The sequence below is a fragment of the Enterobacter sp. BNK-13 genome, assembly GCF_048685015.1.
Classification (GTDB): Bacteria; Pseudomonadota; Gammaproteobacteria; order Enterobacterales; family Enterobacteriaceae; genus Enterobacter; species Enterobacter quasiroggenkampii.
In genome coordinates this window covers 4031968-4088846 of the sequence record NZ_JBLQTP010000001.1, presented here as the reverse complement: position 1 = coordinate 4088846, position 56879 = coordinate 4031968, and the positions used below count along the sequence as shown (strand labels likewise).

Annotated in this window: 49 protein-coding genes (2 of these 49 only partly in view); 30 read left to right on the top strand and 19 right to left on the bottom strand. The window is 57.4% G+C overall.

Features of this window, described 5'->3' with window-relative positions:
* A protein-coding gene (locus ACMGGQ_RS19775) for an STY4199 family HEPN domain-containing protein (RefSeq protein WP_045909052.1) crosses the window boundary here: on the top strand, positions 1–1550 show its 3' portion. It extends 40 nt beyond the left edge of the window; the window shows 1550 of its 1590 coding nt (coding positions 41–1590); its start codon lies beyond the left edge, outside the window; it ends in the stop codon at positions 1548–1550.
* A gap of 59 nt (positions 1551–1609) precedes the next feature.
* Here the strand turns inward: ACMGGQ_RS19775 and ACMGGQ_RS19770 are convergent, their stop codons facing one another.
* From ACMGGQ_RS19770 to ACMGGQ_RS19755, 4 genes are all read right to left on the bottom strand, one after another.
* Positions 1610–3259, bottom strand: coding sequence for an alpha,alpha-trehalase (locus tag ACMGGQ_RS19770; protein ID WP_024908843.1), 1650 nt, complete (start codon positions 3257–3259; stop codon positions 1610–1612).
* Between the two features lie 199 nt (positions 3260–3458).
* The gene (locus ACMGGQ_RS19765; RefSeq protein ID WP_420290417.1) at positions 3459–4640 is read right to left on the bottom strand and encodes a glycoside hydrolase family 5 protein; all 1182 of its coding nucleotides are present in this window, start codon (positions 4638–4640) and stop codon (positions 3459–3461) included.
* 135 nt (positions 4641–4775) lie between these two features.
* Positions 4776–6128 carry a glutathione-disulfide reductase gene (gene gorA / locus ACMGGQ_RS19760; protein WP_008503120.1) on the bottom strand — a complete coding sequence of 451 codons (1353 nt, stop codon included), beginning with the start codon at positions 6126–6128 and terminating at the stop codon, positions 4776–4778.
* 71 nt (positions 6129–6199) lie between these two features.
* Positions 6200–7042, bottom strand: a complete 843-nt coding sequence (locus ACMGGQ_RS19755) for a 23S rRNA (adenine(2030)-N(6))-methyltransferase RlmJ (protein WP_008503119.1) — start codon at positions 7040–7042, stop codon at positions 6200–6202.
* A 207-nt stretch (positions 7043–7249) separates the two neighbouring features.
* Here ACMGGQ_RS19755 and prlC point away from each other — a divergent pair, with 207 nt between their 5' ends.
* Both prlC and rsmJ read left to right on the top strand, forming a co-directional pair.
* Complete coding sequence (prlC, locus tag ACMGGQ_RS19750; protein ID WP_048027782.1) at positions 7250–9292, top strand: oligopeptidase A; 2043 nt, start codon at positions 7250–7252, stop codon at positions 9290–9292.
* A gap of 7 nt (positions 9293–9299) precedes the next feature.
* On the top strand, positions 9300–10052 hold the full coding sequence (gene rsmJ / locus ACMGGQ_RS19745; protein WP_045416997.1) for a 16S rRNA (guanine(1516)-N(2))-methyltransferase RsmJ: 753 nt from the start codon (positions 9300–9302) through the stop codon (positions 10050–10052).
* Positions 10053–10144: 92 nt separating this feature from the next.
* On the opposite strand, the gene uspA is transcribed toward rsmJ, so the two are convergent.
* Positions 10145–10582 (bottom strand): universal stress protein UspA, encoded by a 438-nt coding sequence (gene uspA / locus ACMGGQ_RS19740; protein WP_003861223.1) that lies wholly within the window; start codon positions 10580–10582, stop codon positions 10145–10147.
* Positions 10583–10865: 283 nt separating this feature from the next.
* On the opposite strand from uspA, the gene uspB reads away from it, so the two are divergent.
* Complete coding sequence (gene uspB, locus ACMGGQ_RS19735) at positions 10866–11201, top strand: universal stress protein UspB (protein WP_003861224.1); 336 nt, start codon at positions 10866–10868, stop codon at positions 11199–11201.
* 54 nt (positions 11202–11255) lie between these two features.
* On the opposite strand, the gene pitA is transcribed toward uspB, so the two are convergent.
* Positions 11256–12755, bottom strand: a complete 1500-nt coding sequence (pitA, locus tag ACMGGQ_RS19730) for an inorganic phosphate transporter PitA (protein ID WP_008503116.1) — start codon at positions 12753–12755, stop codon at positions 11256–11258.
* A gap of 228 nt (positions 12756–12983) precedes the next feature.
* Here pitA and ACMGGQ_RS19725 point away from each other — a divergent pair, with 228 nt between their 5' ends.
* Entirely contained in the window at positions 12984–14180 is a 1197-nt protein-coding gene (locus ACMGGQ_RS19725; RefSeq protein ID WP_048027774.1) for an NAD(P)/FAD-dependent oxidoreductase, read from the top strand.
* A 32-nt stretch (positions 14181–14212) separates the two neighbouring features.
* Here the strand turns inward: ACMGGQ_RS19725 and ACMGGQ_RS19720 are convergent, their stop codons facing one another.
* Together ACMGGQ_RS19720 and ACMGGQ_RS19715 are read right to left on the bottom strand one after the other, a co-directional pair.
* Positions 14213–15151, bottom strand: coding sequence for an NAD(P)-dependent oxidoreductase (locus tag ACMGGQ_RS19720; RefSeq protein ID WP_048226311.1), 939 nt, complete (start codon positions 15149–15151; stop codon positions 14213–14215).
* Positions 15151–15843, bottom strand: a complete 693-nt coding sequence (locus ACMGGQ_RS19715; RefSeq protein ID WP_420290416.1) for an RraA family protein — start codon at positions 15841–15843, stop codon at positions 15151–15153. Before ACMGGQ_RS19715 ends, ACMGGQ_RS19720 begins: the two co-directional genes overlap by 1 nt.
* Before the next feature lie 169 nt (positions 15844–16012).
* Between ACMGGQ_RS19715 and ACMGGQ_RS19710 the strand changes: the two genes are divergently transcribed.
* On the top strand, positions 16013–16750 hold the full coding sequence (locus tag ACMGGQ_RS19710) for an IclR family transcriptional regulator (protein WP_248223059.1): 738 nt from the start codon (positions 16013–16015) through the stop codon (positions 16748–16750).
* Between the two features lie 34 nt (positions 16751–16784).
* Here ACMGGQ_RS19710 and ACMGGQ_RS19705 read toward each other — a convergent pair whose 3' ends face one another.
* On the bottom strand, positions 16785–18122 hold the full coding sequence (locus ACMGGQ_RS19705; protein ID WP_045909045.1) for an MFS transporter: 1338 nt from the start codon (positions 18120–18122) through the stop codon (positions 16785–16787).
* 315 nt (positions 18123–18437) lie between these two features.
* Here ACMGGQ_RS19705 and ACMGGQ_RS19700 point away from each other — a divergent pair, with 315 nt between their 5' ends.
* Positions 18438–18836 (top strand): potassium channel family protein, encoded by a 399-nt coding sequence (locus ACMGGQ_RS19700; RefSeq protein ID WP_024908850.1) that lies wholly within the window; start codon positions 18438–18440, stop codon positions 18834–18836.
* A gap of 167 nt (positions 18837–19003) precedes the next feature.
* Positions 19004–20029 (top strand): TerC/Alx family metal homeostasis membrane protein, encoded by a 1026-nt coding sequence (locus tag ACMGGQ_RS19695; protein ID WP_023616134.1) that lies wholly within the window; start codon positions 19004–19006, stop codon positions 20027–20029.
* 95 nt (positions 20030–20124) lie between these two features.
* Here ACMGGQ_RS19695 and ACMGGQ_RS19690 read toward each other — a convergent pair whose 3' ends face one another.
* The gene (locus ACMGGQ_RS19690; RefSeq protein ID WP_074180434.1) at positions 20125–20787 is read right to left on the bottom strand and encodes an HAD family hydrolase; all 663 of its coding nucleotides are present in this window, start codon (positions 20785–20787) and stop codon (positions 20125–20127) included.
* Positions 20788–21108: 321 nt separating this feature from the next.
* On the opposite strand from ACMGGQ_RS19690, the gene ACMGGQ_RS19685 reads away from it, so the two are divergent.
* Entirely contained in the window at positions 21109–21555 is a 447-nt protein-coding gene (locus ACMGGQ_RS19685; RefSeq protein WP_231597089.1) for an NlpC/P60 family protein, read from the top strand.
* Positions 21556–21560: 5 nt separating this feature from the next.
* Here ACMGGQ_RS19685 and ACMGGQ_RS19680 read toward each other — a convergent pair whose 3' ends face one another.
* Complete coding sequence (locus ACMGGQ_RS19680) at positions 21561–22355, bottom strand: SDR family NAD(P)-dependent oxidoreductase (RefSeq protein WP_420290582.1); 795 nt, start codon at positions 22353–22355, stop codon at positions 21561–21563.
* Positions 22356–22387: 32 nt separating this feature from the next.
* The gene (locus ACMGGQ_RS19675) at positions 22388–23269 is read right to left on the bottom strand and encodes a LysR family transcriptional regulator (RefSeq protein WP_420290415.1); all 882 of its coding nucleotides are present in this window, start codon (positions 23267–23269) and stop codon (positions 22388–22390) included.
* Between the two features lie 99 nt (positions 23270–23368).
* On the opposite strand from ACMGGQ_RS19675, the gene ACMGGQ_RS19670 reads away from it, so the two are divergent.
* The 8 genes from ACMGGQ_RS19670 to arnF all read left to right on the top strand — a co-directional run bounded on the left by ACMGGQ_RS19670 (position 23369) and on the right by arnF (position 31589).
* Entirely contained in the window at positions 23369–23872 is a 504-nt protein-coding gene (locus tag ACMGGQ_RS19670) for a phenolic acid decarboxylase (RefSeq protein WP_008503103.1), read from the top strand.
* A 326-nt stretch (positions 23873–24198) separates the two neighbouring features.
* The gene (gene arnB, locus ACMGGQ_RS19665; protein ID WP_420290414.1) at positions 24199–25338 is read left to right on the top strand and encodes a UDP-4-amino-4-deoxy-L-arabinose aminotransferase; all 1140 of its coding nucleotides are present in this window, start codon (positions 24199–24201) and stop codon (positions 25336–25338) included.
* A gap of 1 nt (position 25339) precedes the next feature.
* Positions 25340–26323 (top strand): undecaprenyl-phosphate 4-deoxy-4-formamido-L-arabinose transferase, encoded by a 984-nt coding sequence (gene arnC / locus ACMGGQ_RS19660; protein WP_048226320.1) that lies wholly within the window; start codon positions 25340–25342, stop codon positions 26321–26323.
* Positions 26320–28302 carry a bifunctional UDP-4-amino-4-deoxy-L-arabinose formyltransferase/UDP-glucuronic acid oxidase ArnA gene (arnA, locus tag ACMGGQ_RS19655; protein ID WP_420290413.1) on the top strand — a complete coding sequence of 661 codons (1983 nt, stop codon included), beginning with the start codon at positions 26320–26322 and terminating at the stop codon, positions 28300–28302. The genes arnC and arnA overlap by 4 nt, the downstream gene beginning before the upstream one ends.
* Entirely contained in the window at positions 28299–29201 is a 903-nt protein-coding gene (gene arnD, locus ACMGGQ_RS19650) for a 4-deoxy-4-formamido-L-arabinose-phosphoundecaprenol deformylase (RefSeq protein WP_045909039.1), read from the top strand. Before arnA ends, arnD begins: the two co-directional genes overlap by 4 nt.
* Complete coding sequence (gene arnT / locus ACMGGQ_RS19645) at positions 29198–30853, top strand: lipid IV(A) 4-amino-4-deoxy-L-arabinosyltransferase (protein WP_048226326.1); 1656 nt, start codon at positions 29198–29200, stop codon at positions 30851–30853. Before arnD ends, arnT begins: the two co-directional genes overlap by 4 nt.
* Positions 30853–31188 (top strand): 4-amino-4-deoxy-L-arabinose-phosphoundecaprenol flippase subunit ArnE, encoded by a 336-nt coding sequence (arnE, locus tag ACMGGQ_RS19640; protein WP_048226328.1) that lies wholly within the window; start codon positions 30853–30855, stop codon positions 31186–31188. Before arnT ends, arnE begins: the two co-directional genes overlap by 1 nt.
* Positions 31185–31589, top strand: coding sequence for a 4-amino-4-deoxy-L-arabinose-phosphoundecaprenol flippase subunit ArnF (arnF, locus tag ACMGGQ_RS19635; RefSeq protein WP_126534889.1), 405 nt, complete (start codon positions 31185–31187; stop codon positions 31587–31589). The genes arnE and arnF overlap by 4 nt, the downstream gene beginning before the upstream one ends.
* Here arnF and acpT read toward each other — a convergent pair.
* Entirely contained in the window at positions 31522–32142 is a 621-nt protein-coding gene (acpT, locus tag ACMGGQ_RS19630; RefSeq protein WP_063622753.1) for a 4'-phosphopantetheinyl transferase AcpT, read from the bottom strand. The two genes, arnF and acpT, sit on opposite strands and share 68 nt — an antisense overlap.
* A 104-nt stretch (positions 32143–32246) precedes the next feature.
* The gene (locus tag ACMGGQ_RS19625) at positions 32247–33296 is read right to left on the bottom strand and encodes an AI-2E family transporter (protein WP_045909021.1); all 1050 of its coding nucleotides are present in this window, start codon (positions 33294–33296) and stop codon (positions 32247–32249) included.
* 145 nt (positions 33297–33441) lie between these two features.
* Here ACMGGQ_RS19625 and ACMGGQ_RS19620 point away from each other — a divergent pair, with 145 nt between their 5' ends.
* On the top strand, positions 33442–34659 hold the full coding sequence (locus ACMGGQ_RS19620; protein WP_196365626.1) for an MFS transporter: 1218 nt from the start codon (positions 33442–33444) through the stop codon (positions 34657–34659).
* 4 nt (positions 34660–34663) lie between these two features.
* Here ACMGGQ_RS19620 and ACMGGQ_RS19615 read toward each other — a convergent pair whose 3' ends face one another.
* Both ACMGGQ_RS19615 and ACMGGQ_RS19610 read right to left on the bottom strand, forming a co-directional pair.
* Positions 34664–35221 (bottom strand): DcrB family lipoprotein, encoded by a 558-nt coding sequence (locus ACMGGQ_RS19615; RefSeq protein WP_008503073.1) that lies wholly within the window; start codon positions 35219–35221, stop codon positions 34664–34666.
* Between the two features lie 72 nt (positions 35222–35293).
* A complete protein-coding gene (locus tag ACMGGQ_RS19610) occupies positions 35294–35959 on the bottom strand; it encodes a 7-cyano-7-deazaguanine/7-aminomethyl-7-deazaguanine transporter (protein WP_008503072.1) in 666 nt (221 codons plus the stop codon).
* Between the two features lie 167 nt (positions 35960–36126).
* Between ACMGGQ_RS19610 and tusA the strand changes: the two genes are divergently transcribed.
* Positions 36127–36369, top strand: a complete 243-nt coding sequence (gene tusA / locus ACMGGQ_RS19605) for a sulfurtransferase TusA (RefSeq protein WP_008503071.1) — start codon at positions 36127–36129, stop codon at positions 36367–36369.
* A gap of 352 nt (positions 36370–36721) precedes the next feature.
* Positions 36722–37168, top strand: a complete 447-nt coding sequence (locus ACMGGQ_RS19600) for a hypothetical protein (protein ID WP_048226335.1) — start codon at positions 36722–36724, stop codon at positions 37166–37168.
* 571 nt (positions 37169–37739) lie between these two features.
* Here the strand turns inward: ACMGGQ_RS19600 and yhgN are convergent.
* The gene (gene yhgN / locus ACMGGQ_RS19595; RefSeq protein ID WP_003861574.1) at positions 37740–38333 is read right to left on the bottom strand and encodes an NAAT family transporter YhgN; all 594 of its coding nucleotides are present in this window, start codon (positions 38331–38333) and stop codon (positions 37740–37742) included.
* A 177-nt stretch (positions 38334–38510) separates the two neighbouring features.
* On the opposite strand from yhgN, the gene asd reads away from it, so the two are divergent.
* From asd to glgP, 6 genes are all read left to right on the top strand, one after another.
* Positions 38511–39614, top strand: coding sequence for an aspartate-semialdehyde dehydrogenase (asd, locus tag ACMGGQ_RS19590; RefSeq protein ID WP_024908885.1), 1104 nt, complete (start codon positions 38511–38513; stop codon positions 39612–39614).
* A 249-nt stretch (positions 39615–39863) separates the two neighbouring features.
* Positions 39864–42050 (top strand): 1,4-alpha-glucan branching enzyme, encoded by a 2187-nt coding sequence (gene glgB, locus ACMGGQ_RS19585; protein ID WP_048991812.1) that lies wholly within the window; start codon positions 39864–39866, stop codon positions 42048–42050.
* Positions 42047–44020, top strand: coding sequence for a glycogen debranching protein GlgX (glgX, locus tag ACMGGQ_RS19580; RefSeq protein ID WP_420290412.1), 1974 nt, complete (start codon positions 42047–42049; stop codon positions 44018–44020). Before glgB ends, glgX begins: the two co-directional genes overlap by 4 nt.
* A gap of 17 nt (positions 44021–44037) precedes the next feature.
* On the top strand, positions 44038–45333 hold the full coding sequence (gene glgC / locus ACMGGQ_RS19575) for a glucose-1-phosphate adenylyltransferase (RefSeq protein ID WP_008503066.1): 1296 nt from the start codon (positions 44038–44040) through the stop codon (positions 45331–45333).
* Positions 45333–46766, top strand: coding sequence for a glycogen synthase GlgA (gene glgA, locus ACMGGQ_RS19570; RefSeq protein WP_008503065.1), 1434 nt, complete (start codon positions 45333–45335; stop codon positions 46764–46766). The genes glgC and glgA overlap by 1 nt, the downstream gene beginning before the upstream one ends.
* A gap of 18 nt (positions 46767–46784) precedes the next feature.
* Positions 46785–49232: a glycogen phosphorylase gene (gene glgP, locus ACMGGQ_RS19565; RefSeq protein WP_025910282.1), complete on the top strand. Its 2448-nt coding sequence runs from the start codon at positions 46785–46787 to the stop codon at positions 49230–49232.
* A gap of 88 nt (positions 49233–49320) precedes the next feature.
* On the opposite strand, the gene glpD is transcribed toward glgP, so the two are convergent.
* On the bottom strand, positions 49321–50829 hold the full coding sequence (glpD, locus tag ACMGGQ_RS19560; RefSeq protein ID WP_048027712.1) for a glycerol-3-phosphate dehydrogenase: 1509 nt from the start codon (positions 50827–50829) through the stop codon (positions 49321–49323).
* A 188-nt stretch (positions 50830–51017) separates the two neighbouring features.
* On the opposite strand from glpD, the gene glpE reads away from it, so the two are divergent.
* Genes glpE through ACMGGQ_RS19545 form a run of 3 tightly spaced genes read left to right on the top strand, consistent with a single transcriptional unit; the run spans position 51018 to position 53003 of the window.
* Positions 51018–51350, top strand: a complete 333-nt coding sequence (glpE, locus tag ACMGGQ_RS19555; protein WP_008503062.1) for a thiosulfate sulfurtransferase GlpE — start codon at positions 51018–51020, stop codon at positions 51348–51350.
* Positions 51351–51397: 47 nt separating this feature from the next.
* Positions 51398–52228 (top strand): rhomboid family intramembrane serine protease GlpG, encoded by an 831-nt coding sequence (glpG, locus tag ACMGGQ_RS19550; protein ID WP_028015659.1) that lies wholly within the window; start codon positions 51398–51400, stop codon positions 52226–52228.
* A gap of 16 nt (positions 52229–52244) precedes the next feature.
* Positions 52245–53003, top strand: a complete 759-nt coding sequence (locus tag ACMGGQ_RS19545; protein WP_008503060.1) for a DeoR/GlpR family transcriptional regulator — start codon at positions 52245–52247, stop codon at positions 53001–53003.
* 81 nt (positions 53004–53084) lie between these two features.
* Here the strand turns inward: ACMGGQ_RS19545 and malT are convergent, their stop codons facing one another.
* A complete protein-coding gene (gene malT, locus ACMGGQ_RS19540; protein WP_045909015.1) occupies positions 53085–55790 on the bottom strand; it encodes an HTH-type transcriptional regulator MalT in 2706 nt (901 codons plus the stop codon).
* A gap of 585 nt (positions 55791–56375) precedes the next feature.
* Between malT and malP the strand changes: the two genes are divergently transcribed.
* Positions 56376–56879: the 5' end (the start) of a maltodextrin phosphorylase gene (malP, locus tag ACMGGQ_RS19535; RefSeq protein ID WP_420290411.1), read on the top strand. Its footprint extends 1890 nt past the window's final position; the window shows 504 of its 2394 coding nt (coding positions 1–504); the start codon lies at positions 56376–56378; the stop codon falls past the right edge of the window.

Here is a 56879-nt window from a genome sequence, read left to right as displayed (position 1 = left end):
AACACTGTCTGGCGGTCATTCGCCATGCGTCGGTGGAAATTTTGCTTCTTCTGAATGTACATGCATCTGAGGGCAAAGATCCACGCTGGTTTCTGGAACAACTGGACAGCGCGCGATTAGCCCTGGGCGGCTGGGGAGCCGTGGCGAAAAAACTCAACCTGAATGATGCCGAGATGTCGGAATTTACGCTCCAGCTGCGCCTGCTGCAGCAGCGCGTGCCGCAGTATGAAAGCGGACAGGATGTCAGTGAAAACCAGCTGATTGCGGCGATGCGCTTTGTCACCGCGCTGGAGCACCTTCGCCTGCAGCAGCCGCTGTTGACCTACAGCACAGAGCTGTCTCCGGGCAGCGAACTCCAGCAGCAGCAGGCGCACAAGCAGGTGCGGGCGATAGAGCTGATGATAAAAGGGCTCATCCAGCAGGCCTGGCCCGATCAGGTCAAGCTGAACAACCATCTCAAGACTTTGTTTAACGCCGATCGCGTACGGCGCTGGCTGAAGCTGGGCGAGATCAACGATGTGCTGAGCGGCATGATGTTCAGCGAGCTGGCTCAGATGCTGGTGGATAAAAAGGAGTTCAGCCGCTATTACGCTTCGCTGTTCAGCGATCCGTCCATGCTGACGCTGCTGGTTGAACCGCGTAAAACGCTGCAAACCTTCCTCGATGACATTCGGCAAATTCGCAACAACATCACCGTTCAGAAAACGTTGAGCTCGGCGCAAATTCAGCTGCTGGATAACTACTACGCGCAGATCGCCCGGCCCGTTCAACGCGCGTTTGAAGAGGGGAGAACGCGCGTCAATCCGGCGGGATTCATGGCGGTAGATGCCAGCGAACTGCATACCTTCTGGGAAAAGGCGCAGAAAATGGATCGGGTCACCGGCGGGGATCTGTTTGAAGTCCGCGACACCATTGAAAAGCCGACCCAGCGCGCGCCGCGCACCCCCGAACAACGCGAGCAGCTCATTTCCGGTGCGTTATGGGGGGCAGTTGGCGTTATGGTGATTGCCATCGTGGCCGGGGGATTCTGGCTGGTGACCAGCAGTAAACCGCAGCCTGCGGCCGTCAGCGCGGCTGAAGCGGCACCACCACAGGAAATGCGTGAAACGCCTTCCTCGCGCGAAACGCTCACGCGCATGGGAGTGACCTGGGACGAGAATAATTTCCGCTCGGCTATTAATCGCAACGATACCCGCGTGACCCAGCTCTTTTTGCAGGGCGGTATGGACTGGAAGCTGTCCTGGACCGAAGAGGCGATGTCGGCAGGCTATGACGACGTGCTGGAGCTGATGTTACGCTACCGGCAAAACATGGTGGAGGAGAAGCCGTGTCGGCGCTTCATCAACACGCTCAGCCACGCAATGTCGAACGGCGAGTCTCTGACCTCGGTACGTAAAGAGTACCTCAAAGCTTTCTGCACCGTGCCTGCGGTGGTGAAACGCCAGCAGCACGATCTCGACATGGCCACACGCCGTGCGAAGTCACAGCCGGATGCCACCACCAAAAAATGGCAGTCTATTCAGAGCGCCATTTATGAGGTGATTCGCTGATCTCTCCTCCCTCTCCCTGTGGGAGAGGGCCGGGGTGAGGGCATCAGACCGCACCCCACTTAAGGCTCCCCATACAACCCAATCAGCCGCCGCACCACGCCGTTTGTCCAGCCAAAACCGTCCTGCAGCGGATACTCACCCCCGCCACCTTCGCGCGGCGTGCTGCTGGCGATGTGGTACTTCTCGATTAGCTTATGGTGCGTCTGATAAAAATGGTTCACCGTATGCAGCCAGCTCCAGGCGATCTCATCCCCCAGCGAGTCGTTGCCATACTGCTTGAACCCCTGAATCGCCATCCACTGCAGCGGCGCCCAGCCGTTGGGTTTATCCCACTGCTCGCCGGTTTCATACTCGGTCGCCAGAATCCCGCCCGGCGTGAGCAGTCGCGCCTTGACCGCATCCGACAGGCGCTCAGCCTGCTCATGGGTCGCCATGCCGACATACAGCGGCACGATGCTGGCGGCAGAAAACAGTGCCAGCTCTTCACGTCGCCAGTCGTAGTCGCGGTAACAGCCGCTCTCCTCGTCCCACAGATAGCGGTTCACCGCCTCGCGACGATCGCTGGCTTTCTGGCGGAACAGGTCGGCCGTCTCTTTGTCCCCTTTCGACGCCGAGATGTTGGCAATGGCGCTTTCCAGCTTGAACAGGAAGGCGTTCAGGTCGATGGGGATAAACTGCGTCGTGCGGATGCTGGCGAGCCGCGACGGATCGCGCAGCCAGCGGGACGAATAGTCCCAGCCGGACGCAGCCCCTGCCCGCAGGTCGCGATAGACCTCGTTTGGCGGTCGCCCCGAGTGGCGCGCGGTTTCCACGTCCTCAATCCACGATTCGTCGCGCGGGGTATCACGGTCATCCCAGTAGCGGTTGAGCAATGAACCGTCCGGCATGCGCACGGCGCTGCGGTAGGCCTGGTTAAGCAGCAGCGACTCCGCGCCGTCCATCCAGAAGGCGTACTCCATTTTGAGGTGATCCAGATAGCGTTTTGCACCGCGCACGCCGTCCTCCTCAAACAGCTCTACCATCAGCGCAAAGACCGGCGGCTGGGAGCGGCTGAGATAATAGGTACGGTTGCCGTTGGGGATATGCCCGTAGCGTTCAATCAGCCAGGCGAAGTTGTCCGCCATGCACTTCAGCAGGTCGTTACGACCGCTCTCCGCCAGCCCCAGCATGGAGAAATAGGAATCCCAGTAGTAGGTCTCGCTGAATCGTCCGCCGGGAACGATATAGGCCTGCGGCAGCGCCAGCAGGGAAGACCAGGGAATATGATCCTGCGGCTCGCGCGTCAGCACCGGCCACAGGTTATCAATGTGCTCCTTCAGGGAGAGGCCCGGGTCGGAGACATACTCGGTGCCGAACGTTTCCGGCATCCAGAAGTGGTTCTCCACAAACTGGCGCAGGTCGAAGTCCCGGTGGCGTCTGACCTTGCGGTAGCGGATCAGGATATCCAACGGATCCATTTTCGGCGCGCAGTCGGGGAAGGTTTTGCTGTCCGCAAACAGCCGCGTCGACTGCACATGCTCGAACAGTTCAAGATAGCGGTCTGCGGGCGTCAACGCATCGGAGGCGGGTAGCCCCTCGATCATTTCGGGTTCCGGCTCCGCCTCAATCATTTCATCCAGTTTCAACTCGCAGGGATCGGTCTCGTAGCGCAGCTCTTCTGCAATCTCGAATTCGATGTTCTCGGTAGCCTGTAGTTTCTGGTTGAACATGGTGATAGGGACCTCCGGTTGTGTGTTCAAAAGACAGGTTTATCCGGGCGTCTTATAAGCGTAGACATTCGCTTCGGTAGAGGGGGAGGAATATGTGCGGTAGATCACTATTTTCGGAGCATTCGTTTTGCAACGATTTATGTATGTTAACAGTAGCCTCTCCAGGAGAGGCTACAGAACAAGAGGCGAGCCTGCCGGATCAAAGGCCTTGTTTTAGCCGCGTAGCAATCGGTTCAAATTCCTCGGTGGAATGGCGCTTGAGCGTATCAGGTGCGTTATCCTCAATGGCTTTCCAGTAGGCCCACGGCACCGGTTTTTTCCCCAGCTCATAGTCCATGGCGTCCCAGGCATCTTCACGAAAGGCATAAAATGCCCAGTGTGCATGATGTTTGTCGAGGACGGTCAGGACATCATTAAGCCACTGCCTGCAGCCCTGCAGCGTGCGAACGCAGCCAAACTCTCCCGCGACAACCCGGTTGGCCGGAATACCGTGCTGTTTCGCCCAGTCAAAGGGCGCGTTCATCCATCTCTCTATGGCCGTAGCGTCCCATTTCACCTTTTTACCCCCGAACGTGACCATGCCTGGATAGTCGAACGGCACTTTGCGGCGTGCATTTGGCGCGCTGGTGAAATCATAGGGCTCGTACATGTGGAAGCTGTAGAGCACCCGCTTATCCTCAAGCGCGGACGGCCAGCCAGAAAAACCACGCGCGGAGGCGTACCAGCCTCCATCGACCATTATCGGTGTGGTGGCATCGACCTCGCGGATGGCGGCAATAATCTGATTGTAGAGAGCGGGAAGGTTACGCGCCGTGCTTTGCTGCTGCTGATACCAGGTTTTTAACGCCTCTGGCGACGCCTGCTCGCTAATGTTGCCTCTTTTTTCAGGCGCGGGTTCATTGACCAGGTTCCAGGCCGCAATGCCCGGTTCGTCCTTCAGGGCCTGGGCCAAATCACGCCAGAACTGAGCGGCTTCCTGCCAGTATTTTTTGTCCTGCCAGATGCGGTCATCAAACTGGTTATTGTTATTTTGCGCCCAGCGCATGCCGGGTAAAGAGAGTGGGGCAATAACAACCTGTAGCCCGGCCGCGTGGGCTTTCCTGATGGAGGCTTTGAGCGTCGCGAGGTCTGCGGCCTCGAGCCCACGGTAACCGTCGGCGTTGCCGAGAAGAAAATCTCTCCCGGCAGGTTTCCATTTATCATAAGAGAGGCGAACCCACGTCGCGCCATAGCCACGCAGCGCATCATAGTATTCCTGTGTGGGCGGCAGGCGGTTAAAGCTGTTTCCACCGTGCTGAGGGGTATCCCAGAAGGTGACTTGGTCAGATGAGGAGGCAGCAAAGCAAAAAAGAAGCAGGGTCAACCCGATAAGCGCTTTCATCTCAATTCCTTTTTAGCGTGATGATGATTTTATATTCGCCGGGATGATGAGGCTTTGTCTTTAAATTATCGAGCCATATAAAAAAACTGGCCCGCAAAGGCCAGTTTTGATGACGTGCTTTCCTGCGAAAAGCCCTTAACGCATGGTCACAAACTCTTCCGCCGCCGTTGGGTGGATTGCCACGGTGTTATCGAAATCTTTCTTCGTTGCACCCATCTTCAGCGCCACGGCGAAGCCCTGCAGGATCTCGTCCATGCCGAAGCCGATGCCGTGGATACCGACAATCTTCTCGTCCGGACCGACGCAGACCAGCTTCATGCGGCAAGGCTGACGATGCGAGGTGACGGCGGTATACATCGCGGTGAAGGCTGATTTATACACTTTCACCTGGTCGTCGCCATACTGCTCGCGCGCCTGCGGCTCGGTTAAGCCGACGGTGCCGATTGGCGGGTGGCTGAAGACCACGGTCGGGATGTTGCTGTAGTCCAGATGCTCGTCCGGCTTGTTGTTAAACAGGCGCTCGGAAAGACGACGACCCGCCGCAACGGCCACCGGGGTCAGCTCAACCGCACCGGTATTGTCGCCGACCGCGTAAATGCCCGGTACGCTGGTGTTCTGGAATTTATCGACGACGATATAGCCTTTTTCGTCGGTTTTCACGCCCGTCACGCCCAGGTTGAAGTTATCGTTCGCCGGTTCACGGCCAATCGCCCAGATCAGGCAATCGACGGTCTGGCTGCGACCATCTTCCAGCTCCAGCGTCAGGCTGCCGTCTGCATTTTTTACGACCGCTTTTGGCACGGCGTTGGTATGCAGGGTTGGACCTTCGGTGTTCATCACTTCAACCAGCGTATCAACAATCAGCGGGTCAAAGCTGCGCAGCGGCGCGTGTTTACGCACGAACAGGTGCGCTTCGGCACCCAGACCGTTAATCACGCCAGCCAGCTCCACCGCGATGTAACCCGCGCCCACCACGGCAACGCGTTTTGGCAGGGCAGGCAGTTCGAAGAAACCGTCGGAGTCGATGCCGTATTCCACGCCCGGGATGTTCGGGTGGCTTGGGCGACCACCGGTAGCGATCAGGATGTGATCGGCGGTGATCGTCTCACCGTTTACTTCGATCGTTTTCGCATCAACAAAGCGAGCGAAACCGTGGATAACGTCGACGTTATTTTTGCCCAGCACGTTGTCGTACGAGGTATGAATACGGTCGATGTAGGCGGTACGGCTGGCGATCAGCTTGTCCCAGTCGAAGTGATTGATGGTGGTGTCAAAGCCGTAGTCCGGGCCATACATGTGGATAGCTTCACGGATTTGCGCCGCATGCCACATCACCTTCTTCGGTACACAACCCACGTTCACACAGGTGCCGCCCAGCGCTTTGGCTTCAATCAGCGCGCACTTCTGGCCGTACATGGCCGCGCGGTTGATGGAGGCGATGCCGCCGCTGCCGCCGCCGATGGCGATGTAGTCATAATGCTTAGTCATAGCTTTTGTCCTTAATCGTGAATTGCCGCGATTGTATACCTGAAATCAATAGTTTCCACCGATGGCTGCGATTACTCCGGCACGATCCAACTGACGGAGGTATGGCCCGTACCGGCTGGCACCAGCGTTTTATGCAGCCACGGCAGCACGTTGTTCATCTGCGCTTCGAGCTTCCACGGCGGGTTAATGACGATCATGCCCGAGGCGGTCATGCCGCGCTGGTCGCTGTCCGGACGTACCGCCAGCTCGATCTGCAGAATTTTGCGGATGCCGGTGGCTTCCAGGTCTTTGATCATGCGCTTAATTTGCGCACGCAGCACCACCGGATACCACAGGGCGTATGTCCCGGTGGCGAAGCGTTTGTAGCCTTCGTGGATACCGGTCACCACCGCCTGATAGTCGGTTTTGATTTCGTACGGCGGGTCGATCAGCACCAGGCCGCGACGGGAGACCGGCGGCAGCTTGGCTTTCAGCTGCTGGTAGCCGTCGGCTTTTTCCACGCGGGCGCGGCTGTCTTTCTGGAATTCAGAGCGCAGCAGCGGGAAGTCGCTCGGGTGCAGCTCGGTCAGCTGGATGCTGTCCTGCTCGCGCAGCAGCTGGCGGGCAATCAGCGGGGATCCCGGGTAGTAGCGCAGCTGGCCGTTGCGGTTGAAGTGATTCACCACGCCGATGTACGGCTCCAGCTCGGCAGGCAGGTCGTCCTGCTGCCAGATGCGGGCGATCCCTTCCAGATATTCACCGGTACGCTCGGCATGCTCGCCGCTCAGCTGATAACGGCCCGCGCCCGCGTGGGTGTCCAGATAGAGAAACGGCTTCTCTTTCTCTTTGAGCGATTCGATGATCAGGCTCTGAACGGTGTGTTTAAGGACGTCGGCGTGGTTGCCTGCGTGGAAGCTGTGGCGATAACTGAGCATGGGTAATGATATTCCGCTGAATTGACGATTTGCCACAGTTTACAGCAGAACGGCGCAGATTACCCGTAGGCCCGGTAAGCGCAGCGCCACCGGGCTCTTTTCGACAACGTCCGGCATTGAAATCCTCTACACTTAACCCCATTCTAGATCGCATATGCACAGCGCCGGATGCGCGCTTCATTCATCTTATTCAACAGGACAGCGTTTATGACCAATCCATTACTGACGCCTTTTTCGTTGCCGCCGTTTTCTAAAATCCTCCCCGAGCATGTGGTTCCAGCCGTTACGCAATCGCTGGACAACTGCCGCGCGGCGGTAGAAAGCGTGGTAGCGCAGGGCGCGCCGTACACCTGGGAAAATCTGTGTCAGCCGCTGGCCGAAGTGGACGACGTGCTGGGGCGTATCTTCTCCCCGGTGAGCCACCTGAACTCGGTAAAAAACAGCCCGGAGCTGCGCGAAGCCTACGAGCAAACCCTGCCGCTGCTCTCTGAGTACAGCACCTGGGTCGGCCAGCACGAAGGGCTCTACAAAGCCTACCGCGACCTGCGCGACGGCGACCATTATGCCGAACTGAACACGGCGCAGAAAAAATCAGTCGATAACGCCCTGCGTGATTTTGAGCTATCCGGGATTGGCCTGCCAAAAGAGAAGCAGACCCGCTACGGTGAAATCGCCGCGCGCCTGTCCGAGCTGGGTAACCAGTACAGCAACAACGTGCTCGACGCCACCATGGGCTGGACGAAGCTGATTACCGACGAAGCGGAGCTTTCCGGCATGCCGGAAAGCGCTCTGGCGGCGGCAAAAGCGCAGGCCGAGGCGAAAGAGCAGGACGGCTTCCTGCTAACCCTGGATATCCCGAGCTATCTGCCGGTGATGACCTACTGCGACAACCAGGCGCTTCGCGAAGAGATGTACCGCGCCTACAGCACCCGCGCCTCCGATCAGGGGCCGAATGCCGGTAAGTGGGACAACAGCCCGGTCATGGCGGAAATCCTCGCCCTGCGCCACGAGCTGGCCCAACTGCTGGGCTTCGAAAACTACGCCGATAAATCCCTCGCCACCAAAATGGCGGAAAATCCGCAGCAGGTGCTCGACTTCCTGACCGATCTGGCGAAACGCGCCCGTCCACAGGGTGAAAAAGAGCTGGCCCAGCTGCGCGCCTTCGCGAAAGCGGAGTTCGGCGTGGACGAGCTGCAGCCGTGGGACATTGCTTACTACAGCGAAAAACAGAAGCAGCACCTCTACAGCATCAGCGACGAGCAGCTGCGCCCGTATTTCCCGGAAAACAAAGCCGTTAACGGCCTGTTTGAAGTGGTGAAGCGCATCTATGGCATCACCGCCAAAGAGCGTACCGATATCGACGTCTGGCACCCGGACGTGCGCTTCTTCGAACTGTATGACGAGAAAAACGAACTGCGCGGCAGCTTCTACCTCGATCTCTACGCGCGTGAGAACAAGCGCGGCGGGGCGTGGATGGACGACTGCGTGGGCCAGATGCGTAAAGCAGACGGTTCTCTGCAGAAGCCGGTCGCCTACCTGACCTGTAACTTCAACCGTCCGGTAAACGGCAAACCTGCGCTCTTTACCCACGACGAAGTGATCACCCTGTTCCACGAGTTCGGTCACGGTCTGCACCATATGCTGACCCGCATCGAAACCGCAGGCGTGGCAGGCATCAGCGGTGTGCCGTGGGATGCGGTCGAACTGCCGAGCCAGTTTATGGAAAACTGGTGCTGGGAGCCGGACGCGCTGGCGTTTATCTCCGGTCACTATGAGACCGGCGAACCGCTGCCGAAAGAACTGCTGGATAAAATGCTGGCGGCGAAGAACTACCAGGCGGCGATGTTTATCCTGCGTCAGCTGGAGTTCGGCCTGTTCGATTTCCGCCTGCACGCCGAGTTCAGCCCGGAGCAGGGCGCGAAAATTCTTGAAACCCTGGCCGAGATTAAAAAGCAGGTTGCCGTTATTCCCGGGCCAACCTGGGGCCGCTTCCCGCACGCGTTCAGCCATATCTTTGCAGGCGGTTACGCGGCGGGTTACTACAGCTACCTGTGGGCCGACGTGCTGGCTGCGGATGCCTTCTCTCGTTTCGAAGAAGAGGGGATCTTCAACCGCGAAACCGGCCAGTCGTTCCTCGACAATATCCTGACCCGCGGCGGTTCCGAAGAGCCAATGGTGCTGTTCAAACGCTTCCGCGGACGCGAGCCGCAGCTGGATGCGATGCTTGAGCATTACGGGATCAAAGGCTGATTGTTACGTGAAGATCTGCTTAGTGGATGAAACGGGCGCCGGAGACGGCGCCTTATCTGTTCTGGCCGCCCGCTGGGGGCTGGAGCACGATGATGAAAACCCGATGGCGCTGGTGATGACCACAGCGCATCTGGAGTTACGCAAGCGCGACGAACCGAAGCTCGGCGGGATTTTCGTCGATTTTGTCGGTGGGGCCATGGCGCACCGGCGCAAGTTCGGCGGCGGTCGCGGCGAAGCGGTGGCTAAAGCGGTTGGGATTAAAGGAAGCTATCTGCCGGACGTGGTGGATGCCACGGCGGGGCTGGGGCGCGATGCGTTTGTGCTGGCGTCTGTCGGCTGTCGGGTGCGGATGCTGGAACGTAACCCGGTGGTGGCGGCCCTGCTCGACGACGGTCTGAGCCGTGGCTACGCGGACCCGGAAATCGGCCCGTGGTTGCAGGAGCGTTTGCAACTTATCCATGCCTCGAGCCTGACGGCGCTGACCGATATCACCCCGCGCCCGCAGGTGGTCTATCTCGACCCGATGTTTCCGCACAAGCAGAAAAGCGCGCTGGTGAAGAAAGAGATGCGGGTGTTTCAGTCTCTGGTGGGACCTGATCTGGATGCGGATGGCCTGCTGGCGCCGGCTCGCCAGCTGGCGACGAAGCGGGTGGTGGTGAAGCGCCCTGACTATGCGCCGCCGCTGGCGGACGTTGCCACGACCAATGCGGTGACCACCAAAGGGCACCGGTTTGATATCTACTCAGGCACGCCGGAATAAAAAAAGCCGGGTGGCGGCTTCGCCTTACCCGGCCTACAGTTAGTGCCGCTTGTAGGCCCGGTAAGCGTTAGCGCCACCGGGCTTTTTTGCACTTACTCGTCTTCTTCGTCACGCAGTGGAACAATCAGCATATCCACGTGGACGGTATTAATCAGCTGGCGCGCGGAAGACATCAGCTTGCTCCAGAAGTCCTGATGGTGACCGCACACCACCAGGTCCATGTCATATTTCTTGATCGCATCAACCAGTACCTGGCCCAGGTCGCCGCTGCCGCTCAGGGTTTCGGTAATCGGGTAGCCTGCGTTAGTGGACAGTTCGCTCAGGGCGTGGTGCGTCTCTTCGGAGATACGCTTCTGCATATCGCCCAGATTGACGTCGATCAGACCGGTGTAGAGGTCGGAGTAATTCACATCAACGTGAATCAGCGAAACTTTCGCGTTGTAGGGACGTGCCATGGATACCGCTTTATCAACCAGCACTTTGCTCTCCGGGGAGAGGTCTACCGCGATGAGAATGTGTTTGTAAGCCATAGTGTTACTCCTTCCTTAAGTTATCGATGACTAAATGGGAAAGCCGTCGTCTGATGCTTTCATTACGGCCCAGTTAAACATATTTTTCAAGCTTTGGTGTTGATAACGATTAACCTTGTGGCAAAAAAATTAACGGATCTCCTACACTATTAAATGAGCCGTTCGGATATTAAAACGCGAACCGGATCGACTTTTGGTCATTCTTTCACTGAACTGTCTGTCAGGGCATTGGGGTGCGGTAGCTCAGAAGCCTTGCTTCGTGGGCGGACGCCGGGGAGGATGTATGATTAGCACCGTCGCATTGTTTTGGGCGTTATGCGTGGTTTGCATAGTGAATATGGCGCGCTACTTCTCATCGTTACGTGCGCTGTTAGTGGTACTTCGTGGTTGCGATCCGTTGCTTTATCAGTATGTGGACGGTGGAGGGTTCTTCACCTCGCATGGACAGCCCAGCAAACAGATGCGTCTGGTGGGATATATCTACTACCAGCGCTACCGCGATCATCACGATGAAGAGTTTATCCGTCGCTGCGAGCGCCTGCGTCGTCAGTTCATTTTAACCAGCGCCCTGTGTGGCCTGGTCGTGGTCAGCATGATTGCATTGATGATTTGGCACTGAGCATAAAAAAAGCGGGTCAGTTTCCTGACCCGCTTTTTTGTCGCCTTCAACCGATTAAATCAGCTTCAGCGAAATCCAGTACAGCCCGCCAGACAGCAGGATTGATGCCGGAAGGGTGAACACCCAGGCCATCAGAATGTTGGTCACGGTTTTGCGCTGCAGGCCGCCACCGTCAACAATCATGGTACCTGCCACGGACGAGGAGAGTACGTGGGTGGTGGATACCGGCATACCGGTGTAGCTCGCCAGACCGATAGATACTGCCGCCGTCATCTGCGCGGACATACCCTGCGCATAGGTCATGCCTTTCTTACCGATCTTCTCGCCGATGGTGGTCGCCACACGGCGCCAGCCAATCATCGTACCGATACCGAGTGCCAGTGCGACCGCCATGATGATCCAGATTGGCGCGTACTCAATGGTGTTGAGCATATCGCCTTTCAGTTTCTTCAGGAGACGCTGGTCGTCAGCATTCACGTCAGGCAGCTTCGCCACTTTATCCGTTACATCAGAGATGCACAGCATAATGCGACGCAGCTGACCACGCTGCTCAACGGTCAGTTTGTCATAACTTTCGATATTGCCCAGCATGCCTTTGGCACGTTCCAGCGCGTTAATCGCGTTTGCCGGATGGCAGTGGAATTCGCCAGGCGCGGTGGTAGCACCGGCTTCCGGAGACGGAATCAGCTGGTCAACGCCGGTCGCTTTTTTCAGCAGCTCAGGGTGCTGCTGGAAGTAGGTTTCAACGTTGTTGACCGCATCACGGGTCCGGGTGATTTCGTAGCCGGAGGCGTTCATGTTAACCACGAAGCCTGCCGGAGCAACGCCGATCAGTACCAGCATCACCAGACCAATGCCTTTCTGACCATCGTTCGCGCCGTGTGAGAAAGCGACACCGATTGCGGAAATGATCAGGGCGATACGCGTCCAGAATGGCGGCTTTTTCTTGCCGTCTTTCTTTTCACGCTCTGCTGGCGTCAGGTGAATACGGGAGCGTTTTTTGGTATTGCTCCAGTAACGACGCAGGATGAAGATCAGCCCGCCTGCCACCACCAGACCCACGATAGGGGAGACGATGAGAGAGGCAAAGATCCCCAGTACTTTCGGGATATTTAACGCATCAACAACCGATGTACCGGTCATGAGGGCGTTGGTTAACCCGATACCGATAATCGCGCCGATGAGGGTGTGAGAACTGGATGCAGGCAGGCCGAAATACCAGGTACCGAGGTTCCAGATAATTGCAGCAAGCAGCATTGAGAACACCATAGCGAGGCCATGGCCAGAACTTACGTTAAGCAGCAGATCTGTTGGCAGCATATGCACAATGGCATACGCAACGCTCAGTCCGCCCAGGAGGACACCAAAAAAGTTAAATACCGCCGCCATAACAACCGCAAGCTGCGATCGCATTGCGCGAGTGTAAATAACCGTCGCTACTGCGTTTGCAGTGTCGTGGAAGCCGTTGATCGCTTCGTAAAACAGTACAAAAACCAGAGCAAGCAAGAGTAAAAGCCCGGTATGTAAATCCAGGCCGGCAAACAAATGTAGCATAGGACGTTACGCCATTTTGAGGACATGAACGCGGCGCATTATCCAGGACAAATGCGCAACGGGCAAAGTGAAATATAGACTTTTTTTGACATACCACCTGAATTGAGAAAAGTGCCTGAAAGGATATTCTTTAAATTTCAATGGAATGGCTTTGTAATATCTTTTTACGCTGGTGTGACCACAGAGGAAACTTTACAATCCGCGGCAGTTAACAAAGAGGGTTTTGACGTGGAAAGGTTTGATGCCGTGGTAATTGGCGCCGGTGCGGCGGGTATGTTTTGTGCGGCAATGGCCGGACAGGCGGGTCGTCGCGTGCTGTTGCTGGATAACGGTAAAAAGCCAGGCCGTAAGATCCTGATGTCCGGCGGCGGGCGCTGCAACTTTACTAACCTGTATGTTGAACCCGCGGCCTATTTGAGCCAAAACCGTCATTTTTGTAAATCTGCGCTGGCGCGTTATACCCAGTGGGACTTTATCGACCTGGTGGGTAAGCACGGTATCGCATGGCATGAGAAGACGCTGGGCCAGCTGTTCTGCGACGACTCCGCGCAGCAGATTGTCGATATGCTGGTGGCCGAGTGCGAGAAGGGCGGCGTGGTCATGCGCCTGCGCACCGAGGTGCTGGAGGTTTCCCGTGACGACCAGGGCTACACGCTGCAGCTCAACGGCGAAACCGTCAGTGCCGATAATCTGGTGATCGCCAGCGGCGGCCTCTCTATGCCGGGGCTGGGCGCTTCCCCGTTCGGCTATAAGATTGCCGAACAGTTTGGCCTGAACGTTTTGCCTACGCGCGCCGGGCTGGTGCCGTTCACGCTGCATAAACCGCTTCTGGAACAGCTTCAGACGCTGTCTGGCGTATCTGTTCCCTCTGTTATCACCGCCGAAGACGGCACGGTGTTTCGCGAAAACCTGCTCTTTACCCATCGCGGCCTCTCCGGCCCGGCGGTCCTGCAAATCTCCAGCTACTGGCAGCCGGGGGAGTTTGTCACGGTTAACCTGCTCCCGGACTGCGATCTGGATGCCTTCCTCAACGAACAGCGTGCGGCGCACCCGAATCAAAGCCTGAAAAACACGCTGGCAATGCAGCTGCCGAAGCGTCTGGTGGAGTGTTTGCAGGTGCTGGGGCAGATCCCCGACGTGTCGCTTAAGCAGCTTAACAGCCGCGAGCAGGAGACGCTGGTGGAGACCCTGACAAACTGGCGCGTGCAGCCAAACGGCACGGAGGGCTACCGCACCGCGGAAGTCACGCTGGGCGGGGTCGACACGAATGAACTCTCTTCCCGCACCATGGAAGCGCGCAACGTACCGGGGCTCTATTTTATTGGTGAAGTGATGGACGTCACCGGCTGGCTCGGCGGATACAACTTCCAGTGGGCATGGGCAAGTGCCTGGGCATGTGCTCAGGCGCTGGCAGAAGACAAGTGACATCAGCGCGCCGCCACTCGTCACGCTTGGCTTTACGGGCTGACGGTGGTGGCGTCCGTCACGGCCAGAATATTGCTCGCGGCCACGGTCCCCATCTTGATGTATGACGCGGCGGTAACGCCGCCGATATGCGGTGAAATAACCACGTTTTCTACAGACTGCCAGAGGTGCGGCGCCGTCAGCGGCTCGTGGGTAAAGCTGTCCAGCGCTGCGCTGTGCAGCGTGCCATCCCGGAGCGCCGCCAGTAACGATTCACTGTGGATCAGTCCACCGCGTGCCGTATTGACCAGAATGGCGTTCCGCTTGCAGTGTGCGAGCGTCTCGCTGTTGATCATTCCCCGATTCTCATCGGTTAGCGGACAGTGCAAAGAGATGACATCGGAACGGGAAAGAAGTCCGGTCAGCGTCTCTGCGCGTTCGCACAGGGCGGGCATGGACTTAGCATAAGGATCGTAAGCCAGCACCTTCATACCGAAGGCATGACCAATAGTTGCCACGCGCGAGCCGATAGCGCCCAATCCGATTAGCCCCAGGGTTAATCCCTCCAGCTCAATGGATTTATGCGTCGCCTTATCCCAGTGCCCGTCTCGTAACCGCTTGTCCAGAGGCACCACGGACTTTGCGCAGGCGAGGATCAGCGCCCAGGTATGTTCAGCCACTGCCGCCGCGTTTGCGCCTGGGGCCGCGCGGACGGCGATATTGCGCTCGGCCGCTGCCGTCTGGTCTATCACATCGATCCCGCTTCCGTGCTTGGAAATAACCTGCAGAGCCGGGGCGGCATCCATGACTTTCGCGGTGATCCGGCCGTAACGAACCAGAATCGCCACGGGATTGTGTCGTTCACACAGCGCGATCAGGTCATCTTCTGTCGGCTGGCGGCCCGCAAACACCACCTCAAAGCCCTGCAGCATCACCATGGCCTGCTCCGCCAGGTCGCTTCCGGTAACCAAAACTACGTCTTTGCCCCCCATCACAGCGTCTCCCCGTCAGCTAACATACCTGCCTTACGAAGCGCGTCATCAAGCCAGTGTGGACGCAAATCGCCTTCACGGATGGCGGCAAGACGCCGGGTCTCCATCTCCAGCTTTTCTTTTGCCAGCGCGATAACCTGCTGAACCTCATCGCGCGGGATGACGACCACGCCGTCGATATCCGCGACAACCAGATCCCCGGCCTGAACCGTCGCCCCGGCGACTGAAATGGGATGATTAACCCGGCCAGAATTTAACTTTGTCGGGCCGCAGGGGTTCAAACCGGCAGAAAAGACAGGGTAGTGGCCTTTGCTCAGGGAATCGGCGTCACGTACAGCGCCGTCAATAATGATGCCCGCAATGCCGCTCGCCTGAGCCTGAGTAGCCATGATTTCGCCCAGCAGCGCGCAGCTCAGGTCGCCTTTGCCATCGACGATCAGGACATCGCCGGGTTGCGCAACCGCCATCGCGGCATGAATCGCCAGATTATCACCCGGACGGACTTCCACGGTGATGGCCGGACCCGCAACGGACATGTGAGGAGCCAGCGGTTTGATGCGACCGTGAAGCGTACCGCGGCGACCAGCCACGTCGGCCAGAATGGCTGCCTGATACTCGGCAGCCCGACGAACGTCCTCGGCAGAAACGCGTTCGAACTGGCGATTAATCGGTTTTTTTTCAGAAACGGACATGAATGCCTCCATATTGTTTTACTTAGTACAACGCAGGTGTACAGAACAAAACAACTATAGCGGTGTTGCTTTCCTTTTAGCCAGACCCGAGGTGGCGTTTGTGATGTAAACACGAAGTGACTCACAAAATTTGAGGTACACTCACTGCCGGGCTAACAAGGAGATAATGATGGGGAATGAAGGCGTTGTAGCGGTTGAAAAAGCGCTGGCTTTACTGGATTGCTTCCGTCCTGGGGATGAGAGCCTGACGCTGACCGCGCTGGCACAGCTGTCGGGTTATCACAAAACCACGGTTTACCGCTTGATGAATTCTCTTGAACGGATGAATTACGTCGTCAGGCATGAAGACGGCAATTATGCGCTTGGCCCACGTCTGCTTTACCTCGGCAAGCTGTATGAACAATCTTTCCATCTTTCGCGGGTGGTTCAGCCAGAGCTTCAGGCGCTCTCCCTGGCGTCTCAGGAAAGTGCCAGCTGGTATGTGCTGGAGGGTGGGCAGCGCCTTTGCCTGTTTCGCGCGGAAGCGTCGCACGGCCTGCGACACAGCAATCTTCCCGGCAGCCAGTTCCCGCTCGATAATTCGGCCATCAGTAAGGTATTGCGCCATTGGGGGCTCAATGAGAGCCTGCCAGAGGGAGACGCTGACCTCCCTTTCTACACGTCAGGCGCACGCGATCCCCACACCGCGGCGTTTGCGATGCCTGTCTTCGGCGTTCACGACAAGCTGGTTGCGGCGTTAGCCCTGACCGGCCCCATCTCACGGCTGACGGAAGATCGTCGTGAGAAGGAGATAGGGCCTTTGATGAAGGCGGCGGCCAGCCGTCTGTCGCAAAAAATGGGAGCCAGTAAGCCCTTCTGTCTGCAGTTCTTTGGTGAAACGAGCGACGCGGCGGAAGACAATCTTTAAACGCAGAAGCGGGACATGTGTCCCGCTTCTGTCATCACGAATGCGTGACCTGTTTTTCGTGTAACTGAGCGTTGCGGGCCTGCCGTCCCATAATGAGTACCGCGATACCCCCGGCCAGGCACAGCGCGGCCAGCGGAAGCATGGCCAGCGTATAGCTTCCCGTCTGCTCGCTGATTATGCCGTAGGCATTTACCATGACCACCCCGCCAATCAGGTTCGCGATGGCGCCAATCGCGGCCAGCCCTGCCGCCGCCGAGGAGCTGCTCATCCAGCCGGATGCCAGCGCCCAGAAAGGCCCTTTCGCAGAATACGCGCCTGTCAGGATAATGCTCAGGATCACGATAGTGGCAAAGAGCGAGACGTTTACAAAGGCAGCGAACACGCCGGCGGCAATCATGAACAGCGTCAGCGCGGTATGCCAGCGGCGTTCGTTGGTGCGATCGGAGTGTCGTCCCCAGACAATCATCAGAACCGATGCCAGACCGTAAGGGATAGCGTTAAACAGACCTGTCTCAAGATTATCGAGATGGAAAGATTTCAGCAGTTGAGGAGACCAGACGCTGATCGTGGTGCCCGCGGACGATGCGCCCGCGTAAATCAGCGCCATCAGCCAGATCTGACGATGCTTCAGCAACTGCCACGTCGTCTGATGTCCAATGTTCTTTTGCTGGTTCCGCTCGGTCTCAAGCGTGGTTTCCAGCCACTTTTTCTGTTCATCACCGAGCCATTTCGCCTGATGAGGGCGATCCCGGAGAATAAACCAGGCCGCAATACCCAGCAGTACCGCAGGTAAGCCTTCAATAATGAACAGCAGATGCCAGCCGCGAAGACCCAGCCAGCCATCCAGCGACAGTATCAACCCGGAAAGCGGGGAGCCGATGAAGTTAGCGAGCGGGATGGCGACCATAAAGGACGCAATAATGCGCGCGCGGTAGCGGGCAGGGATCCACCAGGTGAGATACAGCACGACGCCCGGGAAGAAGCCTGCTTCCGCTGCCCCGAGAAGAAAACGGACGATATAGAGCGAGGTGGTATTTTGAACCAGCGCCATGCCCATGGAGACGATGCCCCAGCTGATCATAATGCGCGGTATCCACAGCCGGGCACCGACTTTCTGCATGGCCAGGTTACTGGGAACCTCAAACAAAAAATAGGCCACGAAGTAAAGGCTGCTGGCGAAGCCAAACGCCGCTTTGCTGAGGCCAAGGTCCTCATTCATCTGCAGCGAAGCCATGCCGATATTCCCGCGATCGATAATCGAGACCAGGTAACTGACAATCAGAAACGGGAGAATACGCCAGATCACCTTCCGCATCGTCTCTCTTTCTATGTCCTCGGTGGCGGTCGCGCCGTTACGTAAATGTTCTGTCATTGTATCCTCGCAGGGTGTGTTCTTTGTTTTATTAGGTACAACTTAGTTTTATTAAACAAAACCACTATAGCGACGGCGCGTTCTTTTTATCCAGTTAATGGAAGGTTTAAATGATGTAAATAAGAGGTGACTCACAGATAGTGCGCTGCGGATATCGCCCAAGGCTGCTGACCAGCCGCAAGCCGGACGTGCTGGCAGAGAAATAATCACGTAACGCAATTATTGCACCAACTTTTCCTCTCCCTTCGACTAAGCTTCGACCAGATGCCCCGCCGCGTTCGCGGGGCCATACTTCTTTTGGTCAGAGCACGTACCATGCAGCTACTCAGCATTATTATTTTGCTTACCCTAACCGTGGTGATTCATTCGCTGTGGATGTTTGGCGTTTTAAAATTCATTACGTTAGAGGTCGATTCTGCGGTACGCATTGTTTTACGCAATGTCGGCATCGTGATCTCTATGATTTTCGCCCATCTCCTGGAAGCCGGGCTGTTTGCGGCGTTTTATTTTGTCATCGACGCGTTTAATGACTGGAACACCAGCTTCTACTTTTCGCTGGTGAGCTATGCGACGGTAGGGTACGGCGACGTCACGTTACCCCAGCACTGGCGGCTCATCGGCGGGGTAGAAGGACTGGTGGGCGCGTTGATGGTAGGCTGGTCTGTGGCGGTTCTGGTCGCGGTGCTGCAGCGTTTACGTGGCATGAGCGCCTAAACGGCAGATGCGCAATCCCCGCCTGGTAAGGTAAAGTACCCCTCCTTGCGTAGCCGATTGGGCTGCGGCTTTAAGGGTGAAGAGGCTGATTAACGGCCCGCCCTGTTTCGTTCCTGGTTTACGCCAGTTTGCATGGTTCTGTGTTTTGTCTGCCAAAAGGGTTTTGTATGTCTGCTGCTCATCTCGGTTTCCCGACGGAAACCGTTGTTGTCTTTGTGGTGATGGCCGTTGGGGCGATGTTTATCGACCTCTTTATGCACCGTCACGACAAACCGATCTCGCTGAAAAGCGCCGCCATGTGGTCCATCTTCTGGGTCATGATGGCGATGGCCTTCGCCGGGTTCTTGTACGTTCACCACGGCGCCGAGATGGCGAGCCTGTTCCTTACCGGCTATGCGCTGGAAGAGGTGCTCTCCGTCGATAACCTGTTCGTGATGATGGCGATCTTCGCCTGGTTCGGCGTGCCGGATAAGTACCGTCACCGCGTGCTCTACTGGGGCGTACTGGGAGCGATTGTTTTCCGCGGTATTTTCGTGGCTATCGGCACCAGTCTGTTAAGCCTGGGGCCCTACGTCGAAGTGATTTTCGCGCTGGTCGTCGGCTGGACGGCGGTGATGATGCTCAGACGTAATGAAGAGAGTGACGAAGTGGAAGATTACTCGGGTCATCTCGCCTATCGCCTGGTAAAACGCTTCTATCCGGTCTGGCCGAAAATCAGCAGCAATGCCTTTATTCTGACGCAGAAAGAGGTGGATGCGGAGCTTGAAAAGCCGGAAAACCAGGACGTGATGGTCGGACGCGTGAAGAAGGCGAAGCGCTATGCGACGCCGCTATTGCTGTGCGTGGCCGTGGTCGAACTCTCTGACGTGATGTTCGCGTTTGACTCCGTGCCGGCCATTATTGCCGTGAGCCGTGAGCCGCTGATTATCTACAGCGCCATGATGTTCGCTATTCTCGGTCTGCGTACGCTTTACTTCGTGCTGGAAGCGCTGAAGCAGTATCTGGTGCACCTCGAGAAAGCCGTGGTGCTGCTGCTGTTCTTCGTGGCGTTTAAGCTGGGGTTAAATGCCACCGATCACTTCTGGCATCACGGGTACAGCATTGGCGCGACGGCCAGCCTGTTTGTGGTATTGGGCGTGCTGGCGCTGGGAATTATTGCGAGCGTGATGTTCCCGGGGAAACGTGAGGCCTGATGTTCCGCCCGGTGGCGCTTCGCTTACCGGGCCTACAGTTTGGTTTTCTCCCTCTCCCTGTGGGAGAGGGCTAGGGTGAGGGCACCAGACCGCACCTAACCCTTAATCGGTGAATTCCGGCGCTTGCGCGGCGGGTGGAAGTGCCGCCAGTGCGGATCCTGCGCCGCCGCCAGCAGCTCGTGATCGCCGCGGGTGTCTCCCCAGGCGCGCAGGTGATAGGCGTTCAGATCGCCATACACTTTTTCCAGCCTGGCCACCTTCTGGGCGCAGCGGCAGTTGTGGCCCGTGATGCGCCCCGTCAGCTTGCCGTTTTTCACTTCCAGCTGCGTGCCAATCAGCTTGATGCCCAGTTTGTCAGCCCACGGCTGAAGCACCAGTGCCGGAGACGCGGAACAGATGGTCACCTCCGCACCGGAATTCACCTCGGCCGCCACGGCCAGAACCCCTTCGGGGCGCATCAGCTTGTTCCAGTATTTTTCGCAAAACGCTTCCGCCTGCTGGCGCAACCAGTGTTCATCCACGCCCGTCAGGAACGTTTTAATCAGCACTTCCTTCAACTCATCGCGCGTCAGCTTGCGACGCACGCAGTGGAGCGTGGGCAGCGCCATGCGCACCAGACGGCCCGCGAAGTAACGTTTCCCGAAGGCAAAGCGCAGGAAAGGGATAAAGCTGTCGTGGTGCGTTAACGTCCCATCAAAGTCAAAGACAGAGAGCACGCTGGACTTCGCCACCGTCTCGTCGGCAATCATATTGGTCATAAATACGTCTTAGCTGAAATACACATTCTGTGGATCAGTTTACCTGCTTTACCAGGACAGTCCTTACATCACCACCATTTTTTTCTCGATCTTGCGATCTCAAAGTGAGTCCAATTTTGGCCTCGATAAGAATTGGTGAAAAAACAATCTGTCTATATTATCGCCACATCGCACGATATTTAGGGGAACCCTTTGGCCCCCACAGGTAAGGAAAAACTCACTCACTACCTCTTTCTTGATATGACTCTTAGATCGTTTATTTCAATCCTTACGTTAAGTTTTGCGTCGTTTTCTGCATTCAGTTTTCAACTTCCCGCGTCGATGTTATCGATGAACCATGAACTGGCAGTCTCGCCAGCGAAATCTGCGCTGATGCAACAGGATACGGGCCCGCTGCGCTCGCGCATGCTCGATCAATACCAAAAGTGGAAGGGAACCCAGTATCAGTGGGGCGGAACCACGCACCGCGGGGTGGATTGCTCCGCGCTCATGCAGCACCTGTTCAGCGATGCGGCGCATCTTAACTTACCGCGCACGACCGGCGAGCAGATCCACCGCGGGGTGCAGGTGACGCAATATCGCCTGAGGCCCGGAGATCTGGTGTTCTTCCAGACGGGGCCGAACCGCAGGCATGTCGGCGTTTATATTGGCAATAGCCAGTTCATTCATGCCTCAAGCAGCCAGGGCGTCACGGTCTCAACCCTGACGGATGCTTACTGGCAGGCGCACTACATTACTGCCCGTCGGGTTGCAGGCAGTGCAGCCTGACAGCCTCAGATGATGTCATCCACGACGCCGCCATCAACGCGCAGCGCCGCGCCCGAGGTGGCGGAAGCCTGGGGCGAACAGACATAAATCACCATATTGGCCACCTCTTCAACCGTGGCCGCGCGCTGTATCACCGAGCTGGGGCGGTTGGCCATCACAAACTCTTTCGCCAGTTGCTCCAGCGACTTACCGGTTTTTTCGATTTCATCCTTCATCATCTCTGCGAAACCGTCCGACATCGTTGGCCCCGGCAAGACGCTGTTGACCGTCACGCCGCTTCCCGCCACGAACTTCGCCAGCCCGCGCGCCAGCGAGAGCTGCGCCGTTTTGGTCACCCCGTAGTGGATCATATCCGCCGGGATATTGCAGGCCGACTCGGAGGAGATAAACACCACCCGCCCCCAGCATTTTTGCACCATGCCTGGCAGCAGGGCGCGGGACAGACGCACGCCGGACATCACGTTGGTCTGCCAGTAACGCTCCCAGGTTTCATCGTCGGTGGAATAGAAATCCTGCGGGCCGTAAATCCCGGCGTTGTTAACCAGAATGTCGACGTTATTCGCCACCTTCAGCAGCGACTCGACCCCTTCCGCCGTGCTGAGATCGGCAATCGCGGCGCGCACCTGGACGCCCGGCACCACCTGCTGCAGCTGCTGAATGCCTTTATTCACCGATTCCGTGCTGCGGCCATTGACGATCACCTCGGCACCGCTTTCTGCCAGCCCTCTGGCGATGGCGAACCCGATCCCGCCGGTTGAGGCGGTCACCAGCGCCACTTTCCCCGTAAAATCGATTTTCATCATCCGCTCCTTATCGTTTTAACGTTCGGACCTTAAAGCGTAGCAGGTGAGGATGACGGCTCCTGGCTAAAAAGGCGCAGCAGCGTCTCCACCTGCTCGTCAAGCGGAGCGAGGGAGCGCTTAACAATCAGATGAAGCGGCGTCGCTCGGCGTGCACCGTGGCTCAGCGGCAGGCGTTTCAGGATGCCTTGATCCAGCTGAGTCTGGATGCGTTCCTCCGGCAGCCAGCCGTAGCCGACCTGAGAGAGGATGGCCTCAATGGCGGCATCGATGGTGGAGAAGGTCCATGACTCACCGGCCGCGCGCGCGGCGGGCTGGCTGTCCGCAATCTGAATGAGCGGCCACGGGCGTAGCATGTCATCGTTAAGCGGCGCGTCGAGGTCAAAGAGGGGGTGCTGATGGTGGGCCACGGCAATAAAGTCGATATTCATCAGCCATTCGCCGAGCCCGGTCATGTCCTGGCGGCGGGTGAGGACCATCACATCGGCTTCGTCGTTAATGGCGTCGTCCCGGGTGTTTTCCAGCACCTCGGTGAGTCGTACCTGGGTTTGCGGATACTGCTGCTGGAACTGGCGCAGAATGGCAAACAGGCGGCGGCGGGGGAAAATGGAATCCACCACCAGATCCAGGCGCGTGCGCATTCCGTTGCGAAGGGTCGCTGCGCGCGTCTCAACGTACGAAAAGGCTTTCAGCAGCGGTTTAACCTGGTTGAGCAGCAGTTCTCCTGCCGGCGTTAACACCGCCCGTCGTCCTTCCGGCACCAGGAGGGCCACGCCCAGCCGCTCCTGCAGCAGCGACAGGTTATAGCTCACGGAAGACTGGCTGCGGTGCGTTTCTTCCGCCGCTCGGGCAAAGCTGCCCGCCTCGACCACTTTCGCCAGTAAAGACCATTGTTCAAGCGTCGTCTTATGCATAATTTATCTAAAATTTGGATGAATTTGATTAAAACATAGCGTTATTCATTCATTTTTTGAAGGGGTACGATCGTCTCATCAAAACAAAGGAGACATCTTATGAACACCTTCGACAAACACGACTTAAGCGGCTTCGTTGGCAAACACCTTGTTTATACCTACGACAACGGCTGGAACTACGAGATTTACGTCAAAAATGAGACGACCCTGGATTACCGTATTCACAGCGGTCTGGTGGCAAACCGTTGGGTGAAAGATCAGCAGGCTTACATCGTGCGGGTAGGGGAGAGCATCTATAAAATTTCCTGGACCGAGCCAACCGGTACCGACGTCAGCCTGATTGTGAACCTGGGCGACAAACTGTTCCACGGCACCATCTTCTTCCCGCGCTGGGTCATGAACAACCCGGAAAAAACCGTCTGCTTCCAGAACGATCATATTCCACTGATGAACAGCTACCGTGATGCGGGCCCGGCGTATCCAACGGAAGTGATTGATGAATTTGCCACTATCACCTTTGTACGTGACTGCGGCGCCAATAACGAAAGCGTGATCGCCTGTGCGGCCAGTGAATTACCGAAAAACTTTCCAGATAACCTGTAATAAGCGCGACAATTAACTAAAAAGAAAAGTTCCCGGCTATTTCATATTATTTTGAAATGGCCGGGATTTTTTTTGTTTGTTGATGTATGGTTTAAATGATCCCATTTCAAAATGTTGCGGAAGATCACATCAAAAATATTTAATATTAAATTAACTTGTTGTTTTTCAATTGGCTGCTAGTTGTCTTATAGCGTTGTAAACGCTGTCTTAATTTTTCCCTAAGGAAAGAGAGATACTTTGATATAAGTTTATGGTTCGTTGAAATAAACGGGCCAGCATTTGGTTAATATCAAAAACGTGCCATTTTGATTGCAAGGAAATTAATAATGAGTGATTTTCTGCCTTTTTCGCGACCGTCGATGGGCGCTGAGGAAATTGCGGCGCTTCAGGACGTTTTGATGTCGGGCTGGATCACCACAGGGCCTAAGAATCAGGAACTTGAAGAGGCATTCTGTCAACTTACCGGGAATCAGCATGCGATTGCCGTCTGTTCCGCCACCGCGGGCATGCACGTTACGCTGATGGCGCTGGATATTGGCCCGGGCGATGAAGTCATTACCCCTTCCCAGACCTGGGTGTCCACGCTGAATATGATCGTATTGCTGGGCGCCACGCCAGTCATGATTGATGTGGATAAAGACACATTAATGGTGACGCCAGAAGCCGTTGAAGCCGCCATTACCCCGCGCACTAAAGCCATTATTCCCGTTCACTATGCCGGCGCGCCGTGTGAAATCGACGCTATCCATGCCATCGGTGAACGTCACGGTATTCCGGTGATTGAAGATGCGGCCCATGCCGCCGGAACGTATTACAAAAACCGTCACGTGGGCTGGAAAGGGACGGCAATTTTCTCGTTCCACGCCATTAAAAACATGACCTGCGCGGAAGGCGGCCTGGTGGTCACCGATAACGCGCGGCTGGCACAGCGGATCCGCAGTCTGAAATTCCATGGCCTGGGCGTAGACGCCTATGATCGCCAGACGCATGGCCGCGCGCCGCAGGCGGAAGTGATCGCGCCGGGCTATAAATACAACCTGGCGGACATCAACGCCGCGCTGGCGCTGGTGCAGTTAGGCAAACTGAAAGAGGCCAACAAACGCCGCCAGGAAATCGCTGAACGCTACCTGCGGGAGCTTGCCGATACGCCGTTCCAGCCGCTCACTATTCCGTCATGGCCGCACGTGCACGCCTGGCACCTGTTTATTATTCGCGTTGATGAAGCGCGCTGCGGGATCTCACGCGACAACCTGATGGCGGCGCTGAAAGAGAAAGGCATCGGTACCGGCCTCCATTTCCGCGCGGCCCACACGCAAAAATACTACCGCGAGCGTTTTCCTGATGTATCGCTCCCGAATTCTGAATGGAATAGCGCGCGTATTTGTTCTCTCCCTCTTTTCCCGGACATGACTCATGACGACACAACCCGCGTCATTACCGCACTCCATCAGCTTGCAGGACATTGATATGTTCAGTGCACCGCCTGTACAAAAAGTATCCGTGGTAATCCCGGTTTATAACGAGCAGGAGAGCCTGCCCGAACTGATCCGCCGTACAACGGCCGCCTGTGACACGATGGGCAAGGCCTACGAAATTCTGCTGGTGGATGATGGCAGTAGCGATAATTCCGCGCTGATGCTGACCGAAGCCGCGCAGATTGAAGGCAGCCACATCGTAGCCGTGTTGCTCAACCGTAACTACGGCCAGCACTCGGCGATTATGGCGGGGTTTAGCCACGTCACGGGCGATCTGATCATCACCCTGGACGCGGACCTGCAAAACCCGCCGGAAGAGATCCCGCGCCTGGTGGCCAAAGCCGACGAAGGCTATGACGTGGTCGGCACGGTCCGTCAGAACCGTCAGGACAGCCTGTTCCGTAAGCTGGCCTCGCGCACCATCAACCGTCTGATCCAGCGCACGACCGGTAAAGCGATGGGCGATTACGGCTGCATGCTGCGCGCCTACCGCCGCCATATTGTCGACGCCATGCTGCATTGCCATGAGCGCAGCACCTTCATTCCGATTCTGGCGAACACCTTTGCCCGTAAGGCAACGGAAATCCCGGTTCTGCACGCCGAGCGCGAGCACGGGGAATCGAAGTACAGCTTTATGCGTCTCATCAACCTGATGTATGACCTCATCACCTGCCTGACCACCACGCCGCTGCGTCTGCTGAGCGTTTTCGGCAGCATTATTGCGCTGGCGGGCTTTGCGATTTCTGTCCTGCTGGTGGTACTGCGCCTGGTCTTTGGCCCGCAGTGGGCGGCGGAAGGGGTCTTTATGCTCTTTGCCGTGCTGTTTATGTTCATCGGCGCCCAGTTTGTCGGGATGGGTCTCCTCGGTGAATACATTGGCCGTATCTATAACGATGTTCGCGCGCGTCCGCGCTACTTTATTCAACGTGTTGTCCGTCAGGAACACAAAGCATCTCAAGAGGAAATTCACCCATGAAAGCTGTTGTATTTGCCTATCACGATATGGGGTGCACGGGCACGCTGGCCCTGCTGGAAGCGGGCTATGACATTGCGGCAATCTTTACCCATCCGGACACGGCTGGAGAAAACAACTTTTTCGGCTCCGTAGCGCGTATCGCCGCCGAGCGCGGTATCCCGGTTTATGCGCCGGACGACGTCAACCACCCGCTGTGGGTGGATCGCATCCGCGCCCTCGCGCCTGACGTGATCTTCTCGTTCTACTATCGCAACCTGCTCTCTGACGAGATCTTAGGCCTGGCCGCGAAAGGTGCCTTTAATCTTCACGGTTCGCTGCTGCCTGCCTACCGTGGCCGCGCCCCGCTGAACTGGGTGCTGGTGAACGGTGAAACGGAAACGGGCGTGACGCTGCACCGCATGGTGCGCCGTGCGGATGCGGGCGCTATCGTGGCACAGCAGAAGGTCGCTATTGATGCGGACGATACCGCGCTGCAGCTGCATCAAAAGCTGAACGCGACGGCACAGACGCTGCTGCGTGATGCCCTTCCTGCCATCCTCAACGGCACCTTCAGCGAGACCGCACAGGACGAGAGCAAGGCAAGCTGCTTTGGCCGCCGCGCGCCGGAAGATGGTCGTCTGGACTGGAACAAACCAGCTCGCCAGCTGCACAACCTGGTGCGCGCCGTAACCGATCCGTGGCCGGGCGCCTACAGCTTTGCGGGCGTAAGCAAATTCATCGTCTGGAAATCCCGCGTGCGTGACGACATTCCGGCGGCAAAACCGGGCACCGTCGTCTCCGTCTCCCCGCTGATTGTGAGTTGCGGCGAGCAGGCACTGGAGATCGTTACCGGACAAACCGACAACGGCCTGTACGTTCAGGGCACACAGCTGGCGCAGTCGCTGGGCCTGGTGGCCGGGGCGCTGATCACCAGCGCACCGGTTGTTGCCATCAAACGCCGCACCCGCGTGCTGATCCTCGGCGTGAACGGCTTTATCGGTAACCACCTGACCGAACGTCTGCTTAAGGACGATAACTACGAGATTTACGGTCTGGATATCGGCTCTGATGCCATCAGCCGCTTCCTCGACAACCCGCGCTTCCACTTCGTGGAAGGGGACATCAGCATCCATTCCGAGTGGATTGAATACCACATTAAGAAATGCGACGTGGTGCTGCCGCTGGTCGCTATTGCCACGCCAATCGAGTACACCCGTAACCCGCTGCGCGTGTTTGAGCTGGACTTCGAAGAGAACCTGAAGATCATCCGCGACTGCGTGAAATACGACAAGCGCATCATCTTCCCGTCCACCTCTGAAGTGTACGGCATGTGTACCGATAAGAACTTCGATGAAGACACCTCCAACCTGGTGGTCGGGCCGATCAACAAACAGCGCTGGATTTACTCCGTCTCCAAACAGCTGCTGGACCGCGTGATTTGGGCCTACGGTGAGAAAGAGGGCCTGCGCTTTACCCTGTTCCGTCCGTTCAACTGGATGGGGCCACGTCTGGACAACCTGAACGCGGCGCGTATCGGCAGCTCCCGTGCGATCACCCAGCTGATCCTGAACCTGGTAGAAGGCTCGCCAATTAAGCTTATCGAAGGCGGGAAACAAAAACGCTGCTTTACGGATATCAGCGACGGTATCGAAGCGCTGTTCCGCATCATCGAAAACAAAGATAACCGCTGCAACGGTGAAATCATCAACATCGGTAACCCGGACAACGAAGCGAGCATTCGCGAACTGGCCGAGATGCTGCTGGCCAGCTTTGAGCGTCATCCGCTGCGCGTTAAATTCCCGCCGTTTGCCGGCTTCCGCGAAGTGGAAAGCAGCAGCTACTACGGAAAAGGGTATCAGGACGTTGAGCACCGTAAGCCAAGCATTCGCAATGCGAAGCGCTGCCTGAACTGGACGCCGACCGTGAAGATGGAACAGACCATTGATGAGACGCTTGATTTCTTCCTGCGCACCGTGGAGCTGTCGGAACAGGTCTCATGAAAAAAGTCGGTTTACGCATTGATGTCGACACCTTCAGGGGAACGCGTGACGGCGTACCCAAACTGCTGGAACTGCTGAGCAAACACGGTGTGCGCGCCAGCATTTTCTTCAGCGTGGGGCCTGACAACATGGGACGCCATTTATGGCGTCTGGTTAAACCGGCATTTCTGTACAAAATGCTGCGCTCGCGCGCAGCATCCCTCTACGGCTGGGATATTTTGCTGGCCGGCACCGCCTGGCCCGGCAGACGCATCGGCGCGGGTAATGAAGCGGTTATCCGCGAGGCGGCGCAGCATCATGAGGTGGGTCTGCACGCCTGGGATCACCATGCCTGGCAAGCCTGGGCGGGCGTCTGGGATATCCCGCGCCTGTCTCGTGAGGTCGAGCGTGGGATGCTGGAGCTGGAGGCCATTATCGGTCAGCCCGTGCGCTGCTCCGCCGTGGCGGGATGGCGTGCGGATCAGCGCGTCGTGAAGGCCAAAGAGGCCTTCGCGTTTCGCTACAACAGCGATTGCCGCGGAACCGGGCCCTTTTTGCCGCTGTTAGGCGAAAATCGCTACGGTACGGTGCAAATTCCGGTCACGCTTCCCACCTGGGATGAAGTGGTTGGACGCGAGGTTAAGGCGGATGAGTTCAATCGCTACATTCTGGACCGCATTCATCGTGACGCCGGTACGCCGGTGTATACCATCCATGCCGAAGTGGAAGGGATTGCGTATCAGCATGATTTCGACGAACTGCTGACGATGGCCGCTCAGGAGGGCATCGAATTCTGCCCGTTGAGCGAGCTGCTGCCAGACGACCTCAGCACCCTGCCCGTGGGAAAAGTGGTCCGTAATGAACTGGCTGGCCGGGAAGGCTGGCTTGGTTATCAACAAACCGTGAGTCCGGTCCCATGAAAACAGCCCGTTATGGCTTAGCGCTTCTCGCACTGTTTATCGTTTACTACCTCATTCCGGTCGATATCCGCCTGCTTTGGCAGCCTGATGAAACGCGCTATGCGGAAATCAGCCGCGAAATGCTGGCCTCCGGAGATTGGGTTGTCCCGCATTTCCTGGGGCTGCGTTACTTTGAAAAGCCAATTGCTGGCTACTGGATCAACAGCATCGGGCAGATGCTGTTCGGGCACACGAACCTCGCCGTGCGCGCCGGGTCCATCTTCTCCACCGGTTTAGCCGCGCTGCTGGTTATCTGGATGGCCTGGCGTCTCTGGCGGGATAAGCGCACAGCCATTTTCTCTGGCCTGATCTTCCTGACCCTGTTCCTGGTGTATGGCATCGGCACGTATGCGGTGCTGGATCCTATCATCACCCTGTGGCTGGTGGCGGCGATGTGCAGCTTCTGGCTGGCGTCACAGGCCCAAACCGTTGCCGGAAAAGCGGGCGGCTATGTGCTGCTTGGGCTGGCCTGCGGGATGGGGGTGATGACCAAAGGCTTCCTGGCACTGGCGGTACCGGTGATTGGCGTGCTGCCGTGGGTGATCGCCCAGAAGCGCTGGAAAGAGGTGCTGATTTTTGGCTGGCTCGCGATCCTGAGCTGCGTGCTGATTGTTCTGCCATGGGGGCTGGCTATTGCGCAGCGTGAGCCTGACTTCTGGCGTTACTTCTTCTGGGTGGAGCATATTCAGCGTTTCGCCCAGAGCGACGCGCAGCACAAAGCCCCGTTCTGGTACTACATACCGTTCCTGATTGCGGGTAGCCTGCCGTGGCTGGCACTGCTGCCCGGCGCGTTTCGTCTCGGCTGGAATGACCGACAAAACGCGGGCGGCGGGTTCTATCTGCTGGGATGGGTGGTGATGCCGCTGCTGTTCTTCAGCATCGCCAAAGGCAAGTTGCCGACCTACATCCTGCCGTGCTTTGCCCCGCTGGCGATCCTGATGGCGCGCTATGCCTGCCTCGCGGCGGAGAAAGGCGCCAGAGCGTTGCGCATTAACGGCGGGATTAACCTGGCGTTTGGCGTTATCGGCGTGGTGGCGGCGCTGGTGGTCTCCCCGTGGGGACTGTCTAAGCATCCGGTCTGGACCTCGGTCGAACTGTATAAAGTGTTCTGCGCGGTGGTCGCGTTCCTCATCTGGGCCGCGGTAGGCTGGTTTACGTTCAGGCAGAGTCAGCAGCGCTGGTGGCTGGCGGCGTTCTGCCCTGCGGGCCTGGCGCTGCTGATTGGTTTTGCCATTCCTAACCTGGTGGTGGATTCCAAACAGCCGCAGTCGCTGGTCGACACCGTGCGCGAGCCGCTTCAGGACAGCCGTTACGTGCTGGCCAATAACGTGGGCGTGGCCGCTGGCCTGGCGTGGGAGCTGAAGCGCAATGACATCACGCTGTATGGTCAGAGTGGCGAACTGCGCTACGGGCTGGATTATCCTGATGTGAAAGATCGTTTTGTCGGTAAAGATGACTTCGCGCAGTGGCTGGCAGAGCACCGTCAGCAGGGACGCGTATCGCTGGTTATCCTGCTGTCAAAACGCGATGACCTTTCGCGGGCTAATCTGCCAGAACCGGACAGCCTGTATATCCAGGGCCGTCTGGCCTACCTGCAGTATCTTCCGAAGTGATGACCTGGATCTGGCTGGTACTGGCAAGCCTGCTCAGCTGTGCAGGACAGCTGTGCCAGAAACAGGCTACCCGTCCGGCGAAAGCCGGGCGGCGTGGCGTGCATATCGCGCTGTGGCTTGGCCTGGCTCTGCTGGCGCTGGGCAGCGGGATGCTGGTCTGGCTGGTGGTGCTGCAGCGCCTGCCTGTCGGCATTGCCTACCCTATGCTGAGCCTCAATTTTGTCTGGGTGACGCTGGCGGCGAAGGTATTCTGGCGTGAAACCGTCGCATCGCATCACTGGCTGGGGGTAGGGTTGATCATCATTGGGATTGTTATCCTGGGAGGAAGCCTGTGAAAGGGGCGTTCTGGGCCTTATGCAGCGTGCTGTTAGTCAGCGCCGCGCAGCTGTTGCTGCGCAGTGCGATGCAGTCACTGCCGCCGGTCAGCGATGTTCTGGCGCTTATTTCCGCGCTGTGGCACTTCTCATCCGGCACGGGGGCGCTGCTGCTGGGGTTGATGGGGTATGTGGCCTCGATGGGCTGCTGGTATCTGGCGCTGCATCGCATGGCGCTCAGCAAAGCGTATGCCTTGCTGAGTCTTAGCTATATCCTGGTGTGGGGCGCTGCGATCCTGCTGCCGGGTTGGGAAGAACGTTTCTCCTGGCACGGGCTGGTGGGGGTCGGGTTTATTATTCTGGGTGTGTTGACGATTTTTCGGCCAGCACGTCGTCAGCAGAATGGATCAGCCCGGCCCTGAGCTCAAAGGGCGTCGCGGTACAGACCGCAAGACTCAGCGAGTCTATCCGGCAGTGGCTGACTGAGTGAAATGCGCGGGCGGTACTGTCAATGCTAACCATTTGCCAGGCGTGACCGCCGCTCTGTTTAACGATCGCTTCTTTCCGCGTCCAGATGCGCCAGAACGCCGTAAGCTGGCTCTCTGGCGTTTCTTTTTCCAGCTCTTCATGCTCGGCGCCGCTGAAGACGGCATTGGCGAGCGTGTGCCAGTTATCCTGCGGGCGAATACGTTCCAGTGAACAGCCCACGTTACCTTCGTCACTGATAATTAACGCAATGTCATCATCCGCGTGGCTAAGGCTGAACCACAGCGGATAGTCGCCGGCAAAAAGGGGTTTCCCCTGTTCGTTGTGGATAATCTCCGGCAGTGACTTCGGGGCCAGCAGACGCGAAAGCAACCCGCGACCCGCCAGCCAGCGCGCACGCTGGGCGCCTTCGGGCGCGTGTCGGGAGAGTGCTTCAGCCCAGCGATTGGTGCTCAGCGAGGAGATTTTTCCCAGAAAAACCTGGTACATATAACGTCTGGCCTTCAGTCAAAACAGAGAGAGTCGCAAAGTTGCGCGGCGAAACCATTACTATAATCTATTGTCCCCGGTAATGGCTAACCAGACGAGAGTGCTTACCCAGGCAACCGGCTTTTTGGCCTCCCCGGCCCGAGCAGGATCGCCAGCTTGCTGCCGCCTTTAGTGGTTTCCATCCAGATCTTACACACGCTGGTCAGGGGGACCGACAGCAGCATGCCGACCGGGCCCAGCAGCCATCCCCAAATCAGTAAGGATAAAAATACGACCAGCGTCGACATGCCCAGCCGGTGCCCCATCATGCGTGGTTCGAGAATATTGCCCAGCACCATGTGCACGACGAGGAATAACGCGCCGACCAGCATACATTCGTAGAAACCGTTAAACAGAAACGCCTGAATCATCGGCGGCACGGCGGAAAGCACCGCGCCAATATTGGGCACGTAGTTGAGCAGAAACGCCAGTACGCCCCACATCAGCGCGAACTGCACGTCCATCAGCATCAGCCCCAGCCAGACAATCACCCCGGTCCAGACGCTCAGCAGCGTTTTCAGCGCCAGATATTTTGAGACCCCCTTCAGCGCCCGGTGTAATCCGGCAATGTGAATTTGGGGATTATTCAACGCAAAGCGCAGTTTATAGGGGACGTGGCGGACTTCAAACAGCATAAACACGACCGTCATGACCAGCAGCAGAATGCTGGCCATCGCGCCGGAAAGCCCCGTCATCAAGGTGGTGGCGTAGGTCATGACCTTCTCGGAGTCCATCCTGCGCAGCATCCGTTCGGGTGAGATATGCAGATTAAGGAAGGGCACCATCTCCTGGAGTGCGACGATCTTACGCGTCAGCTCTTTGTTGTACTGTGGCAGCATGGTGGAGAATTCGCTCAGCGATGCCGCCAGCACGCCGAAGAGCGCCGTCAGGGCAATCAGCATCACGATGACGACAATGGTGATGGCGACCGGACGGCTGACGCCCCGGCGAAGAAACCAGGTGACCAGAGGATTAAGCACAATGGCAAAAAAGAGCGCCAGCAGGAGCTGGACAATAATGTCAGCGGCAGCATGGATACCCGCAAGGATAACCACCAGACAGGCGAGCTTTAATAAGATGTGGAGTCCTGCTTTGTCGGACGGGTTAGCGATCATGCGTGTTCCTTAATATGATGACCCGGTAAGTGTAGTGCCCGGGCTTCGCTTCGTCTGGCACCGTTAATCTGAAAGTCGGTGCTGATTTTCTTATTGGGGCGTGGTAATAGTGAAACACTGTTGTAAAAAATCCAGGTAGAACCCCATGCCCGAACCTGCCGCTGAAACGGCACTGAGCGGACTGCGCCTCAATCTGCGCATCGTTTCCGTTGTTATTTTCAACTTTGCCAGCTATCTCACCATCGGCCTGCCGCTGGCGGTCCTGCCGGGCTATGTCCATGACGTGATGGGCTTCAGTGCCTTCTGGGCGGGGCTGGTGATTAGCCTGCAGTATTTCGCGACACTCCTGAGCCGACCGCATGCCGGTCGCTACGCGGACACGTTCGGTCCAAAAAGCATCGTGGTGGTGGGATTGTGCGGCTGCTTCCTCAGTGGCCTGAGCTACCTGCTGGCTGCCTCAGCCAGCCACTGGCCGTTGATCAGTCTGGCGCTCCTCTGCCTGGGCCGCGTCATCCTCGGCATCGGGCAAAGCCTGGCGGGAACCGGCTCGACGCTGTGGGGCGTGGGGGTTGTCGGTGCGCCGCACATTGGCCGGGTGATCTCCTGGAACGGGATTGTCACCTACGGTGCGATGGCGCTCGGTGCGCCGCTCGGCGTGGCCTGCTATGCGTTTGGCGGGCTGTATGGGCTGGCCGTCACCATCATGGCGGTCGCGCTGCTGGCGATTCTGTTTGCGCTGCCGCGCCCGAAAGTGAAGGCCAGCAAGGGCAAGCCGCTGCCGTTTCGGGCGGTGCTGGGGCGCGTCTGGCCGTACGGCATGGCGCTGGCGCTGGCGACCACCGGCTTCGGTGTGATCGCGACCTTCATTACCCTGTTCTATGACGCCAAAGGCTGGGACGGCGCGGCCTTTGCGTTAACCCTGTTCAGCTGTGCGTTTGTTGGCGCGCGCCTGCTTTTCCCTAACGGCATCAACCGTCTGGGTGGGCTGAACGTGGCGATGATCTGCTTTGCGATAGAGATTGTCGGGCTGCTGCTGACCGGAATAGCGATGGTGCCCTGGGTCGCGAAAGTGGGGGTCTTCCTCGCGGGAGCCGGTTTTTCACTGGTCTTCCCGGCGCTGGGCGTGGTGGCGGTTAAAGCCGTGCCGCCGCAGAATCAGGGCGCCGCGCTGGCGACCTATACGGTGTTTATGGATATGTCGTTAGGCATTACCGGCCCGCTGGCGGGGCTGGTGATGGCCTGGGCAGGCGTGCCGGTGATCTATCTTGCCGCAGCGGGTCTGGTGATCGTGGCCTTGCTTCTGACGTGGCGGCTAAAAAAATGGCCCCCGGTGCAGGCACCGGAGGCCACGTCATCATCGTGAAACGTTACTGGATCACGATGGTGTTAATGATGTTTTCAGCAGCCGTCTGCGCTTTCTGCTGATCTTCCGCTGGCAGGGTGATCTGCAGGGTCAGGAGTTTGTTATCGACCTTGCCCAGCACGACAGAGGAGTAAGCGGTCTGGCCTTTCGCAGAGATGATGCTGTCCAGCTGCTGCAGCTTATGGCCTTTCAGCTCGATGGATTTATTGGTCACGACCTGCAGCTGCGGGTCGCGGCCGCGCTGCTGATCTTCAAGACGTTTGGACAGGACGGCCAGATCTTCGCTGGTGTCGTCGCCCACAATCACAATGACCGCTTTCTGCCCGGTTGCGTCGGAGTAAACGTGCATGTTGTTCGCCTGAGTGCCCAGCTTGCCGCTCTGGTCAGTCATATCGGCTGGCAGAGAGAAGCTGAGTTTGCCATCCATCAGATTCACCGGCTGGCCGGTCGCATTGCTTTCTGCGGATGCGCCCTGAGCAGGCGTTTTCGTGTCGCTGTTATCACAGGCTGCAAGACCCACAACGAGCAGGCCAATCCCGACATATTTAACCAGATTGCGCATTGACTTCTTCCTTTCGATAAACGGCCATAACGGCTCATTCGTTCATCTTATCACAACTGATAAAGCGAACCCTTAACCTGCCTGCAATGCCGTGATTTCAGATTTATCTGCCAGCCTTTTCAGCAGCATATTCAGCAGCACGCCGTACATGGGCAGGAAGAAGACAATGCTGATGAGCACCTTAAAGCAGTAGTCCACCAGCGCGATTTCCATCCAGTGTTCGGCCATAAACGCATCCGGGCTACGCCAGAAGGCGATGAAGAAGAAGGCCAGCGTATCGCTCACGTTACCGAACAGCGTGGAGGCGGTGGGCGCCATCCACCAGCGATGATTCTGACGCAGGCGGTTAAACACGTGCACGTCCAGAATCTGCCCCAGCGCGTAGGCCATAAAGCTTGCTGCGGCGATACGGGCGACAAACAGGTTGAAGTGGGTTAACGCCTCAAAGCCCTGCCAGCTTCCCATATAAAACAGAGACGAAACCCCGTACGAGATGAACAGCGCCGGGAGCATGACCGCAAAAATAATGCGGCGAGCCAGCGGTGCGCCAAAGATACGCACGGTCAGATCGGTGGCGAGGAAAATAAACGGAAAACTGAACGCGCCCCAGGTGGTATGAAAACCAAAGATGGAGATAGGGAGCTGCACCAGATAGTTGCTGGAGGTGATCACCAGCAAATGGAAAAGCGAAAGCCAGAACAACGCTTTTACGCGCTGAGATTCAGAAAACTGCGTCATATTGTGACCTTTTTATACGTTGGGGTGAGGGAACCCAATAAAAACCGCAGCATGATACTGCTTTGGCAGGACATTGCAATGGTTAGTTTTTACGCAATCGTTAACCTGGTTTGCATTGATCGCAACCGGGCGTAAACTACAGCCGTTTTTACCTGACCGAGAAGATCATGACCGACCTGTTTTCCAGCCCAGACCACACCCTTGATGCCCAGGGCCTTCGCTGCCCGGAACCGGTAATGATGGTACGTAAAACCGTGCGCAACATGCAGACCGGTGAAACGCTGCTGATCATCGCCGACGACCCGGCCACGACCCGCGACATTCCCGGTTTTTGTACCTTTATGGAGCATGAGCTGGTGGCACAGCAGACTGAGGCGCTGCCGTACCGGTATTTGATTCGTAAGGGGTAGCCCTCACTTATTTGGGGGGAGGTTGAGGGTATCAGGCCGTACCCATCATAAATCATCATTCGTTTTGCGAGCCGCCTTCCAGAGCCTCTCTTGCCACCCGATCGGCAAAGCAGTATCTTCTTGCCGCGCCTGCAAAATCAGGCGCCAGGATTAGCCTCCTGCCTTACTTCTTCGGTGACACAAGTATTTTTGTGTCGCACGCTTAGCTACACTCCAACGGTGGGCCGAGCGGGGGCGTCGCAAGACGCGCCGGTATCCGAAGAGGCCGGTAAGGCTAACCCTGCTCGGTTCCGCCACCAGCGAGATTAGCCTCTCCAGTGGTGGATAAAAACTACTCTTTGGAGGCGGTCATATGACTACTACCCCTAACGTTTCTCACTCTTTATTCACTATTCCGTTCGATCGCACCACAGATTTCACCAAACTTGCAGACAACTGCGAGCGGTTTGTTGACTCAATGGTTGAATGCGAAGATCAGCCACAGAAGATGGCGCTGTGCGGGCGGCTTTCCGCCTGTCTGGCTCTTCTCCAGCCAACATTGCTTGAACCTGTTCCTGAATATTTAAAAGCGAGTTTAACGGTAGATGACCTGCCGCTGGACGTCCCTGCCTTCGAACCGGAAGTTGATCAGTTGGGAAGCTATTGCCAGCTATTAACACAGTTGCTGTTGGCTCGTTCACTTTCAGAGCGTGATGAAAGAGTGGCTGGAGATTTGTTGCAAGGCTTAGTTGGGCTGTATAGCGGTATGTTGAAAGCACCGCGCTGGTTGCGTACAAATGAAGGCATCTTGCCACTGTGAAAAAAGTCGGGTGGCGCTAACGCTTACCCGACCTACGGGACTAGAGCAGTTGTAGGCCGGGTAAGGCGAAGCCGCCACCCGGCAAGAATACGGCCTCTGCGGCCTGATACCCTCTCCCACGAGGCTGAGGGATCCCCAGTAATTTTGTAACCGGAAGCGATGAACGTTGCTTCAGTAAAATTAATCAGTTACAGCGGCGCCCTGGTCCGGCTGTAAATCGCCGAAGCGTTTCCGTAAGGCCGGGGCGAGGCGCAGGGATGCGCCGAGAGGGCGTGGCCTGCAGGGATGCAGGCTCATGCCCGACCCGATAGCCTGAAGGAATAAGCTGAGGGTACCGCGAAGCGGCGATTTACCGCCGGGAGCCCGGGTCGCCAGGGTGGTGGCGATTGAGCCACCCTGGCACGTTCACCGGCCATGTCGTTACAGAGTAGCAATGAACATAAAGTGAACGGAATGACCTCCACAGCCGTATGTTCCCCCTCACCCCAGCCCTCTCCCTCAAGGGAGAGGGGGTCATCCGTGCAGGCATTATTTTGTGGGGAACCCTCAGCCCACGGGGAGAGGGAGAACGTCATCCTTTCATCCACGCCCGGATCCCGTCCAGGAACATCTGCGTTGCCATCATGACCAGAATCAGCCCCATCAGGCGTTCCAGCGCGTTTACCCCTTTTTCGCCCAGCAGGCGCAGGAACAGGGACGACTGCAGCAGGATAATGAACGTTCCGCCCCAGGCAATCAGCAGGGCAATCACCAGATGGCTCATCTGATTCGGATACTGATGCGACAGCAGCATCAGCGTGGCCAGAATGGTCGGGCCCGCGACGAGGGGGATCGCCAGCGGCACAATAAATGGCTCTTCACCCGCAGGCAGGCCGCTGCTGCTACCTTCCGCGCTCGGGAAAATCATCTTAATGGCAATCAGGAACAGAATAATCCCGCCGGAAATCGACACGGTTTCGGCACGCAGGTTCAGGAATGCGAGAATTTTTTCACCCGCAAACAGGAAGATAAACATCACCAGCAGGGCGATGAGCAGCTCGCGGATCATGATCGCCCGGCGACGCTTCGGCTCGGTGTGTTTTAGCACCGACATGAAGATGGGCAGGTTGCCCAGGGGATCCATAATCAAGATCAATAAAACCGCGGCGGAAATGATTTCACTCATGTAAATTATCCCTGAAACTCTCTAAGGTTATTATGATAATTAGCTGTATTTCTGATTGCCGGGCAATCATCGATTAATTTCGCTTGCGACTTTGGCAGCATTTTGTAATGTGAAGCATATCCCAGTTCAATACTGGCTTGCACAATCAGCACACACCCTCAGCAGGAAAAAAATGCTATGAAAAACGTTGGTTTTATCGGCTGGCGCGGTATGGTCGGCTCTGTACTCATGCAACGCATGGTTGAAGAGCGCGATTTCGACGCTATCCGCCCGGTCTTCTTCTCCACTTCTCAGCTCGGCCAGGCTGCTCCGTCCTTTGGTGGTACCACAGGCACGTTGCAGGATGCTTACGATCTGGAAGCGCTGAAGGCGCTCGACATTATTGTGACCTGCCAGGGCGGCGATTATACCAACGAAATCTATCCAAAGCTGCGTGAAAGCGGCTGGCAGGGCTACTGGATTGATGCGGCCTCGTCGCTGCGCATGAAAGACGATGCCATCATCATTCTCGACCCGGTTAACCAGGGCGTGATCACCGATGGTCTGAACAACGGCGTGAAAACCTTTGTTGGCGGTAACTGCACCGTCAGCCTGATGCTGATGTCCCTCGGCGGCCTGTTCGCGCAGGATCTGGTGGAGTGGGTCTCCGTGGCGACCTACCAGGCGGCGTCCGGCGGCGGTGCGCGTCACATGCGCGAGCTGCTGACCCAGATGGGCCAACTGCACCAGAGCGTTGCGACCGAGCTGGCAAACCCGGCATCCGCTATTCTGGATATCGAGCGTAAAGTGACCCAGCTGACCCGCAGCGGTGAGCTGCCGGTGGATAACTTTGGCGTACCGCTGGCCGGTGGCCTGATCCCGTGGATCGACAAGCAGCTGGATAACGGCCAGACCCGCGAAGAGTGGAAAGGCCAGGCTGAGACCAACAAAATCCTCAATACCGCGAACACCATTCCGGTTGACGGTCTGTGCGTACGTATCGGCGCACTGCGCTGCCACAGCCAGGCCTTCACCATTAAACTGAAAAAAGATGTGTCTATTCCGACCGTGGAAGAGCTGCTGGCCGCGCACAACCCGTGGGCGAAAGTGGTACCAAACGATCGCGATATTACTATGCGCGAGCTGACCCCGGCAGCGGTGACCGGCACGCTGACCACGCCGGTTGGCCGTCTGCGTAAGCTGAATATGGGGCCGGAGTATCTCTCCGCGTTCACCGTCGGTGACCAGCTCCTGTGGGGCGCCGCCGAGCCGCTGCGCCGCATGCTGCGCCAGCTGGCGTAATAATTTGTTAAATACCAGGGGTGATTTTCACCCCTTTTTTTTGCGTACTACATGGAGTAACACGCGTATGTCTTATTTTTTATCAGGAGTCATCTAGAGCGTTGGCTATGCTTTAAGGAAGAGTCATTTCTTACCTGAGGTTCGAGCGGAGCAGAATGGATGCACATTTTTGTGCTGTCCCGTTCAGGTCACATTAAAAGTCGTCCCGGAGCGCTTAAAAAGGACGACATAAAAAACAGGATGAATACCATGTCCGATCGTGTGGATAGAGACGTGATTAATGCGCTTATTGCGGGTCATTTCGCTGACCCCTTTTCTGTGCTTGGGATGCACCGTACTGAGGCCGGTCTGGAAGTTCGGGCACTGTTACCGGATGCCACAGAAGTCTGGGTGATTGAACCCAAAACCGGCCGCAAGGTCGGTAACCTGGAATGCCTCGATTCCCGTGGCTTCTTCTCGGGCGTGATGCCCCGTCGTAAAAATCCTTTTCGCTATCAGCTCGCCGTTCTCTGGCACGGTCAGCAAAACCTGATTGACGATCCCTACAGCTTTGGCCCTCTGCTTAAAGAGATGGATGCCTGGCTGCTCTCCGAAGGGACGCATCTTCGCCCTTATGAAACGCTGGGTGCCCATGCCGATACCATGGACGGCATTACCGGCACGCGGTTCTCCGTGTGGGCGCCCAATGCCCAGCGTGTCTCCGTTGTTGGACAGTTCAACTACTGGGATGGCCGCCGCCACCCGATGCGCCTGCGTCGGGAAACCGGCATCTGGGAGCTGTTTATCCCCGGGGCGCACCACGGGCAGCTTTATAAATTCGAGATGATTGACGCCCACGGCAAGCTGCGCATTAAAGCCGACCCGTATGCCTTCGAAGCGCAGATGCGTCCGGATACCGCATCGCTGATTTGCGGCCTGCCGGAGAAGGTTATCCAGACGGAGGAGCGTAAGCAGGCCAACCGCTTTGATGCGCCGATCTCCGTCTATGAAGTCCATCTCGGCTCATGGCGTCGCCACACCGATAACAACTTCTGGCTCAGCTACCGGGAGCTTGCCGACCAGCTAGTCCCGTACGCCAAATGGATGGGCTTTACCCACCTGGAGCTGCTGCCGGTCAACGAGCACCCGTTCGACGGGAGCTGGGGCTATCAGCCCACCGGGCTGTATGCGCCGACCCGCCGCTTCGGCACCCGCGACGACTTCCGCTATTTCATTGATGCCGCGCACGCCGCCGGGCTGAACGTCATCCTCGACTGGGTGCCGGGCCATTTCCCGGCGGATGATTTTGCGCTGGCAGAGTTTGACGGTACGAAGCTGTACGAGCATAGCGATCCGCGCGAAGGCTATCACCAGGACTGGAACACGCTGATCTACAACTACGGTCGCCGTGAGGTCTCAAACTACCTGGTCGGGAATGCCCTGTACTGGATCGAGCGGTTTGGCATCGATGCCCTGCGCGTGGATGCGGTGGCGTCGATGATCTACCGCGACTACAGCCGCAAAGAGGGGGAGTGGATCCCGAACGAGTTTGGTGGCCGCGAAAACCTGGAGGCGATTGAATTCCTGCGTAATACCAACCGCATTATCGGCGAGCAGGTGGACGGTGCCGTGACCATGGCGGAAGAGTCCACCGACTTTGCGGGCGTCTCCCGTCCGCCGTCATTGGGCGGCCTGGGGTTCTGGTATAAGTGGAACCTGGGCTGGATGCACGACACGCTCGACTACATGAAGCTGGATCCGGTTCACCGTAAGTATCATCACGATAAACTGACGTTCGGGATGCTCTACAACTACACCGAAAACTTCATGCTGCCGCTGTCGCACGATGAGGTGGTACACGGTAAAAAATCGATTCTCGACCGCATGCCGGGCGACGCGTGGCAGAAGTTTGCCAACCTGCGCGCCTATTACGGCTGGATGTTTGCCTTCCCGGGCAAGAAACTGCTGTTCATGGGCAATGAGTTCGCCCAGGGGCGCGAGTGGAACCACGACGCCAGCCTCGACTGGCATCTGCTGGAAGGCGGCGACAACTGGCACCACGGGGTGCAGCGTCTGGTACGCGATCTGAACCTGACCTATCGCCACCACAAAGCGCTGCACGAGCTCGACTTCGATCCGTACGGCTTTGAATGGCTGGTGGTGGACGACCATGAGCGCTCGGTGTTTGTCTTTGTGCGTCGTGACAAGGCGGGTAACGAGATCATCGTCGCCAGCAACTTCACCCCGGTGCCGCGTGAACACTACCGCTTCGGCATTAACCAGCCGGGCAAATGGCGTGAAATTCTGAATACCGACTCGATGCACTACCACGGCAGCAACGCCGGTAACGGCGGGCTGGTACAGAGCGACGCCATTGAAAGCCACGGGCGACCCAACTCCCTGAGCCTGACGCTGCCGCCGCTTGGCACCATCTGGCTGATGCGGGAGGGCGAATGACGCAGCTTACGGCAGGTAAACCCGAACCGCTCGGGGCGCATTTTGACGGAAAGGGGGTCAATTTCACCCTCTTTTCCGCTCACGCCGAGCGGGTAGAACTGTGCGTGTTTGACGGGGAAGGTAACGAGCACCGTTACGATTTACCCGCGCGCACGGGGGATACGTGGCACGGCTACCTGGCCGGCGGGCGGCCCGGCATGCACTACGGCTTTCGCGTTCACGGTCCGTGGGATCCCGCGCAGGGGCACTGGTTTAACCCGGCGAAGCTGTTGATTGACCCGTGCGCGCACCGCGTGGACGGCGAATTTAAAGATGACCCGCTCTTCCACGTGGGCTACGGCGAGCCCGACCACCGCGACAGCGCGCCCGTCGCGCCAAAAAGCGTGGTGGTGAACGATCTTTATGACTGGGAAGACGATGCCCCGCCGCACACGCCGTGGGGCAAGACCGTCATTTATGAAGCCCACGTCAAAGGGCTGACGTACCTGCATCCGTCGATCCCCAAAGAGATGCGCGGCACCTACAAGGCACTCGGGCATCCCACCATGATCGCCTACCTGAAACACCTCGGCATCACCGCCCTGGAACTGCTCCCCGTCGTCCATTTTGCCAGCGAGCCGCGCCTGCAGCGGCTGGGGCTGAGCAACTACTGGGGCTATAACCCGCTGGTGATGTTCGCGCTCGAGCCGCGCTATGCCGTCCATCCGGAAAAGGCGCGGGACGAGTTCCGCGATGCGGTGAAGGCGCTCCACGCGGCGGGCATTGAGGTCATTCTGGACGTGGTACTGAACCACAGCGCAGAAAGCGATCTCGACGGCCCGACGCTCTCCATGCGCGGAATTGATAACCGTAGCTATTATTGGATCAGGCAGGATGGCGATTACGAGAACTGGACCGGCTGCGGCAACACGCTCAATCTCAGCCATCCGGCGGTCACGCATTTTGCGTATGAATGCCTGAAATACTGGGTAGAGACGTTCCACGTCGACGGTTTTCGTTTCGACCTGGCGCCGGTGATGGGGCGCACGCCGGCGTTCAGCCAGCAGGCGCCGCTGTTTGAGGCGATAAAAAACTGCCCGGTGCTCTCGCAGGTGAAGCTCATTGCCGAGCCGTGGGACATCGGTGAAGGCGGTTATCAGGTCGGGAATTTCCCGCCGCTGTTTGCCGAGTGGAACGACCACTACCGCGACGCCGTGCGCCGCTTCTGGCTGGAGCGGAACCTGTCGCTGGGGGAATTTGCCGGGCGCTTTGCCGCGTCGAGCGATCTCTTTAAGCGCGACGGCAAACGCCCGTCGGCCACCGTCAATCTGTTGACGGCACACGACGGTTTTACGCTCAGGGACTGCGTTTGTTTCAATCAGAAACACAATGAGGCGAACGGCGAAGAGAATCGCGATGGCACTAACAATAACCATAGCTTCAATCATGGTATAGAAGGGTTAGGCGGAAGTCTGGATGTGATAGAGCGGCGACGCGCCAGCGTTCATGCGCTGCTGACAACGCTTTTACTGTCGCAGGGCACGCCGATGCTGCTGGCAGGCGACGAGCATGGTCATAGCCAGCACGGTAACAACAACGCCTATTGCCAGGACAACACCTTAACCTGGCTTGACTGGGGGGAAGCCAACAACGGGCTGATTCATTTTACCGCTGCGCTGATCCATCTTCGCCAGCAGATCCCCGCGCTGACCGCCAACAATTGGTGGGAAGAGGGTGACGGCAACGTTCGCTGGCTGAATAAAGACGCGCAACCGTTAAGCGCGCAAGAGTGGCAACACGGCGTACCACGCCTGCAAATCCTGCTGTCGGATAAATGGCTGGTCACGCTGAACGCGACGGATGACGTCGCAGAGATTGTTTTACCTGACGGGGAGTGGCGCGCCGTTCCCCCCTTTGCCGGAGCGGATAATCCGGTAGTAATGGCTGTCTGGCACGGGCCTGCGCACGGAGTGTGCGTATTCCAAAGATGATAAAAAAGGAGTTAGTCATGGTTAGATTAGAGAAGAACGATCCCTTAATGTTGGCACGCCAGCTACCATTAAAAACGGTTGCCCTGATACTTGCGGGCGGGCGTGGTACCCGTCTGAAAGATTTGACCATCAAGCGCGCCAAACCGGCTGTTCACTTTGGTGGTAAGTTCCGTATCATCGACTTTGCGCTCTCCAACTGCCTGAACTCGGGCATTCGCCGCATCGGCGTCATTACGCAGTATCAGTCGCATACGCTGGTTCAGCATATCCAGCGCGGCTGGTCTTTCTTCAGCGAAGAGATGAACGAGTTTGTCGATCTCCTTCCTGCGCAGCAACGCGTCCACGGCGAAAACTGGTATCGCGGGACAGCGGATGCGGTGACCCAGAACCTCGACATCATTCGTCGCTACAACGCGGAATACATCGTGATCCTCGCCGGGGACCACATCTACAAGCAAGATTACTCCCACATGCTGATCGACCACGTCGAAAAAGGGGCGCGCTGCACCGTGGCGTGTCTGCCTGTGCCCGTTGCTGAAGCGACGGCGTTTGGCGTCATGCACGTGGATGCGGACGACAAAATTATCGACTTCGTTGAAAAACCGGCGAACCCGCCAACCATGCCGGGCGATGACACCAAATCACTCGCCAGCATGGGGATCTATGTCTTTGACGCAGATTATCTTTATGAGCTGCTGGAAGAAGACGACAAAGACGAAAACTCCAGCCACGACTTCGGTAAAGACATCATTCCGAAAATCACGAAAGCTGGCATGGCGTATGCACATCCTTTCCCGCTGTCCTGCGTGCAGTCCGACCCGAATGCGGAACCCTACTGGCGCGACGTGGGCACGCTGGAAGCGTACTGGAAAGCGAACCTCGATCTGGCATCGGTCACGCCTGAACTGGATATGTACGACCAGAACTGGCCGATTCGTACCCATATGGAGTCGCTGCCGCCGGCCAAGTTCGTCCAGGACCGCTCCGGCAGCCACGGTATGACGCTGAACTCGCTGGTGTCCGGCGGGTGCATTATCTCCGGTTCGGTCGTGGTGCAGTCGGTGCTGTTCCCGCGCGTGCGGATAAATTCATTCTGTAATATCGATTCGGCAGTCTTGTTGCCGGATGTCTGGGTAGGGCGCTCGTGTCGTCTGCGTCGTTGCGTGATCGACCGTGCCTGCGTCATCCCTGAAGGGATGGTTATTGGGGAGAATGCGGAAGAAGACGCGCGTCGTTTCTACCGTTCGGAAGAGGGGATCGTGTTAGTCACACGGGAAATGTTGCGGAAGCTGCAGATCAAACAGGAGCGATGATGCAGGTTTTACACGTATGTTCTGAGATGTTCCCGTTATTAAAAACGGGCGGACTGGCAGATGTGCTTGGCGCATTACCGGCGGCGCAAATCGCCGGAGGCGTGGATACCCGAGTCCTGCTGCCCGCCTTTCCGGATATCCGGCGCGGTATACCCGATGCGAAAGTGGTGACCCGCCGTGAAACGTTTGCCGGACGCATTACCCTGCTGTTTGGACATTACAATGGCGTAGGGATTTACCTGATCGACGCGCCGCATTTATACGATCGCCCGGGCAGCCCGTATCACGATACGAACCTGTTCGCCTACACCGACAACGTGCTGCGCTTTGCGCTGCTCGGCTGGGTCGGCGCCGAAATGGCGACGGGGCTGGATCCGTTCTGGCGTCCGGATGTGGTGCACGCGCACGACTGGCACGCCGGGCTTGCTCCGGCGTATCTCGCCGCGCGCGGCCACCCGGCGAAATCGGTCTTTACCGTGCATAACCTGGCGTATCAGGGGATGTACTACGCCCATCACATGAATGACATCGATCTGCCATGGTCGTTCTTTAACATGCACGGTCTGGAGTTTAACGGGCAGATCTCGTTCCTGAAGGCGGGGCTGTACTACGCCGATCACATCACGGCGGTGAGCCCAACCTACGCGCGTGAGATCACCCAGCCGGCGTTTGGCTACGGCATGGAAGGGTTGCTGCAGCAGCGCCATCGCGAAGGCCGCCTGTCGGGCATCCTGAACGGTGTGGATGAACAAATCTGGAGCCCGGAAACCGATCTCCTGCTGGCGGCGCGCTACGGTCGTGATTCCGTGGAGGACAAAGCGGAGAACAAACGCCAGCTGCAGATTGCGATGGGCCTGAAGGTGAACGACAAAGTGCCGCTGTTCGCCGTCGTGAGCCGCCTGACCAGCCAGAAAGGGCTGGATCTGGTGCTGGAGGCGCTGCCCGGTTTACTGGAGCAGGGGGGACAGCTGGCGCTGCTCGGCGCGGGCGACCCGGTGCTGCAGGAAGGTTTCCTTGCCGCCGCCGCGGAACATCCGGGGCAGGTAGGCGTACAGATTGGCTACCACGAAGCGTTCTCGCACCGCATTATGGGCGGCGCGGACGTCATTCTGGTGCCAAGCCGTTTCGAACCCTGCGGCCTGACGCAGCTGTACGGCCTGAAATACGGCACCCTGCCGCTGGTACGCCGCACGGGCGGACTGGCGGATACCGTATCCGACAGCTCTCTGGAAAACCTGGCGGACGGTATCGCCAGCGGATTTGTCTTTGAGGACAGTAATGCCTGGTCGCTGCTTCGGGCGATTCGGCGTGCTTTCGTCTTGTGGTCCCGTCCATCGCTGTGGCGTTACGTACAACGTCAGGCGATGTCCATGGACTTTAGCTGGCATGTCGCGGCGCAGTCATACCGCGATCTCTATCAACGCTTGATGTAACGAGGCGAAGTTACTGATATGAACGCTCCATTTAGCTACTCTTCACCCACGCTCAGCGTTGAGGCGTTAAAGCACTCCATCGCCTACAAGCTGATGTTCACCATCGGGAAAGATCCGGTTATTGCCAACAAGCACGAGTGGCTGAACGCCACCCTGTTTGCCGTGCGTGACCGCTTAGTTGAACGCTGGCTGCGCTCAAACCGCGCCCAGCTCTCGCAGGAGACGCGTCAGGTTTACTACCTGTCGATGGAATTTTTGATTGGCCGCACGCTGTCCAATGCGCTGTTGTCGCTCGGTATTTATGACGACGTCAAAACCGCACTGGAAGAGATGGGGTTAGATTTAGAAGAACTGATCGACGAAGAGAACGACCCGGGCCTCGGTAACGGCGGTCTGGGACGTCTCGCCGCCTGCTTCCTCGACTCGCTGGCGACGCTGGCGCTGCCGGGCCGTGGCTACGGTATTCGCTACGATTACGGTATGTTCAAACAGAATATCGTCGACGGGCGTCAGAAAGAGTCCCCGGACTACTGGCTGGAGTACGGCAACCCGTGGGAGTTCAAGCGCCACAACACGCGCTACAAGGTGCGCTTTGGCGGACGTATTCAGCAGGAAGGGAAAAAATCCCGCTGGGTGGAAACGGAAGAGATCCTGGCCGTGGCCTACGACCAGATTATCCCCGGCTACGACACCGACGCCACCAACACGCTGCGCCTGTGGAGTGCCCAGGCCAGTAGCGAAATTAACCTCGGGAAATTTAACCAGGGTGACTACTTCGCGGCGGTGGAGGATAAAAACCACTCCGAGAACGTGTCCCGCGTGCTGTACCCGGATGACTCGACCTACTCGGGCCGTGAGCTGCGCCTGCGTCAGGAGTACTTCCTTGTTTCGGCGACCATTCAGGACATCCTTAGCCGCCACCATCAGCTGCACAAAACCTACGCCAACCTGGCGGAGAAAACCGCGATCCACCTTAATGACACCCACCCGGTGCTCTCTATTCCGGAGCTGATGCGCCTGCTGATCGATGAGCATAAGTTCAGCTGGGATGACGCCTTTGAGGTGACCTGTCAGGTGTTCTCATACACCAACCACACGCTGATGAGCGAAGCGCTGGAGACGTGGCCGGTGGACATGCTCGGCAAAATCCTGCCGCGCCATCTGCAGATTATCTTTGAGATTAACGACTACTTCCTCAAGACGCTGCAGGAGCAGTATCCGAACGATACCGGCCTGCTGAGCCGCGCGTCCATTATTGATGAGTCGAACGGTCGCCGCGTGCGCATGGCCTGGCTGGCGGTTGTCATCAGCCACAAGGTCAACGGCGTGTCCGAGCTCCACTCGAACCTGATGGTGCAGTCGCTGTTTGCGGACTTCGCGAAGATCTTCCCGACGCGGTTCTGCAACGTGACCAACGGCGTCACTCCGCGCCGCTGGCTGGCGCTGGCCAACCAGCCGCTCTCTGAGGTACTGGACGAGAATATTGGCCGCACCTGGCGTACCGATTTGAGCCAACTGAGCGAGCTGGAACAGCATATTGATTTCCCGACGGTGAACAAAGCCGTGCGCGAAGCCAAGCTGCTGAACAAAAAACGTCTGGCGGTCTGGCTGGCGATGCACCTCAACGTGGTGGCAAACCCGAAAGCGCTGTTCGACGTTCAGATCAAACGCATCCATGAATACAAGCGTCAGCTGATGAACGTGCTGCACGTGATCACCCATTACAACCGCATCAAGGCCGATCCGACGGCCGAATGGGTGCCGCGCGTGAAGATCTTCGCCGGTAAGGCGGCGTCGGCCTACTACATGGCGAAGCACATTATTCATCTCATCAACGACGTGGCGAAGGTAGTTAACCAGGATCCGGACATTGGCGACAAGCTGAAGGTGGTGTTCATTCCGAACTACAGCGTCAGCCTGGCGCAGCTGATTATCCCGGCGGCGGATCTCTCTGAACAGATTTCCACGGCGGGGACGGAGGCATCCGGCACCAGTAACATGAAGTTTGCCCTCAACGGCGCGCTGACCATCGGCACGCTGGACGGGGCGAACGTCGAGATGCTGGAGCACGTGGGCGAAGACAATATCTTTATCTTCGGTAATACGACGGAAGAGGTGGAGGCGCTGCGCAGGAAAGGCTACTCGCCGCGTCAATATTACGAAGAGGATGAAGAGTTGCGTCAGGTGCTGACGCAGATCGCGACCGGCGTGTTTAGCCCTGATGAACCGAGCCGCTACCGCGATCTGGTCGATTCGCTGATTAACTTTGGCGATCACTACCAGGTGCTGGCGGATTATCGCAGCTACGTGGACTGTCAGGATAAGGTGGACGAACTTTATCGCCAGCCGGAGAAGTGGACCAGCGCCGCGATGTACAACATCGCCAATATGGGCTATTTCTCGTCAGACAGGACCATCAAGGAGTATGCCGAGACGATCTGGCATATTGATCCGGTGAGGTTGTAAAAACAAAGCCGGGTGGCGGCTTCGCCTTACCCGGCCTGGTTGATCCCGTAGGCCCGGTAAGCGTAGCGCCACCGGGCGTTTTTTCACATCAGGACGCCAGCGACAGCTCACGCTTTCCCGCATGTTGCAGCAACCACTGCGCCACGCGAGACTGCTGTTCGGCGTTGAGCCACATCCCTTCTTTGGTACGGCGCCAGATAGCATCATCCAGACGACGCACCCACTCGTGCTCAACCAGGTAACGCAGCTCGGCTTCGTACAGCTCGTGGCCGAAATGCTCGCCCAGATCCGCAATGTCCTTCGCATCGCCCAGGAACAGCTCGGTATTGCTGCCGTAGGTGCGGGCATAGTGGCGCGCCATCCCTTCGGTGATGAACGGGAAGCGACGGCGCAGCTTCGCGGCGTAATCATCGCGGTTATCGCCGATATCACCGCCGGGCAGTACCGCGCCCTTGGTCCATGCCGGGCCAATGCCTTTGTAGTACGGCGCCAGTTTTTCCAGCGCGTGCTCGGCCAGCTTGCGGTAGGTGGTGAGCTTGCCGCCAAACACGGACAGCAGCGGCGCCTGACCGTCAACGTCGTGAATATCGAGCGTATAGTCGCGGGTGATGGCCTGCGGTGAGTCAGATTCGTCATCGCACAGCGGACGCACGCCGGAGTAAGTCCAGACCACGTCGTCGCGCGACAGCTGTTTCTTAAAGTGCGCGTTATACACTTTAAGCAGGTAGTTCACTTCGCTCTCGTCGATCTCGACGTTCTTTGGATCGCCTTTGTACTCCACGTCGGTGGTGCCGATGATCGAGAATTCGTCCATCCACGGGATCACAAACACGATGCGCTTGTCTTCGTTTTGCAGAATGTACGCCTGCTTCTGGGTATGCACGCGCGGCACCACAATATGGCTGCCTTTGATCAGGCGGATGCCGTACGGGGAAGGCAGATGCATGCCCTCGTCAAAGAACTGTTTCACCCACGGGCCGGTGGCGTTCACCAGGCCGCGCGCTTTCCAGCTGAATTTCTCGCCGGTATCGATATCTTCCGCCTCGACAATCCACAGGCCGTTTTCACGGCGGGCAGAGGTCGCGCGGGTGCGGGTTTTCACCTCGCCGCCTTTCTTCTCAACCATCTGCGCGTTCGCCAGCACCAGGCGGGCATCGTCCACCCAGCAGTCGGAATATTCGAATCCGCGCACGATTTCAGGCTTAAGGACCGATTCTGAGCCAAAACGCAAACCTTTCGAACCCGGGAGACTGGTGCGTTTACCCAGATGATCGTACATAAACAGACCAATTCGGATCATCCACGCCGGACGCAGATGCGGGCGATGGGGCAGGCGGAAGCGCATCGGAATCGCCAGATGCGGGGCCATTTTCAGCAGCACTTCACGTTCGGCCAGCGCTTCACTGACCAGGCGGAATTCGTAGTGTTCCAGGTAGCGCAGGCCACCGTGAATCAGTTTGGAGCTGGCGGACGACGTCGCGCAGGCGAGATCGTTAGCTTCCAGCATCAGTACGGATAAACCGCGTCCTGCGGCATCGACCGCAATACCGGCACCGTTGATGCCACCGCCTATCACAATCAGATCTTTGGTTTCCATAACACCCTCATGCACTTTCGTTAAAGCTCAGAAATGTTCGATATCGCTCATAATAGCAAAGGAACGCGCTTTTGGTAACATCAAAAAAACAATTTAGAGTGATATGGATAACATAATGGCGTTTACCCGCCGCCAGGACGTACACTACGGGGTAAAATCTTGTCGTTGACCACTGTAAAGAGAACACCATGGATCAGTTTGAATGTATTAACGTAGAAGAAGCCCACCAGAAGATGCACCAGGGAAAAGCGGTGCTGGTGGACATCCGCGATCCGCAGAGTTTTGCGATGGGCCATACGCCGGGCGCGTTCCATCTCACCAACGACACGCTGGGCGCGTTTATGCGCGATAACGACTTCGACACGCCGGTGATGGTCATGTGCTATCACGGCAACAGCAGCAAAGGCGCGGCGCAGTACCTGCTTCAGCAGGGTTACGACGCGGTTTACAGCGTCGACGGCGGTTTCGATGCCTGGCATCGTCATTTCCCGGCGGAAGTGGAATACGCTTTTGAGCGCTGATCCCGCTATACTGTCCCCTTTTGTGTGGAAATAAGCGACCGCTGCCCATGTTGATGATCACCTCTTTTACCAACCCGCGCGTCGCCCAGGCGTTTGTCGACTATATGGCGACGCAGGGCGTTATTCTGACTATTCAGCAACATACGCAGACCGACGTCTGGCTGGCCGATGAGAGCCAGGCCGGGCGGGTAAACGAGGAGCTGGCGCGTTTTCTTGAGAACCCTGGCGACCCGCGCTATCTGGCGGCAAGCTGGCAATCCGGCCAGACCGGCAGCGGATTGCACTACAGCCGCTTTCCCTTCCTCGCCACCATTCGCGAGCGCGCGGGCCCGTTTACGCTGCTGCTGATGGCGGCCTGCATCATTGTCTTCATTATCATGAACGTGGTCGGCGACCAGAGCGTGATGATTGCCCTGGCGTGGCCTTATGACCCGTCTCTTGAGTTTGACGTCTGGCGCTACTTTAGCCACGCGCTGATGCACTTCTCGGTGATGCATATCCTCTTTAACCTGCTCTGGTGGTGGTATCTCGGCGGTGCCGTTGAAAAGCGTCTGGGCAGCGGCAAGCTGATCGTTATCACCATCATCAGCGCCCTTTTAAGCGGCTACGTGCAGCACAAGTTCAGCGGGCCGTGGTTCGGCGGGCTGTCGGGTGTCGTGTATGCCCTGATGGGCTACGTCTGGCTTCGCGGGGAGCGCGACCCGGAAAGTGGCATCTATCTGCAACGCGGATTAATAACCTTTGCGTTAATATGGCTAATTGCCGGATGGTTTGATCTGTTTGGTATGTCTATCGCCAACGGCGCGCACGTCGCCGGGCTGGCCGTGGGGCTGGCGATGGCCTTTGCCGACACGCTCCATGCGCGAAAACGAACATAATTCTCAGGGATAATTGATGAAACAAACACAACGTCATGACGCCATTATCGAACTGGTAAAAAAACAGGGATACGTCAGCACCGAAGAGCTGGTGGAGCAGTTTGCCGTCAGCCCACAAACCATCCGTCGTGACCTGAATGACCTGGCCGATCAGAACCGTATTCTTCGCCACCACGGTGGCGCGGCGCTGCCGTCCAGCTCGGTTAACACCTCCTGGCACGACCGTAAAGCCACGCAGACGGCGGAAAAAGAGCGTATTGCCCGTAAGGTCGCCAGCCAGATCCCGAACGGGGCGACGCTGTTTATTGATATCGGCACCACGCCGGAAGCGGTCGCCCATGCGCTGCTGGATCATGAGAACCTGCGCGTGGTCACCAACAACCTGAACGTGGCTAACACCCTGATGCAGAAAGACGATTTCCGCATCATCCTCGCGGGCGGGGAGCTGCGCAGCCGCGACGGCGGAATTATCGGTGAAGCCACCCTCGATTTTATCTCCCAGTTCCGCCTCGACTTCGGCATTCTGGGGATCAGCGGCATCGACAGCGACGGCTCGCTGCTGGAGTTTGATTACCACGAGGTACGCACCAAGCGCGCGATCATTGAAAACTCGCGCCACGTGATGCTGGTGGTGGATCATTCGAAGTTTGGCCGAAACGCGATGGTGAACATGGGCAGCATCAGCATGGTGGATGCGGTCTATACCGACGTGATGCCGCCGGCGGGCGTGATGCAGGTGATTAAAGATAATAATTTGCAGCTGGAATTGTGCTAACGGTTGTGTCGGGTGGCGCTGCGCTTACCCGACCTACAACACCTGTAGGCCCGTGCAAGCGTAGCGCCGCCGGGCAATGAATTACACTCCGTACCCCATCATCTTCAACAGCTGCTGTGCATGCTGTACCGCATCCTGACGATGCGCCACGCCCAGCTTCTGGTACAGGTTGCGGATATGCGTTTTGATGGTGGTCGCCGCCACCGCCAGCTCGCCGGCAATCTGCTCGTTGCTGTAGCCTGAATAGATCAGCCCCAGAACCTGCCATTCGCGCTGGGTGAGCGGGCTGGTGCGGATAAGCTCCGGCACTTCCGGGTGGTTCAGCAGACGTTCAACGAAGTTCTCATCGAAATGCGCGAACTTGTGCCGATGATGCTGGTTAATCTCGCGCAGAATGCGCTGGGCGCGATGTTGATCCAGCTCTGGCAGCGTGTTGAGCTGAATAAGCTGACGCAGCTGCTGGGCCATCACTTCACCCTCAATCACAAAGTGGCTGATAAACCCGGTGCGGTTTGCCAGCTGTAGCGCCTCCAGCAGCACGCGCTGGGCATCGTTTTTACGACCCGCCTGCCAGTAGAGCTGGTTCTGCAGCAGCAGGTTGCGGTTCAGATCGCTCATCAGGCGCAGGCTGCGCGCGTTCTCGTTCAGCTCTTCCAGCACAATCTCAGCGGGCTCTAATTCACCGAGCAGGATCTGCGCGCGGGCAATGTTGCGCCACTGGCTCTGCAGGAAGTGGTTGTTGGCAAATTCCGGTTTTGGCGTCTGACGCAGCCAGTTGGCGGCGGATTTTTTATCGCCGGTCATCTGCCAGTAAATCACCCGGACCTTATCGGCGTTTGACACCCAGTCGCTATGATACTGACCGTTGCCGAGTAGGTTTTCCAGGCGGTTAAGATGGTTGCGGGCGTTATCGAGATCGCCGCGCGCCAGCGAGCACTGCACCAGCAGCGCCAGACACTGCAGCTGCTGCTGAGGCTGGAAACTGGAAAGAACATCCACACCCTGGCGGGCGCAGCTTTCTGCTTCATCCAGACGCGACCATGCCCACAGCAGCTGAGCGCGAATACGCAACAGGAACTCGTGCATCGGCAGCTGTTCCAGGTGCTGTTCACGAATCAGCTGGAACGCTTTTTCCTGGTTTTCCCAGGCAGCCTGCAGGAACCCCTGCGCGAATAAAATCTCGCTCTGCTGGATCAGGCTCCACAGCGCGTAGTGCCAGACATCATGACGACGCGCCATCTGTTCGGTTTGCTGCATCAGTGAAAGCGAACGCGTGAGGTCGCCCTTGCAGTGCAGCACTTCGCCGTGCACGGAGGTCGCCACGATGCGGCTGTAGAAGTTGGCCAGCGGCAGTTCATCCAGCGCGACCATCGCCAGCCGTTCCGCTTCGTCCGGGTCACCGTCGTTAATGGCCACCTGAGCGCGCAGCGCGTTGAACTCGCCGTGCAGGGTGGTATCCATCTCGCTTTCCATCTCCTGCTCGGCGCGCGCCAGCAGGGTGTTCACTTCGCTGTAGCGATGCTGGCTCTGCATCAGCCAGGCCTGCAGCAGCACCAGACGCGGATTCTCCAGCAGGCTTTCCCACGGCAGGGCTTTGAGGGACTCTTCCAGCAGCGTCAGCTCGCTGTGGTTAAACAGGCCCCACGCATGATTGAGGAGGATATCGCGCAGCATGCTGGCATCCCCGGCAGCGAGCGCGTGGTGGATGGCCTCGCTCGGGAAGCCCTGTGCCATCCAGCTTTCGGCAGCGGCGCGGTGGATCTCCGGCAGTTCAACCGCCAGTTCCCACTGACAGCGCTGGCGCAGGAAGCTACCAAACAGCGGATGATAGCTAAACCACTCGCCGGGATCGTCCATGCGCGTCAGGAAAAGGCCCTGACGTTCAATTTCTTCGAGCTGCAGCTGACCGTTTTCACAGCCCGTCACCCGCACGATGAGGGCATCGTTCATGGAGCGCAGCAGCGAGCTTTTCAGCAGGAAATTACGCGTCGAGGGATCGACACTGTTCAGCACCTCGTCCACCAGGTAATCAGAGAGGTGGCTGGCGTTGATGCCGGCCAGACGCCGCGCTGACTGATGGGCTGGACTGTTGTTTTGCCGGGCAGAGAGGGCGATGAGCTGCAGCGCCGTGGCCCAGCCCGCGACGTCATCACACAGGCGGCTGCTTTCAGCGGCCTCAATGGGTGAGGTCAGGCGGCAGTCAAAGAACTGTTTTGCTTCCTGGTGGGTAAAGGCCAGCTGCTGGCTACCCACTTCCAGGAGCTGATCGCGCACGCGCAGGTTGGCAATACCCAGCTGCGGCAGGTTGCGTGACAGCACCACTAACGTCAGGTTTTCCGGCTGATGGCGCAGGAAGAAACGCATTGATTCATGAATCACCGGGTTAGTGATGAGATGGTAATCATCAATCACCACGTAAAGCGGGCGATGCCATTCAGCCAGTTCGATAAACAGCTGAGAGAAAAGGGAGGACAGACTGGCGTACTGGCGCTTTTGCACCATCACCTCACTGGCGACGCAGTGTCCATGGGTGGCTTGCTGTATCGCGGCAATCAGATAGCTGGCAAAGCGCTCCTGCTGGTTATCGCCCTCATCAAGAGAGTACCAGCCAAGATCGCTCTTACCTGCGGCCCATTGCGAAATGAGCGTTGTTTTTCCATAACCTGCAGGGCTCGTAACCAGCGCCAGTCGGAAATTATGCGCGCCGGAAAGTTTAGCCAACAGACGCTCGCGGACCACTGTGTGGTCAAGACGAACCGGGCGACTTAATTTAGACGGAATCAACATAGGTTTCACTTCACTGTGGGGAACGAGAGATTTTATTTTTTTTGCGCTTCGTAATTAATGGTTATAAGGTCGGCCAATAAGTTAACTATTGCAAGTTATGTCTGGATTTGGTGGCTGTGAATTTGCACTCTGTCACAAAACATTCAGGCACAGGAGGGAACTTTCTGAAAAGGTCTTTGATGCCCCGTCAATGCTGGCTTGTATGGCTGTGCTGCGGCTGCGCTGAAACTTGTTTCAGAAAGGGATAGTGACGTCGAATTTAATATACTTCTGGTAAAGTTAAGGGAGATTAATAATCTCCTTAGCGATTTCCCGATTGCCGAAATATTATTCTACGTAAGTAATTATTTCGGCGGGGTTTAATTTCACCCGAAACCGCATTTCATTTCTTTGACATTCTCCTCGGTTACTTTTTTATCTTCCGGGCACACTCGAACTATGCTCTGAGAGTGGCCTTGATCACACTTTTCTGCTCATCCCCGCTACTCCTCCCTGTCTAATCCCCCTCGGGAGGAGGAAGAGGGGAAATGAGCCAGGCACACTAGCGCCAACTTGTGTTTTCTTTCTAAAGGATGCCGATCCCCTATGTCACAGCCTACCTTCAACAAAGCTCAATTCCAGGCTGCCCTGACGCGTCAGTGGCAGCGTTTTGGCCTTCATGCTGCAAACGAGATGACGCCTCACCAGTGGTGGCAGGCAGTGAGCGGTGCGCTCGCAGAGCAGCTGGATGCTCAACCCCTGGCAAAACCGGTAAAAGGCCAGCGCCATGTAAACTACATTTCAATGGAATTCCTGATTGGCCGTCTGACGGGCAACAACCTGTTGAACCTCGGCTGGTATCAGGAGGTCGGTGACGTCCTTAAAGAACACGACATTAACCTGACCGACCTGCTGGAAGAAGAGATTGATCCGGCGCTGGGCAACGGCGGTCTGGGACGCCTGGCGGCCTGCTTCCTTGACTCCATGGCGACCGTCGGCCAGTCGGCGATTGGCTACGGTCTGAACTACCAGTACGGCCTGTTCCGTCAGTCGTTTGCTGACGGTCACCAGATGGAAGCGCCGGATGACTGGCATCGCAATACTTATCCG

What these genes read in the sequence shown, in the direction of transcription:
- ACMGGQ_RS19770 (WP_024908843.1), bottom strand. Translation starts at nt 3,259, where the DNA reads ATGTTCAACCAGAAACTACAGGCTACCGAGAACATCGAATTCGAGATT.
- ACMGGQ_RS19765 (WP_420290417.1), bottom strand. Translation starts at nt 4,640, where the DNA reads ATGAAAGCGCTTATCGGGTTGACCCTGCTTCTTTTTTGCTTTGCTGCC.
- gorA (WP_008503120.1), bottom strand. Translation starts at nt 6,128, where the DNA reads ATGACTAAGCATTATGACTACATCGCCATCGGCGGCGGCAGCGGCGGC.
- ACMGGQ_RS19755 (WP_008503119.1), bottom strand. Translation starts at nt 7,042, where the DNA reads ATGCTCAGTTATCGCCACAGCTTCCACGCAGGCAACCACGCCGACGTC.
- prlC (WP_048027782.1), top strand. Translation starts at nt 7,250, where the DNA reads ATGACCAATCCATTACTGACGCCTTTTTCGTTGCCGCCGTTTTCTAAA.
- uspA (WP_003861223.1), bottom strand. Translation starts at nt 10,582, where the DNA reads ATGGCTTACAAACACATTCTCATCGCGGTAGACCTCTCCCCGGAGAGC.
- uspB (WP_003861224.1), top strand. Translation starts at nt 10,866, where the DNA reads ATGATTAGCACCGTCGCATTGTTTTGGGCGTTATGCGTGGTTTGCATA.
- pitA (WP_008503116.1), bottom strand. Translation starts at nt 12,755, where the DNA reads ATGCTACATTTGTTTGCCGGCCTGGATTTACATACCGGGCTTTTACTC.
- ACMGGQ_RS19720 (WP_048226311.1), bottom strand. Translation starts at nt 15,151, where the DNA reads ATGGGGGGCAAAGACGTAGTTTTGGTTACCGGAAGCGACCTGGCGGAG.
- ACMGGQ_RS19715 (WP_420290416.1), bottom strand. Translation starts at nt 15,843, where the DNA reads ATGTCCGTTTCTGAAAAAAAACCGATTAATCGCCAGTTCGAACGCGTT.
- ACMGGQ_RS19710 (WP_248223059.1), top strand. Translation starts at nt 16,013, where the DNA reads ATGGGGAATGAAGGCGTTGTAGCGGTTGAAAAAGCGCTGGCTTTACTG.
- ACMGGQ_RS19705 (WP_045909045.1), bottom strand. Translation starts at nt 18,122, where the DNA reads ATGACAGAACATTTACGTAACGGCGCGACCGCCACCGAGGACATAGAA.
- ACMGGQ_RS19700 (WP_024908850.1), top strand. Translation starts at nt 18,438, where the DNA reads ATGCAGCTACTCAGCATTATTATTTTGCTTACCCTAACCGTGGTGATT.
- ACMGGQ_RS19695 (WP_023616134.1), top strand. Translation starts at nt 19,004, where the DNA reads ATGTCTGCTGCTCATCTCGGTTTCCCGACGGAAACCGTTGTTGTCTTT.
- ACMGGQ_RS19690 (WP_074180434.1), bottom strand. Translation starts at nt 20,787, where the DNA reads ATGACCAATATGATTGCCGACGAGACGGTGGCGAAGTCCAGCGTGCTC.
- ACMGGQ_RS19685 (WP_231597089.1), top strand. Translation starts at nt 21,109, where the DNA reads ATGTTATCGATGAACCATGAACTGGCAGTCTCGCCAGCGAAATCTGCG.
- ACMGGQ_RS19680 (WP_420290582.1), bottom strand. Translation starts at nt 22,355, where the DNA reads ATGAAAATCGATTTTACGGGGAAAGTGGCGCTGGTGACCGCCTCAACC.
- ACMGGQ_RS19675 (WP_420290415.1), bottom strand. Translation starts at nt 23,269, where the DNA reads ATGCATAAGACGACGCTTGAACAATGGTCTTTACTGGCGAAAGTGGTC.
- ACMGGQ_RS19670 (WP_008503103.1), top strand. Translation starts at nt 23,369, where the DNA reads ATGAACACCTTCGACAAACACGACTTAAGCGGCTTCGTTGGCAAACAC.
- arnB (WP_420290414.1), top strand. Translation starts at nt 24,199, where the DNA reads ATGAGTGATTTTCTGCCTTTTTCGCGACCGTCGATGGGCGCTGAGGAA.
- arnC (WP_048226320.1), top strand. Translation starts at nt 25,340, where the DNA reads ATGTTCAGTGCACCGCCTGTACAAAAAGTATCCGTGGTAATCCCGGTT.
- arnA (WP_420290413.1), top strand. Translation starts at nt 26,320, where the DNA reads ATGAAAGCTGTTGTATTTGCCTATCACGATATGGGGTGCACGGGCACG.
- arnD (WP_045909039.1), top strand. Translation starts at nt 28,299, where the DNA reads ATGAAAAAAGTCGGTTTACGCATTGATGTCGACACCTTCAGGGGAACG.
- arnT (WP_048226326.1), top strand. Translation starts at nt 29,198, where the DNA reads ATGAAAACAGCCCGTTATGGCTTAGCGCTTCTCGCACTGTTTATCGTT.
- arnE (WP_048226328.1), top strand. Translation starts at nt 30,853, where the DNA reads ATGACCTGGATCTGGCTGGTACTGGCAAGCCTGCTCAGCTGTGCAGGA.
- acpT (WP_063622753.1), bottom strand. Translation starts at nt 32,142, where the DNA reads ATGTACCAGGTTTTTCTGGGAAAAATCTCCTCGCTGAGCACCAATCGC.
- ACMGGQ_RS19625 (WP_045909021.1), bottom strand. Translation starts at nt 33,296, where the DNA reads ATGATCGCTAACCCGTCCGACAAAGCAGGACTCCACATCTTATTAAAG.
- ACMGGQ_RS19620 (WP_196365626.1), top strand. Translation starts at nt 33,442, where the DNA reads ATGCCCGAACCTGCCGCTGAAACGGCACTGAGCGGACTGCGCCTCAAT.
- ACMGGQ_RS19615 (WP_008503073.1), bottom strand. Translation starts at nt 35,221, where the DNA reads ATGCGCAATCTGGTTAAATATGTCGGGATTGGCCTGCTCGTTGTGGGT.
- ACMGGQ_RS19610 (WP_008503072.1), bottom strand. Translation starts at nt 35,959, where the DNA reads ATGACGCAGTTTTCTGAATCTCAGCGCGTAAAAGCGTTGTTCTGGCTT.
- tusA (WP_008503071.1), top strand. Translation starts at nt 36,127, where the DNA reads ATGACCGACCTGTTTTCCAGCCCAGACCACACCCTTGATGCCCAGGGC.
- ACMGGQ_RS19600 (WP_048226335.1), top strand. Translation starts at nt 36,722, where the DNA reads ATGACTACTACCCCTAACGTTTCTCACTCTTTATTCACTATTCCGTTC.
- yhgN (WP_003861574.1), bottom strand. Translation starts at nt 38,333, where the DNA reads ATGAGTGAAATCATTTCCGCCGCGGTTTTATTGATCTTGATTATGGAT.
- asd (WP_024908885.1), top strand. Translation starts at nt 38,511, where the DNA reads ATGAAAAACGTTGGTTTTATCGGCTGGCGCGGTATGGTCGGCTCTGTA.
- glgB (WP_048991812.1), top strand. Translation starts at nt 39,864, where the DNA reads ATGTCCGATCGTGTGGATAGAGACGTGATTAATGCGCTTATTGCGGGT.
- glgX (WP_420290412.1), top strand. Translation starts at nt 42,047, where the DNA reads ATGACGCAGCTTACGGCAGGTAAACCCGAACCGCTCGGGGCGCATTTT.
- glgC (WP_008503066.1), top strand. Translation starts at nt 44,038, where the DNA reads ATGGTTAGATTAGAGAAGAACGATCCCTTAATGTTGGCACGCCAGCTA.
- glgA (WP_008503065.1), top strand. Translation starts at nt 45,333, where the DNA reads ATGCAGGTTTTACACGTATGTTCTGAGATGTTCCCGTTATTAAAAACG.
- glgP (WP_025910282.1), top strand. Translation starts at nt 46,785, where the DNA reads ATGAACGCTCCATTTAGCTACTCTTCACCCACGCTCAGCGTTGAGGCG.
- glpD (WP_048027712.1), bottom strand. Translation starts at nt 50,829, where the DNA reads ATGGAAACCAAAGATCTGATTGTGATAGGCGGTGGCATCAACGGTGCC.
- glpE (WP_008503062.1), top strand. Translation starts at nt 51,018, where the DNA reads ATGGATCAGTTTGAATGTATTAACGTAGAAGAAGCCCACCAGAAGATG.
- glpG (WP_028015659.1), top strand. Translation starts at nt 51,398, where the DNA reads ATGTTGATGATCACCTCTTTTACCAACCCGCGCGTCGCCCAGGCGTTT.
- ACMGGQ_RS19545 (WP_008503060.1), top strand. Translation starts at nt 52,245, where the DNA reads ATGAAACAAACACAACGTCATGACGCCATTATCGAACTGGTAAAAAAA.
- malT (WP_045909015.1), bottom strand. Translation starts at nt 55,790, where the DNA reads ATGTTGATTCCGTCTAAATTAAGTCGCCCGGTTCGTCTTGACCACACA.